The 57671-nt window shown below is 68.8% G+C and carries 39 protein-coding genes (1 of these 39 running past the window's edge); 14 read left to right on the top strand and 25 right to left on the bottom strand.

Features of this window, described 5'->3' with window-relative positions:
- From ACFO6S_RS14685 to ACFO6S_RS14705, 5 genes are all read right to left on the bottom strand, one after another.
- Positions 1 to 4899 (bottom strand): amino acid adenylation domain-containing protein (locus ACFO6S_RS14685; protein WP_378418166.1); only part of this gene is annotated, 4899 nt, incomplete at its 3' end.
- A 108-nt stretch (positions 4900 to 5007) separates the two neighbouring features.
- The gene (locus tag ACFO6S_RS14690) at positions 5008 to 16254 is read right to left on the bottom strand and encodes an amino acid adenylation domain-containing protein (protein ID WP_378418695.1); all 11247 of its coding nucleotides are present in this window, start codon (positions 16252 to 16254) and stop codon (positions 5008 to 5010) included.
- Between the two features lie 812 nt (positions 16255 to 17066).
- A complete protein-coding gene (locus ACFO6S_RS14695; protein WP_378418167.1) occupies positions 17067 to 17819 on the bottom strand; it encodes an SDR family NAD(P)-dependent oxidoreductase in 753 nt (250 codons plus the stop codon).
- On the bottom strand, positions 17816 to 18838 hold the full coding sequence (locus tag ACFO6S_RS14700; RefSeq protein ID WP_378418169.1) for a phosphotransferase family protein: 1023 nt from the start codon (positions 18836 to 18838) through the stop codon (positions 17816 to 17818). Before ACFO6S_RS14700 ends, ACFO6S_RS14695 begins: the two co-directional genes overlap by 4 nt.
- Positions 18835 to 20043: an acyl-CoA dehydrogenase family protein gene (locus ACFO6S_RS14705; protein WP_378418171.1), complete on the bottom strand. Its 1209-nt coding sequence runs from the start codon at positions 20041 to 20043 to the stop codon at positions 18835 to 18837. The genes ACFO6S_RS14700 and ACFO6S_RS14705 overlap by 4 nt, the downstream gene beginning before the upstream one ends.
- A gap of 178 nt (positions 20044 to 20221) precedes the next feature.
- On the opposite strand from ACFO6S_RS14705, the gene ACFO6S_RS14710 reads away from it, so the two are divergent.
- A complete protein-coding gene (locus ACFO6S_RS14710; RefSeq protein ID WP_378418173.1) occupies positions 20222 to 21109 on the top strand; it encodes a TetR-type transcription factor C-terminal domain-containing protein in 888 nt (295 codons plus the stop codon).
- A 108-nt stretch (positions 21110 to 21217) separates the two neighbouring features.
- Positions 21218 to 21505, top strand: a complete 288-nt coding sequence (locus ACFO6S_RS14715) for a hypothetical protein (protein ID WP_378418174.1) — start codon at positions 21218 to 21220, stop codon at positions 21503 to 21505.
- A gap of 67 nt (positions 21506 to 21572) precedes the next feature.
- Here ACFO6S_RS14715 and ACFO6S_RS14720 read toward each other — a convergent pair whose 3' ends face one another.
- The gene (locus tag ACFO6S_RS14720) at positions 21573 to 22487 is read right to left on the bottom strand and encodes an SDR family oxidoreductase (protein ID WP_378418176.1); all 915 of its coding nucleotides are present in this window, start codon (positions 22485 to 22487) and stop codon (positions 21573 to 21575) included.
- Positions 22488 to 22624: 137 nt separating this feature from the next.
- Between ACFO6S_RS14720 and ACFO6S_RS14725 the strand changes: the two genes are divergently transcribed.
- Positions 22625 to 23098, top strand: a complete 474-nt coding sequence (locus tag ACFO6S_RS14725; RefSeq protein ID WP_378418178.1) for a DUF4334 domain-containing protein — start codon at positions 22625 to 22627, stop codon at positions 23096 to 23098.
- Positions 23099 to 23171: 73 nt separating this feature from the next.
- On the opposite strand, the gene ACFO6S_RS14730 is transcribed toward ACFO6S_RS14725, so the two are convergent.
- The gene (locus ACFO6S_RS14730) at positions 23172 to 23537 is read right to left on the bottom strand and encodes a nuclear transport factor 2 family protein (protein ID WP_378418180.1); all 366 of its coding nucleotides are present in this window, start codon (positions 23535 to 23537) and stop codon (positions 23172 to 23174) included.
- A gap of 138 nt (positions 23538 to 23675) precedes the next feature.
- Between ACFO6S_RS14730 and ACFO6S_RS14735 the strand changes: the two genes are divergently transcribed.
- The gene (locus ACFO6S_RS14735; protein ID WP_378418182.1) at positions 23676 to 24455 is read left to right on the top strand and encodes a helix-turn-helix domain-containing protein; all 780 of its coding nucleotides are present in this window, start codon (positions 23676 to 23678) and stop codon (positions 24453 to 24455) included.
- Between the two features lie 104 nt (positions 24456 to 24559).
- Positions 24560 to 26020, top strand: coding sequence for an MFS transporter (locus tag ACFO6S_RS14740; protein ID WP_465269194.1), 1461 nt, complete (start codon positions 24560 to 24562; stop codon positions 26018 to 26020).
- A 30-nt stretch (positions 26021 to 26050) separates the two neighbouring features.
- Here ACFO6S_RS14740 and ACFO6S_RS14745 read toward each other — a convergent pair whose 3' ends face one another.
- Complete coding sequence (locus ACFO6S_RS14745; RefSeq protein ID WP_378418184.1) at positions 26051 to 26800, bottom strand: enoyl-CoA hydratase-related protein; 750 nt, start codon at positions 26798 to 26800, stop codon at positions 26051 to 26053.
- Positions 26801 to 26834: 34 nt separating this feature from the next.
- Complete coding sequence (locus ACFO6S_RS14750) at positions 26835 to 27731, bottom strand: LysR family transcriptional regulator (RefSeq protein WP_378418186.1); 897 nt, start codon at positions 27729 to 27731, stop codon at positions 26835 to 26837.
- A 95-nt stretch (positions 27732 to 27826) separates the two neighbouring features.
- On the opposite strand from ACFO6S_RS14750, the gene mmsB reads away from it, so the two are divergent.
- The 3 genes from mmsB to ACFO6S_RS14765 are packed head-to-tail and all read left to right on the top strand — an operon-like array spanning position 27827 to position 31690.
- Complete coding sequence (gene mmsB, locus ACFO6S_RS14755; protein ID WP_378418187.1) at positions 27827 to 28789, top strand: 3-hydroxyisobutyrate dehydrogenase; 963 nt, start codon at positions 27827 to 27829, stop codon at positions 28787 to 28789.
- Entirely contained in the window at positions 28786 to 30165 is a 1380-nt protein-coding gene (locus tag ACFO6S_RS14760; protein WP_378418189.1) for an MFS transporter, read from the top strand. The genes mmsB and ACFO6S_RS14760 overlap by 4 nt, the downstream gene beginning before the upstream one ends.
- A 49-nt stretch (positions 30166 to 30214) precedes the next feature.
- Positions 30215 to 31690: a CoA-acylating methylmalonate-semialdehyde dehydrogenase gene (locus tag ACFO6S_RS14765; protein ID WP_378418191.1), complete on the top strand. Its 1476-nt coding sequence runs from the start codon at positions 30215 to 30217 to the stop codon at positions 31688 to 31690.
- A 76-nt stretch (positions 31691 to 31766) separates the two neighbouring features.
- Here the strand turns inward: ACFO6S_RS14765 and ACFO6S_RS14770 are convergent, their stop codons facing one another.
- Both ACFO6S_RS14770 and ACFO6S_RS14775 read right to left on the bottom strand, forming a co-directional pair.
- Positions 31767 to 32180, bottom strand: a complete 414-nt coding sequence (locus ACFO6S_RS14770) for a hypothetical protein (protein ID WP_378418193.1) — start codon at positions 32178 to 32180, stop codon at positions 31767 to 31769.
- 115 nt (positions 32181 to 32295) lie between these two features.
- The gene (locus tag ACFO6S_RS14775) at positions 32296 to 32748 is read right to left on the bottom strand and encodes a MarR family winged helix-turn-helix transcriptional regulator (RefSeq protein ID WP_378418195.1); all 453 of its coding nucleotides are present in this window, start codon (positions 32746 to 32748) and stop codon (positions 32296 to 32298) included.
- A gap of 263 nt (positions 32749 to 33011) precedes the next feature.
- On the opposite strand from ACFO6S_RS14775, the gene ACFO6S_RS14780 reads away from it, so the two are divergent.
- A complete protein-coding gene (locus tag ACFO6S_RS14780; protein ID WP_378418197.1) occupies positions 33012 to 34367 on the top strand; it encodes an MFS transporter in 1356 nt (451 codons plus the stop codon).
- A 38-nt stretch (positions 34368 to 34405) separates the two neighbouring features.
- On the opposite strand, the gene ACFO6S_RS14785 is transcribed toward ACFO6S_RS14780, so the two are convergent.
- The 10 genes from ACFO6S_RS14785 to ACFO6S_RS14830 all read right to left on the bottom strand — a co-directional run bounded on the left by ACFO6S_RS14785 (position 34406) and on the right by ACFO6S_RS14830 (position 48331).
- Complete coding sequence (locus tag ACFO6S_RS14785) at positions 34406 to 35161, bottom strand: FadR/GntR family transcriptional regulator (protein WP_378418198.1); 756 nt, start codon at positions 35159 to 35161, stop codon at positions 34406 to 34408.
- 85 nt (positions 35162 to 35246) lie between these two features.
- Positions 35247 to 35987 (bottom strand): ABC transporter ATP-binding protein, encoded by a 741-nt coding sequence (locus ACFO6S_RS14790; RefSeq protein WP_378418200.1) that lies wholly within the window; start codon positions 35985 to 35987, stop codon positions 35247 to 35249.
- Positions 35984 to 38713 (bottom strand): ABC transporter permease subunit, encoded by a 2730-nt coding sequence (locus ACFO6S_RS14795; protein WP_378418202.1) that lies wholly within the window; start codon positions 38711 to 38713, stop codon positions 35984 to 35986. Before ACFO6S_RS14795 ends, ACFO6S_RS14790 begins: the two co-directional genes overlap by 4 nt.
- Positions 38714 to 38741: 28 nt before the next feature.
- Entirely contained in the window at positions 38742 to 39977 is a 1236-nt protein-coding gene (locus ACFO6S_RS14800) for an ABC transporter substrate-binding protein (protein ID WP_378418204.1), read from the bottom strand.
- Between the two features lie 210 nt (positions 39978 to 40187).
- Positions 40188 to 42197, bottom strand: coding sequence for an acetoacetate--CoA ligase (locus ACFO6S_RS14805; protein WP_378418206.1), 2010 nt, complete (start codon positions 42195 to 42197; stop codon positions 40188 to 40190).
- A gap of 22 nt (positions 42198 to 42219) precedes the next feature.
- Positions 42220 to 43038, bottom strand: coding sequence for an HpcH/HpaI aldolase/citrate lyase family protein (locus ACFO6S_RS14810; protein WP_378418207.1), 819 nt, complete (start codon positions 43036 to 43038; stop codon positions 42220 to 42222).
- A complete protein-coding gene (locus tag ACFO6S_RS14815) occupies positions 43035 to 43562 on the bottom strand; it encodes a MaoC family dehydratase (RefSeq protein WP_378418699.1) in 528 nt (175 codons plus the stop codon). The genes ACFO6S_RS14810 and ACFO6S_RS14815 overlap by 4 nt, the downstream gene beginning before the upstream one ends.
- 26 nt (positions 43563 to 43588) lie before the next feature.
- Complete coding sequence (locus ACFO6S_RS14820) at positions 43589 to 44752, bottom strand: acyl-CoA dehydrogenase family protein (protein WP_378418209.1); 1164 nt, start codon at positions 44750 to 44752, stop codon at positions 43589 to 43591.
- Positions 44749 to 46764 (bottom strand): ATP-binding protein, encoded by a 2016-nt coding sequence (locus ACFO6S_RS14825; protein ID WP_378418211.1) that lies wholly within the window; start codon positions 46762 to 46764, stop codon positions 44749 to 44751. Before ACFO6S_RS14825 ends, ACFO6S_RS14820 begins: the two co-directional genes overlap by 4 nt.
- Before the next feature lie 19 nt (positions 46765 to 46783).
- Positions 46784 to 48331 carry a carboxyl transferase domain-containing protein gene (locus ACFO6S_RS14830; RefSeq protein ID WP_378418213.1) on the bottom strand — a complete coding sequence of 516 codons (1548 nt, stop codon included), beginning with the start codon at positions 48329 to 48331 and terminating at the stop codon, positions 46784 to 46786.
- Between the two features lie 113 nt (positions 48332 to 48444).
- Here ACFO6S_RS14830 and ACFO6S_RS14835 point away from each other — a divergent pair, with 113 nt between their 5' ends.
- The 4 genes from ACFO6S_RS14835 (at position 48445) to ACFO6S_RS14850 (ending at position 51484) form a co-directional block, all read left to right on the top strand.
- A complete protein-coding gene (locus tag ACFO6S_RS14835) occupies positions 48445 to 49059 on the top strand; it encodes an SACE_7040 family transcriptional regulator (protein ID WP_378418215.1) in 615 nt (204 codons plus the stop codon).
- Between the two features lie 126 nt (positions 49060 to 49185).
- Positions 49186 to 49332 (top strand): hypothetical protein, encoded by a 147-nt coding sequence (locus ACFO6S_RS14840; RefSeq protein WP_378418217.1) that lies wholly within the window; start codon positions 49186 to 49188, stop codon positions 49330 to 49332.
- A 136-nt stretch (positions 49333 to 49468) separates the two neighbouring features.
- The gene (locus tag ACFO6S_RS14845; RefSeq protein ID WP_378418219.1) at positions 49469 to 50914 is read left to right on the top strand and encodes an HNH endonuclease signature motif containing protein; all 1446 of its coding nucleotides are present in this window, start codon (positions 49469 to 49471) and stop codon (positions 50912 to 50914) included.
- Between the two features lie 240 nt (positions 50915 to 51154).
- Positions 51155 to 51484, top strand: coding sequence for a YnfA family protein (locus tag ACFO6S_RS14850; RefSeq protein WP_378418221.1), 330 nt, complete (start codon positions 51155 to 51157; stop codon positions 51482 to 51484).
- A gap of 65 nt (positions 51485 to 51549) precedes the next feature.
- On the opposite strand, the gene ACFO6S_RS14855 is transcribed toward ACFO6S_RS14850, so the two are convergent.
- The 3 genes from ACFO6S_RS14855 to ACFO6S_RS14865 all read right to left on the bottom strand — a co-directional run bounded on the left by ACFO6S_RS14855 (position 51550) and on the right by ACFO6S_RS14865 (position 54523).
- On the bottom strand, positions 51550 to 52194 hold the full coding sequence (locus ACFO6S_RS14855) for a YoaK family protein (protein WP_378418223.1): 645 nt from the start codon (positions 52192 to 52194) through the stop codon (positions 51550 to 51552).
- 13 nt (positions 52195 to 52207) lie between these two features.
- Positions 52208 to 53845: an AMP-binding protein gene (locus ACFO6S_RS14860; protein WP_378418225.1), complete on the bottom strand. Its 1638-nt coding sequence runs from the start codon at positions 53843 to 53845 to the stop codon at positions 52208 to 52210.
- A 186-nt stretch (positions 53846 to 54031) separates the two neighbouring features.
- Positions 54032 to 54523 (bottom strand): hypothetical protein, encoded by a 492-nt coding sequence (locus ACFO6S_RS14865; RefSeq protein ID WP_378418227.1) that lies wholly within the window; start codon positions 54521 to 54523, stop codon positions 54032 to 54034.
- 784 nt (positions 54524 to 55307) lie between these two features.
- On the opposite strand from ACFO6S_RS14865, the gene ACFO6S_RS14870 reads away from it, so the two are divergent.
- The gene (locus tag ACFO6S_RS14870) at positions 55308 to 56957 is read left to right on the top strand and encodes an MFS transporter (protein ID WP_378418229.1); all 1650 of its coding nucleotides are present in this window, start codon (positions 55308 to 55310) and stop codon (positions 56955 to 56957) included.
- An 18-nt stretch (positions 56958 to 56975) separates the two neighbouring features.
- Here the strand turns inward: ACFO6S_RS14870 and ACFO6S_RS14875 are convergent, their stop codons facing one another.
- Positions 56976 to 57671 carry the 3' portion of an alpha/beta fold hydrolase gene (locus tag ACFO6S_RS14875; RefSeq protein ID WP_378418231.1) on the bottom strand. It continues 162 nt past the right edge of the window, so 696 of the gene's 858 nt are visible here — the last part of the coding sequence; its start codon lies beyond the right edge, outside the window — the gene reads right to left on this strand; its stop codon occupies positions 56976 to 56978.

The raw sequence follows: 57671 nt of genomic DNA on the forward strand, positions 1-57671 counted from the left end.
GTCCGCGTCAACCGACGCGTCCGCCGCCGGAACCACATAGGCAACCAGGTGATCGCCGGTCGCCGTTGGCACCACCAGGACCGCTGCCTGCAGCACCGACTCGTGCGCCAGCACTGCGGTCTCGATCTCGCCGAGCTCGATCCGCTGACCCCGGAACTTCACCTGGAAGTCGGTGCGCCCGATGTAGCTCAGCTCACCTGCCGCATCCCACGTCACCAGGTCGCCGGTGCGGTACATGCGGTGACCGTCGACGGCGAACGGGTTGGCCACGAATCGATCCGACGTCAGATCGACCCGGCCGAAGTATCCGCGGGCGAGCTGATCGCCGGCCAGGTACAACTCGCCGGGGACCCCCACCGGAACCGGATGCAAGCGCGAATCCAGCACGAACATCTGCGAATTCCACTGGGGGCGGCCGATCGAGACCGCCGCGGCATCGCCGTCGCCGGTGACCTCCCGGTAGGTGATCGACACCGCGGCCTCGGTCGGCCCGTACAGGTTGTGCACCCGCGCCGCACTGACACCGGCGAAGGCCCGCACCGTCTCGGGGGGCAGGGCCTCACCGATCACGAACACATCCCGCAGCGACACCAACTCGGCGGCAGGCACCGCCGCAGCGAACACCGTCAGCATCGACGGGACGAAGTCCGTCACCGTCACCCCGTGCTCGGCGATCTTCTCCGCCACGTATCCGGGATCGCGGTGCCCGTCCGGCGTCGCGACGACCAACTGCGCACCGACGCGCAGCGGCATGAACCAACCCCACAGCGACACGTCGAACGTCGTCGCCGTCTTCTGCAGGTACACATCCGAGGAATCCAGCAGGTACTCGCCCTGCATCCACTCCATCTGGTTGACGATCGCGCCGTGGCTGACCGCAACGCCCTTCGGCTTGCCCGTCGACCCCGACGTGAAGATCACGTAGGCGGGATGCTCCGGGCGCAGCATCGCCACCCGGTCCGCGCCCGTGATCGGGGCATCCGAGTAGGCCGCGAGATCGATGGTGTCGATGCGCAGGACAGACCTGTCCCCAGGAACTTCGAAGTCGTCTCGCGCGGTGGTCAGTACGCAGACCGGTGCCGCGGTGTCGAGGATGTGCCCGATCCGCTCCGCCGGATGATCCGGGTCGACGGGCACGTACGCGCCGCCCGCCTCGAGCACCGCGTAGATTCCCACCACCAGGTCGAGTGAACGCCGAACGGCCAAGGCCACCAACGACTCCGGTCCGACACCGACACCGATCAGATGCCGGGCCAGGCGGTTCACCCGAGATGCGAACTCCCCGTAGGTCAGCGACTGGCCCTCGTAGACGACCGCGGTCGCATTCGGGGTGGCGACGACCTGGCGACCGAACCCGTCGAGCAGCAACTGCCCCGCAGGCAGCGGGTGCGCGGTCTCGTTCCACGAGGTCAGCATCAGCTCGCGCTCACCGCCGTCGACCAAGTCGATGTCACCGACAACCATCTCGGCATCGGCGACCACCGCGGACAGCACGGCCTCGAACCGGCGGCCGAATGCGGCCACCGTCGCCTCGTCGAACAGGTCCGTGGCGTAGGTGATCTGCACCGTCATCGCCGGTGCGCCGGACTCGGCGACCGAGTCGAGCATGGTGAGCTGGAGGTCGAACTTCGCGATACCGGGGTCGAAGTCGAGCGCCGCGAGCGTCAGGTCCGGGAGCTCGACGGCGGCCTGCTCGAGGTTCTGGAAGAACAGCGCAACCTGGAACAGCGGGTGCCGCGCCTGCGAGCGCGCGGGGTTGAGTACCTCGACGAGCCGCTCGAAGGGCACGTCCGCGTGCGCGAAGGCACCGAGGTCGTTCGTGCGGACCCGAGCCAGCAGGCCCGCGAACGACTCGGCCTCGTCGACCTCCGTGCGCAGCACCAGGGTGTTGACGAACATGCCGACCAACTCGTCCAGGGCGGCGTCGCCACGACCGGCGATCGGTGCACCGATGGCAATGTCGGTGGTCCCGGACAGCCGCGCCAACAGCACGGCGAGGGCGGCATGCACCACCATGAACGGCGTGGCTCCGAGATCCCTTGCAAGCCCGTCGATTCCCGCCACCAGTTCGGGCGTCAGCGGGAATCCGTAGTTGACGCCTCGGTTCGACGCCACCGCCGGCCTCGGGCGATCCGCGGGCAGGTCGAGCTGCGTGGGCAGTCCGTCCAGGGCGTCGGTCCAGTACGCGAGTTGCCGTGCAATGGTCGACGCGGCGTCATCCTCGGAGCCGAGCGCGGCGCGCTGCCAGAGCGCGAAGTCGGCGTACTGCACAGGAAGCGGCGTCCAGATGGGCTGCTGCCCGGCCGCACGAGCCGCGTATGCGGTGACCACATCACGCACCAGTGGTGCGAGCGAGAAGCCGTCGGCCGCGATGTGGTGCACCACGAGCACCAGCACGTACTCGGCGTCGGAGACCCGCAACAGCCGGGCCCGCAGCGGGACCTCGGTGGTGACGTCGAAGCCGGTGCTCGCGAACGCCTGAACCTCGGCCAGCAGGTCCGCCTCGGTCACCGACACCGGTGTCGGGTTCAGCGTCGCCTGGTCGACCGGCAGGATCACCTGGGTGCCGGCGCCCTCGTACTCCGGGTACACCGTCCGCAGCACCTCGTGCCGTACGACCACGTCGGCCAACGCCGCGGCGAGGTGCGCCGCGTCGACCACACCGCTGAGCCGGACCGCCAGCGGGATGTTGTTGACGGCGCTGGCGCTGTCGAACCGGCTCAGGAACCACATCCGGGACTGCGCCAGCGACAACGGGATCCGGTCGGGGCGCGGGCCGGCAACCAGGCTCGGCAGGGCAACGCCGTCGCCACCGACCGCGTTGTCGATGACGACGGCGAGTTCCGCCACGGTGGGTGCGTCGAAGAACTCGCGCACATCGATGCGGACGCCGAACTCGGCGTTGACCCGCGCGATCGCCCGGGTCGCGATCAGCGAGTTGCCGCCGAGTTCGAAGAAGTCGTCGTCCGCGCCGATCCGCTCGAGGCCGAGGAGTGCCGCGAAGATGCCCGCGAGCGACCCCTCGGTGGGAGTGCTGGGCGCCCGGTACTCACGAGCCAACGACGAGAAGTCCGGTGCCGGCAGGGCCTTGCGGTCGAGCTTGCCGCTGGCGTTCAGCGGGAACTGCTCCACGACCACGAACAGCGACGGCACCATGTAGTCCGGGAGTTGATGCTTGAGGTCCGCCCGCAGTTCGCGGTGGTCCGGCGCCATGCCCGCCGTCGCCACAAGGTAGGCGACGAGGTGGTCGCCGACTGCGGGATCGTTGTGCACGACCACGACGGCCTGGGCCACCTCTTCGCGACCGAGCAACGCGGACTCGATCTCTCCGAGCTCGATACGTAGACCCCGCAGCTTGACCTGGAAGTCGATTCGCCCCAGGTAGTCGAGGGAACCCGAATCCTCGGGGCGCCACCGCACCAGGTCACCGGTCCGGTACATCCGGTCGCCGGGCTCGCCGTACGGGTTCGCGACGAACCGATCCGCGGTCAGCTCAGGCCGCGCGACATAGCCGCGAGCGAGCTGCACGCCGGCCAGATACAGCTCGCCGGGTACCCCGACCGGCACCGGACGCAGCCCGTCGTCGAGGACCAGCAGTTCGGTCTCGGCTACCGCGGAGCCAATCGGGATCGATGCGCCGTCCCGCTCGCTGGTCTGGTGGTAGGTGACGTCGACGGCTGCCTCGGTGGGGCCGTAGAGGTTGTGCAGCCCCGCCGAACTGATCGCGCGGAAACGCGAGGCGGCCTCGGCAGGCAACGCTTCGCCGGAGGCGAACACCAGGCGCAGCGAGGTCACGTCCGCCGCGCTCGGCTCCGAGATGAACACCGAGAGCATCGACGGCACGAAGTGCGCGACGGTGACGCCGCGATCGATCATGGTTCGGGCCAGGTAGGCCGGGTCTCGGTGCCCGTCGTGGGTGGCGATGACCAGCTTCGCACCCATCAGCAGCGGCCAGAACAGCTCCCACAAGGACACGTCGAACGTGTACGGCGTCTTCTGCAGGATGACGTCGTCCGGGGTGAAGCGGTATTCGGTCTGACGCCACAGCAGGTTGCTGACGATGGCGCTGTGCGGGACCGCCACGCCCTTCGGCCGACCGGTGGACCCGGAGGTGAAGATGACATAGGCGACGTGGTCGGCGGACAGCGACGCCGACCGGTCGGCGTCGCTGACCGGTGCTGAGGAATAGCCGGAGACGTCGAGCGTGTCGATCTCGAAGACGGTCACGCCTGCGGGCATCGTCACCGCATCGCGCGCGGTGGTGACCACGGCGGCGGGCTGCGCCACGTCCAGGACGTAGGCGATGCGGTCGGCCGGATGATCCGGATCGAGCGGGACGTAGGCGCCGCCGGCCTTGACGATGGCGTACATGCCGATCAGCAGGTCCAGGGAACGGCGAATCGAGAGCCCCACCATCGACTCCGGGCCGACGCCCGCCTCGATCAGCTTGCGAGCGAGCGCGTTGGCTCGGGCATCGAACTCCGCATAGGTGAGCTCGACCCCCTCGAATTCGAGTGCGACCGAATCCGGGGTGCGCACCACCTGCTCGTCGAAGAGCGCAGGCAGTGTGCGCGGTGGCATAGCCGCCGCCCCGACGCCGCCCGCGGCGGCAACGTCGGCCAGCAGGGCCGCCACTACGGTGCCGAGCCCGTCGTCGGCAGCCGCGTCGAGGCCGGGCAGCAGCGTCGAGAGCACCACCGGGATCAGCGCGTCGGCACCGAGTGCGCCGCCCATCGCGGCATCGAGCGCCACGAGCTCGGCGTGCAATACCTGGTAAGTGATGGCAGAATCCCGGTACCGGATGGCGGTTCGACCCGAATCCGTGTTCGCGATGTCAGCGATCAGTCGCGGCAAATCCTCGACAACAAGCCCGCGATCCTGCGAATCCACACCCGACATCTAGCTGTTCCCTCCACTGCACCACGATGCTCGGCCATCACGGACCGAAACACGCACACAAAAGCCTCGGGATGCCACAAGGCTGGCATCCTCGAGTGAACTATATGTTCACTCGAGGATGCATGACTGCGCTTTTTCAACAATGGATCGCGACTCGGCGACCAGGGAATCCATCGCCTTCGCATGCCCCTCAGGCCCCAGTGCCGGGAGAATTCCGGGGAGAAGCCCGGACAGCGAGACAGTCACCAACGCCTCGGGCTTGAGCGCCGCTCCCATCGACTTCGACACCGTCGCCAGCTTGGTGCCCAACTGCCCGTAGGTGACCTCACGACCGTCGTGGGTGAGCGCCACGGCGTCCGGCGCGACCGCCGCTGCCGCCGCCACCAACTCGGGCAGGTCCTTGACCGTCAGGGCCGGCTTGCGCGCGAAACGTGACCGCTCCTGGTCGGTGAGGATGTCGATACTGCGCAGCACCACCGACGGGTCGGCGGCCACCGCCTCGAGGATCCGGGCGAGCCGGCCAGCGAACAGCGCAATGGTCTCCGGCAGGAACAGGTCCGTCGCGTAGGTGAACTGCATCGGGATTCCGACGAGCCGACCGAGGTCGTCAAAGGTCTCCTGTCCGGTCAGCTGCAGGTCGAACTTCGCCTGCTCGAACCCGCTGTCGATCGCCGAGACCTCCAACCCCGGCAACTGCAACGACCGGGTGGTCATGTTCTGGAACGCGAACATCACCTGGAACAGCGGCGGGTAGGCGGTCGAACGCTCCCGGCCGACCACGTCCACCAGCCGCTCGAACGGCACGTCCGCGTGGTCGAAGGCAGCGAGATCCTTCCGCCGGGCCTGCACCAGCAGTTCGCTGAACGTCATTCCCGAGCCGACCTCGGTGCGCAGGACCACGGTGTTGACGAACATGCCGATCAGATCGTCGAGGACCCGTTCGCCGCGGCCCGCGACCGGCGTTCCGATGGCGATGTCGGTCGACCCACTCATCTTGGCCAGGAGCACCGCAAACGCGCTGTGCACGACCATGAACACCGTGGAGTTGTGCTCGCGAGCGATCGCGGACAGCCGTCCCGCCAACTCCGCGCCGATCGTGAACTCGAACGACCCTCCCCGCATCGTCTGACGAGCCGGTCGCGGGTGGTCGGTCGGCAGTTCGAGCTGCTCGGGCACGCCGACAAGTTCATTCGACCAGTAGTCGATCTGCCGCGAGACCAGGGAGTCCGGGGCCTCTTCGCTGCCGAGCACCTCACGCTGCCACAGGCTGTAGTCCACGTACTGGACCGCCAGCGGCGCCCATCCGGGCTCACGCCCCTCGACCCTCGACGAGTACGCCATCATGACGTCCCGGGTCAGGGGGCCCATCGAGAATCCGTCCGCGCTGATGTGATGCACCGTCACCGCGAGCACGTACTCGGTCGGGCTCAGCTCGAACAGGCTGGCCCGGACCGGCACCTGCGTGGTCACGTCGAATCCGGCCGAGACCAACTCCACCAGCCTGTCGGGCAGGGTCTGCTCGGTGACCTGGACGGGGGCCAGCGGCAGCGACACCACGTCGACCGGCAACACGACCTGGACCGGGCCGTCCGTACCGTCGGGGTAGACGGTCCGCAGCACCTCGTGCCGCTTCATCACATCCCGCACGGCCGACTCCAACGCCGGCGCGTCCAGCAACCCCGACAGGCGGATCGCCACCGGAATGTTGTACGCGGCCGAGTCCGGCATCATCCGGTTGACCACCCACATCCGCTGCTGCGCGAGCGAGAGCGGGATCTCGTCGGGACGCTCCATCACCGTCAGCGCCCGCCGGCCACCCACGCCCGCGACCTCGGCAACCCGTGCGGCGAGCGCGCCGACCGTCGAGGCCTCGAACAGCCATGCCACCGGCACCCTCGTATCGAACGCCTCCCCCAGCCGCGCCGCGACCTGCGTCGCCACCAGCGAGTTGCCACCGAGCGCGAAGAAGTCGTCGTCCAGGCCGACGAGGTCCACCGCGAGCAGCTCGGTAAAGACATCCGCGACCACCCGCTCTGCCGTGGTCACCGGGGCCCGGAACTCCACCAACGCGAATTCCGGGGCAGGCAGCGCAGCCCGGTCCAGCTTGCCGTTGACGGTCAGGGGCAGGGCGTCGAGGAACACGAACGCCGCGGGCACCATGTAGGTGGGCAGGCCTGATTGTGCGTGTGCCTCGAGCCTCGCGGCGTCGACCGTCGCACCCGCGGCGGGCACCACGTAGGCAACCAACTGGTCGGTGCCCTGTGCATCCGCTCGGGCGGTGACCACCACCGCGCCCACCGCCTCGTCGCGGGCCAGGACCGCCTCGATCTCGCCGAGTTCAATCCGGAATCCGCGCACCTTGACCTGGAAATCACTGCGCTCGAGGTACTCGAGGTCGCCGCCGGACCGCCAGCTCACCAGGTCGCCGGTGCGGTACATGCGCTCGCCGGGCAGACCGAACGGATTCGCGACGAAGCGGTCGGCGGTCAGGTCCGCGCGGCCGTGGTAGCCGCGAGCCAACTGGACCCCGGCGAGATAGAGCTCACCGGGCACCCCTGCGGGCACCGGGTTCAGGCGCCGGTCCAACACGTAGAGCAGGGTGTTCCACTCGCCCCTGCCGATCGGCACCGAAGCCCGGTCGTCCCCGGTGACCCGGTGCGCGGTCACCGAGACCGCGGCCTCCGTCGGGCCGTACAGATTGACCAGTTCAGCGGAATTCGCCGCCAGGAACGACTGCGCGGTCGCCGCAGGCAGCGCCTCGCCAATCGCGAGGACCCGGCGCAGGTCACCGGAGATCTCGGTGCCGGCCGCCACGGTGGAGAGCATGGTCAGCATCGACGGCACGGCGTGCAAGGTCGTCACCCGCTGCTCGCGCAGCAGCGCCAACAGGTAGTCGGGGTCCTGCTGGCCGCCGGGCCTGGCAATCACCAGGCGTCCACCGGTCACCAGCGCCGCCCAGAACTCCCACACCGACAGGTCGAACGTCGCCGCGGTCTTCAGCAGCGCCGAGTCCGTTGCATCCAGGCAGAACTCGAACCGCATCCACGCCAACTGGTTCACGATCGCCTGGTGACTGACGGTCACGCCCTTGGGCCTGCCGGTGGATCCGGAGGTGAAGATGACGTATGCCGGGTGCTGCGGCAGCAGCGGTGCGATCCGCTCCGAGCTACGCACCGGCGCATCGGAGAAGCCCGCCAGGTCGAGTGCGTCGACGTGCAGGACCGTGACGCCGTCGACGGTGAATCCGTCTCGCTCGGTGCTGAGCACGCACGACGGTGCAGCGGTGTCGAGGATGTGCGCGATCCGCTCCGCCGGATGGTCCGGGTCCACCGGAACATAGGCGCCACCGGCCTTGACCACCGCGTACATCCCGACGACGAGCTCGATCGAACGACGCATCGCGAGAACCACCAACGACTCCGGCCCCACGCCCTGGGCAATCAGCCGGCGCGCGAGCCTGTTCACCCGCGCATCGAACTCGCCGTAGCTGAGTTCGAGGCCCTCGAACCACAGTGCGGGCGCATCGGGGGCGAGCGCGACCTGCCGGTCGAACAGGTCCGCGAGGGACACGTCTTCGACCGGCTCGGCGGTGCTGTTCCAGCCGCCCAGGATGGTGATCAGCTCGGCATCTCCGAGCAGGTCGAGGTCCCCGACCGGAGCCGACGGGTCGGCGACCACGGCGTCGATCAACCGGACGAAGCGCTCGGCGAACCCGGTGACCGTCGACTCGTCGAACAGGTCGGCGGCGTAGCTGAACGTCGCATCGATACCCGCCGGCGCACCGTCCTCGTCGTACCGGTCGATGAGGACGAGCTGCAGGTCGAACTGCGCGGTCTCGATATCGGGGTCCAGCGCGGTGACCGTCAGGCCCGGCAGCTCGAGGCTGGCCTGTGCGTAGTTCTGGAACGAGAACCCGACCTGGAAGAGCGGATGCCGAGCGGTGGAACGGGCCGGATTGAGCACCTCAACGAGTCGCTCGAACGGCACGTCCGCATGCGCGAACGCCTGCAGATCTGCCTCTCGGACTGCGGCCACCATGTCGGCGAATCCCGCTCCTGCGTCCACCTGGGTGCGGAAGACCAGGGTGTTGACGAACATCCCGACCAGGTCGTCGAGTTCGGCCTCACCACGACCGGCGATCGGTGTGCCCACCGCGATGTCTGCGGTGCCGGACAGCCTGGCCAGCAATACCGCGAACGCAGAGTGTGCGGCCATGAACAGCGTCGAGCCCTGGGTGCGCGCCAGGTCGCTGAGCCCGCGGTGCGCGCGCGCGTCGACCTCGAACGCAACTCGCCCTCCCCGGAAGGACTGGACTGGCGGCCGCGGCCGGTCCGTCGGCAGGCTCAGCTGGTCCGGCAACTCGGCCAAGGCGTCACGCCAGTAGCTGATCTGCTGCGCGGCAACCGAATTCTCGTCGTCATCGCGGCCAAGGATCTGACGCTGCCAGAGCGCATAGTCGGCATACTGCACGGGCAGCGGCGCCCAACCCGGTTCCGCACCGTCGATTCGGGCGGAATACGCAGTCATCAGGTCGCGCACGAGCGGCCTCATCGAGGAGCCGTCCGCAGAGATGTGGTGCACCACCGAGGCGAGCACGTACTCGGTGTCCTCAGGTCGTTCCGCAGGCTCCACTTCGAACAACCGGATCCGCACCGGCACCTCTGCCGTGACGTCGAACTGGGTGGACATCAGCTCCGCCAGCCGACCCGGTAGCTGGTCAGCCGCCACCCGATCGGGCATCAGGTCCGGGATCGACTGTGCAGCAGGGATGATCACCTGAATCGGCCCGCTCGCGGTCTCGGGGTACCGGGTGCGAAGTGACTCATGACGGGTGAACACGTCGCCGAGCGCGACCTGCAGCGCGGCGACGTCGAGACGCCCGGACAGCCGAATCGCCATCGGAATGTTGTACGCAGCCGAGGCCCCGTCGAAGCGGTTCAGGAACCACATCCGCTGCTGGGCCAGGGACAGCGGCAACTGCCCGGGTCGGTCCTGAGCCACAAGCTGGGCCCTACCGCCCTCCCCCCGATGCGGATCGAGGTTCGCGGCCAGCGCCTCCACCGTTGATGCCTCGAACAGGGCCCGCACCGGTACCTTCGAATCGAGAGCGGCTCCGATCCGGGCCACCACCTGCGTGGCGAGCAGCGAGTTGCCACCGAGACCGAAGAAGTCGTCATCGAGACCAACCCGCTCGGCACCGAGCACCGCCGCGAACACTCCCGCCACGATCTCCTCGACCGGGTTGGACGGCGCACGGAATGCAGTCGTCTCGAACACCGGCGCCGGCAACGACTTCCGGTCCAACTTCCCGTTCGACGTCAACGGAATCTCATCGAGCACCACGAATGCGGACGGCACCATGTACTCCGGCAGCAGAGCCGACACACCGCCCCGCACCGAAGGCACATCCAGCGCCTCTGTCGAAGCCACCACGTAGGCAACCAGACGCACATCGCCGGGAGTGTCCTCGCGGACCACGACCGCCACCTGACCCACCCGCTCCTGCGCGAGCACGGCTGCCTCGATCTCACCGAGCTCGATCCGGAAGCCACGCACCTTTACCTGGTCGTCGGCGCGGCCGAGGTACTCGAGATCACCATCGCCACCCCAACGCGCCAGGTCACCCGACCGGTACAGCAACGAACCGTCGTCGCCGAACGGGTTGGCCACGAACCGCGACCCGGTGAGCGCGGGCTGACCGAGATAGCCACGCGCCAACTGCACACCGGCGACATACATCTCACCGGGCACACCCACCGGCACCGGACGCAACCGCGAATCCAGGACATACACCTGCAGGCCGGCAACAGCCTGCCCGACCAGGCTCGCCGACGCGGTCGCCGCCGTCGGCTCGTCGATCCCCCGGTACGAGACATGCACCGTGGTCTCGGTGATGCCGTACATGTTCACCAACCGCGGACCGGCCGAGCCGCTCATCCCGTCGCCGCGACGGGCAAACCAGTCCGTCAACCGGCGCAACTCCAGCGCCTCACCACCGAAGATCACGTACCGCAGGGCAAGATCACGACCGGACGGCTCCGCCACCCGGTCGGCCTCCGCCAACTGGTAGAACGCCGACGGCGTCTGGTTGAGCACCGTCACCCGTTCCCGCGCCAGCAACTCCAGGAACTGCTCCGGCGAGCGCGAGGTGAAGTAGTCGACCACCACCAGGGTCCCGCCGTAGAGCAACGGCCCCCACAACTCCCACACCGAGAAATCGAACGCATACGAGTGGAACATCGTCCAGACATCCGACTCGTCGAACCCGTAGACCGACTCCGTGTTTCGCATCAACCGACCGACATTGAGGTGCGGCACCACCACACCCTTGGGGCGACCGGTCGACCCCGACGTGTAGATCACGTAGGCGACGTTGGCCGGGGTCAGCGGCGCGACACGGTCCGCATCGGTAACCGAATCGGCCGACAACGCCGACAGGTCGACACGATCCAACTCCAGCACCGGCAACCCGTCCGGCCGCACCAGTTCCACATCCGAGCCAGTGAGCAGGCAGACCGGATGCGCGTCGGTCAGCATGTAGGCAATGCGGTCCGCAGGATAGTTCGGGTCCACCGGCAGGTACCCACCACCGGCCTTCACCACCGCCAGCAACGCCACCACCAGATCGAGCGACCGTGGCAACGCCACCGCAACCAACGACTCCGGACCGACTCCCACCGAGATGAGCTGACGCGCCAGCCGGTTCGCCCGCTCGTCCAACGCGCGGTAGGACAGCCCATCATCCAAGTACCGCAACGCAATACGATCCGGGAACTGCCGCGCAGCAACATCGAACAAATCCACCAACGTGGCATCGGAACCGGCATCGACCCCCGACGAATTCCACTGCGAGAGAACCAGTTCCCGTTCAGCAGCCGCGAGCAGGTCAATATCACCAACCACCACTGCCGGATCCGCCACCACCGCAGAGAGCACCCGCAGGAAACGCTCCCCGAACGAATCAATCGTCGACCGGTCGAACAGATCGGTGGCATAGGTGAACTCCGCGGCCATCCCCGACGGTCGTCCATGCTCGTCGACGGACTCCGAGAGCGTCAACTGCAGGTCGAACTTGGACACGTCGACCTGGACCTCGCCCGCCGAGACCGACAGCCCGGGGAGTTCGAGGGTGGTCTCGCCCATGTTCTCGAAAGACAGCACCACCTGGAACAGCGGATGGCGGGCCGTCGAGCGGGCCGGGTTGAGTACCTGGACGAGCCGCTCGAACGGCACGTCGGCATGCGAGAAGGCGGACAGGTCGGCGTCGCGGACGCGGGCCAGCAGGTCGGTGAACGACACGTTCGGGTCCACCTCGGTCCGCAGGACCAAGGTGTTGACGAACATCCCGATCACGTCGTCGAGGGCCTGCTCGCCGCGACCTGCCACCGGCGTGCCGACCGCGATGTCGGTGGTGCCGCTCAGGCGAGAGAGCAGCACACTCAGCGCCGCGTGCACCACCATGAACGGCGTGACTCCCTGCGCTCGGGCGAGGGTTGTCAGCGACCTGACGATGCCCTCCTCGATCGTGAAGCCCACCCGCCCGCCGTGGAAGGACTGCACGGCGGGCCGGATACGATCCGACGGCAGGTCGAGCTGGTCCGGAATCCCGGCCAACGCCCCACGCCAGTACTCGATCTGCTTGGCGGACAGCGAATCTGAATCCTTCTCGTCACCGAGGACCTCACGCTGCCAGACGCTGTAGTCCGCGTACTGCACCCGCAACGGTGCCCAACCGGGCGCCACACCCTCGGCCCGGGCGGTGTAGGCCGTCATCACGTCGCGGGCGAGGACCGCCCACGACATGCCGTCCGCGGCGATGTGGTGGACCACCAGCGCCACTACGAGTTCGTCTGCCCCGACCGCGAACAGGCGCACCCGGAAGGGGATTTCCTCGGCCACGTCGAATCCGCCGGACGCGAATTCCATGAGCTCGGTCGTCAGTTCCGCCTCGGTCACGACCTGCAGGGCCACGTCGAGATCCACCTCGGCGACGGGCAGGATCACCTGGTGTACGCCGTCCGCAGACTCGGGGAACACCGTGCGCAGCGACTCGTGTCGGCCGAGCACGTCGAACAACGCCGCCCGCAGCGCCGGAATGTCGGTGCGGCCGGCGAGGCGTACCACCAGCGGAAGGTTGTAGGTTGCCGCCGCGGTGTCGTACTGGTTCAGGAACCACATCCGAGACTGCGCCAACGACAACGGCACCCGCTCCGGACGCACACCCGCAACCAACGCCAACCGACCACCCGCACCCACCTGCGACTCCACCCGAGCCGCCAACGCCTCCACCGTCGACACCTCGAACAACACCCGCACCGGCACCTGCGCATCCAACGCCGCACCGATCCGAGCCACCACCTGCATCGCAATCAACGAGTTGCCACCCAACTCGAAGAAATCATCATCCAGACCGACAGCCTCGACCCCGAGCACCTCAGCGAAGACAGCCGCAACGACCTCCTCAACCGGAGTCGACGGCGCACGGAACACCCTCACCTCGAACACCGGCTCCGGCAACAACTTCCGATCCAACTTGCCACTCGTGTTGAGCGGGAACGCCTCCAACACCATCACCGTCGACGGCACCATGTACCCGGGCAACGACTCCGCCACCCGCTCACGCAGCACACTCGACGTCAACGACGCACCCGAGTCGAGCACCACATACCCGACCAACTGATCACCGGACGACACGGTCGAACGCAGCACCACAACAGCCTGCGACACCCCACCGACCCGCTCGAGGGCCGACTCGATCTCCCCCAACTCGATCCGCTGACCACGCAACTTCACCTGGAAATCGGTACGCCCCAGGTACTCCATCTGCCCATCCACCCGCCAACGGGCAAGATCACCCGTGCGGTACATGACCGAACCCGCATCCCCGAACGGATTCGGAACGAACCGCTCCGCCGTCCGATCCGGATGACCGTGATACCCCCGCGACACCTGCCGGCCCGCGAGATACACCTCACCAGCAACCCCCGGCAGAACCGGACGCAACCGCGAATCAAGCACGTACGCCTGGGTGTTCCACACCGGCCGACCGATCGGCATCGAATCCGCCTCGGCTCCATCGCACCAGTAGTGGACAGACGTCAGCGTGGTCTCCGCCGGGCCGTACGCATTGTTGACACCCACCGCCGACGCCCGCATCACCCGCGTCGCCAACTCCGGACTGAGAGCCTCACCGGCCAACTGAAGTGCACGCACCGACGACGGCAACGCCAACGCCGGATCCGACGCCAACGCCGCCAGCATCGACGGCACGAAACCCAACACGGTCGCGCCCCACTCACGAGACATCGACACCAGGTACTCCGGATCACGATGCCCGTCCGGACGAGCAATGACCAGGTGCGCACCCGCAATGAAGGGCACGAACAACTCCCACACCGACGGATCGAACACGATCGGCGTCTTCTGCAACACCACATCCGACGACGTCACCGCGTACTCACCGATGAACCAGCACAACTGGTTCACGATCGCCTCGTGCGTGACCGCCACACCCTTCGGCACACCCGTCGACCCCGACGTGAAGATGACATAGGCAGGGTTGCCCGACCGCAACGGGTGGATCCGCTCGGAATCCGAGACCGGACCATCATCGAGACCGGAGACCTCGACACGATCGACCTCGACCACCACGACACCCGCAGGCACCCCGACACCATCACGAACCGTCGTCAGGACACACACCGGCTCGGCGATCTCGAGCACCGCCGCCAACCGCTCCACCGGCTGATCCGGATCGAACGGCACATACGCACCGCCCGCCTTCATCACCGCATAAATACCAACGAGCATCTCCACCGAACGCCGAGCCGCAACCACGACCCGCTCCTCCGGACCGACACCGAGCCCGATCAGATGCCGCGCAAGCCGGTTCACCCGTGAATCGAACTCGGCAAACGTCAGCGTCTCACCCTCGAACGTCACCGCAGACGAACCCGCATGCGCACCCGCAGCCCCGTCGACCAGATCGACCAGCGTCCCGGCCGGCACCTCCACCGCGGTTGAATTCCACCGATCCAACATCACATCGAGCTCTGCTTCGGTGGCTACGTTGAGCGCCCAGATCGGCGTCTGTGCATCAACGCTCACAAACCGCGAGAAGAAATCGACGAAACGCGAATGATGCTGATGTGCTTCGTCATCGGTGTAGAGCTGAGGATTGGTCTCGAAGTCGACATGGGTACGGGTTCCACCCACGCTCTGATAGAAGTTGACACCCAGGTCCTCGATCGTGCCGGTCGAGAGGATGTTGAACTCACCCACCATCGAACCGAGTGAAACCTCGCGGTGAAAGAGCATGATGTTCACCAGCGGCCCGAGCAGGTTGCGCTCGACGGTGCCAGCTGCCGTGCTCCGGTACATGTCCTCGTACCGGTACCGCTGACGCCGCAGGGCTCCGGAGACGGCCACCTGAACCTGCTTGAGCAGCTCCGCGACGGTCGTCTCCACGCCGACACGCAGTCGCAGCGGCACCACGTTCGACATCATGCCGCCCGACCTGCGTGCCGCGGCAGTCGTGCGCGCGGTGACGGGCAGCGTCAGGATCACGTCCTCTTTGCCGGAAACCTGTGCCAGGTAGCTGGCGAACGCCGCGATCAGCATCCCGGCCGGCGACGAATCCTGGTCTCGAACCGCCGACTCGAGCCGCGCCACGACGTCGTCGGACAGGGCCGCACTGGTGATCCCGTTGACCGCAGACGGTGCCGCGGTGCGACCACTGAGACTGGTGCCCTCCTCGACGCCCGCGATCCGCTCGGCCCAGTACTCACCGTCGGCGGTGAATCGCGGGCTCTCCCGGTAGCTGGCCTCCGACTCGTACAGTTCCCGGAGATCAACCGCCTTGAGCGGAGCCGGTTCGCGACCCTCGACCGTCGCGGAGTAGAGCTCGGCCACCCGCGTCGTGAAGTTCATCGCCCCGAATCCGTCGAGGATGATGTGGTGGCAGCGGGTGTACCAGAAGTACCGATTGTCCTCGACCCGCAGAGCCGCCGAGACGATCAGTCGATCCGCGAGGAGGTCGAGGGGTGCGCTGCAGTCAGCGCGCATCCACTCGTGGGCCGCGGCCACAGGATCGCTCTCGCCCCGGAAGTCCCGGCTGACCATGGCGTCGTCGATGGTGAGGTCGACGACCTGGCAGGGCTGACCGTCACGTTCGAGAATGCGCAGGAACCCGGATCCGAACTCGGCCGAGGCGGCAAGGCTGGCGCGGTCGAGAACGCCGAAGTCGAGATCGCCCCGCAGGTCGACGTACTGGGCGATGTTGATCGGCACCTCGGGGTCGAGATGCTGGGCGTACCACATTCCCAGTTGCGCAGGCGAGAGGGGAAATACCTCCATCGCGTCAACCTCGGTGGCGTGATCGATGCCGTCGATTCCGTCGAACGCGGTCGGCTTCAACTGGTTCCCCTTATTTTCTGGAACAAACACAATTCGTCCCGGCAGAGACCCGGCCGCAATGGCCGGACGCAAACCGAACAGGACGGATTGCGCCAGGCATGACATGCCGAGGGCAGATTTTGGTGAGAATAGATCCTCGCCTCGCGACGAGGTGCGCGCCCAGACGCGCGCAACCTACCGGTCGGTCAGCGGCACTTCACGCACCTATACGGCCCCGACTCCGCCATGCCCGCTTCCGGAATCGTCTAACCCTACCGTGACCAACACGACATCCCCCCGTGTTTGACACGAACCGATCCATTGTGTACTCACAGGTCGCCCTCCGCAGAAAATCCCGCCGCCGACTCGGCGGCAACCCGATCGCGACGAGGCAGGACGCCATCGACCGCAGGTGGCAACTTACCGCGTTAGCCGGGCCTTTCGCGGCAGATTGCACGTATCTCGGTCGAGCGTCCAGGAGCGCGGCCCGCGAGCGCGTGGCAGCCGGCCTGCCAACGCCGACGGGCACCGAGCAAGCCACTGTTCATGCAGGTCGGAGGGCCACTCCTACGTTTTCGACGTAGCGTTTCCGACAGATGGGGGGCGTAACAATCCAATTGTGGTCGGGTCACAGAACTGGACCTTGCCTCAGCACCTTGCTGAGTGCCGGGGGTTAGCCGACCGCAGTTCGACCGGCCCGATCGACGGTCACTACGCCGATGCCCTGGCACCGGACACAAACGCGCGGACGGACGGTGGCACGGGCAGCACACTCAGGCCCGCAGCCCGTCGGTCCCGGCCCGGGTCATCACGATGTTCGGGACCACGGCCCGGCTCGACAGGCGCAGCAGACCCTCGGCGACCTCCACTACGTCGTTGACCTCGAGCATCTGCTCCGCCGGAATCCGGTCGTGGATCCACGCACTCATGTCCGTGTCGACGTACGCCGGCGCGATCGTGGTGGCGCTGACACCGTTGCCCGATTCCTCCGCATTCAACGCCTGAACCAGCGAGATCAGCGCGGCCTTGGTCGCGCCGTAGACCGCCAGGCCGTGCTCGGCATGGACACCGGTGACAGACGCCAGCGCAATCACCTTGGCACCGCGGCCGGGATCTGCGGCAGCACCGGCCCGGAGCAGCGGCAGGCACCGCTGCAGCAACAGGAACGGTGCACGCAGGTTGACCTCGAGGGTCTTGTCGAATCGCCGCATCGGATAGTCGGCGACAGTCCCCGCGGAACCGACGCCAGCGTTGAGGATCAGCGCCTTCATCGGACCGAGCCGGTCCGAATGGATCTCGGCGATGCGGCGAACCGTGTCCTCGTCGGCCATGTCGCCTGCGGTCGCGATCACCTGTGGCGCACCCGCGGCCCGGAGTTCGACCGCGACCGCGTCTAGCCGGTCGGCGTCCCGGGCGGTGACGGTCAACGAATATCCGAGCCCGGCCAGCCTGGTCGCGATGCCCAGCCCGATGCCGCGTGAGGCACCGGTCACCAGCGCCGTGCGGGTTTCCGAGGTTCCGGTCATGCGGAGACTCCATTCAGTGCGCGCAGTCCAGCTGCGATGAACTCGGGCGTTGCGTCGGCGGCCCGCTCGGCGCCGCTACCCGAGCTGGCCCCCTGCAGCGCGCGGTGCGTGATGCCCTCGCCGACGACGCCCAGCTTGAAGTTCGCCAGCGCGAGGTAGAAGTTCCAGTCGCCCAGGTCACGGCCCGACGCGGTGGCGTAGGCCTGAGCGAGTTCGTCTGCCGACGGCAGCCGGTCGCTGGTCCACGCCGCCCGGGTGCCGAGAACCAGGTCGAAAGCGGGATTCCGGTAGACGCACATCAACGCGACATCGGTCAGCGGATCCCCGAGAGTGGAGAGCTCCCAGTCGACCACGGCCCGGACGACTGTGGGATCGATCGCATCGAGGATGATGTTGTCGATCCGGTAGTCGCCGTGCACGATCGAGGCCGCCGAATGCCGCGGGATCGACTCGGCGAGCCGGGTCGACAGCACCGCGACGTCGGGCAGCTCCCGGGTCTTGACCCGCTCCCACTGGTTGGCCCACAGTGCCACCTGGCGGCCGAGGAAACCCTCGGGCCTGCCGAACTCGCCGAGCCCGGCCGCCCGGTAGTCCACCTCGTGCAGGTTCGCCAGCACCCGGACCAGTTCGTCCGCAGTCGCGGTGACCTGCTCGTCGGTCAGCGCGCGGAGGTCGTCGAAATCCCTGACGACCCGGCCGGCCACGAACTCGACGACCGTCATCGGTGCGCCCAGCGCGGTCCCGTCCGCGTCGAGGGCCACCGTCCGCGCCACCGGGATCCCGGTGCCCTGCAGTGCATTGGTCACCGCGAACTCGCGTGCCATGTCGTGCGCGGACGGCGTCAGCCCGCTGACCGGGGGGCGGCGGACCACCCAGTTCGACTGGTCGTCACAGGCCTTGTACGTGAGGTTCGAGCGTCCGCCGCTGATCAACTCCACCCGGAGCTCACCGCGAACCGCGACGCCCTGAGCCTCCAGGTACCGCCGCAGCGCGGCGGCGTCCATGCCCGGCAGCGTCATCGGGCGTCCGCCTGTGCCCGCTTGGCCGCACCGACGACGCGCTTGGCGATCGCCCAGCGATGCACCTCGGAGGGGCCGTCGTAGACCCGGAACGGGCGCACCTCACGAGAGAGCCGGGCAAGCGGCAGGTCGCCGGAAACGCCCATCCCACCGCACATCTGAATGCTCCGGTCCACGATCCGGAACACCGCCTCGGCGGCGTAGGTCTTGGCGATGGCAGTGGAGTTCGACGCACTCTCACCCCGGTCGAGTTCCCAGCACGCACGCACCAACAGGGCGCGGGTGGCGGCGATGTCGATCTCGTTGTCCGCGACCATCTTCTGGACCATGCCGAGGTCTCCGAGCTTGGAGCCGAAGCCCTCCCGCCGCGCCACCTGCGCCACCGCGACGTCGTGGCCGCGGCGAGCGGCGCCCAGCCAGCGCATCACGTGCGTCATCCGCGCCGGCCCGAGCCGCACCTGGGCGTACTCGAAGCCGCGGTCCGCCTCGCCGAGCACGGCACTGTCCGGAACCAGCAGGTCCTCGAAGAACACCTCGCAGTGCCCGCCGATCATCGCCCGGTCCAGGGTGTCGATGTGCCTGCCGACCCGCAGACCCGGCGCGTCGGCAGGCACCAGGAACATGGTGGCCCCGCCGCGATCGCCGGGTTCGCCTGCGGTGCGGGCCATGACGATGAAGAACCCGGCGCCGTCCGCGCCGGTGATGAACCACTTGTGGCCGTTGATCCGCCAACCGCCGGCGGCGCGCACGGCCCGGGTGGTCAGGGCCGACGGGTCGGAGCCGGCTCCGGGCGCGGGCTCGGTCATCGCGAACGCGGACCGCACCGCACCGGTGGCCAGCGGCGCCAGGAACTGCTGGCGCTGTTCCGGGTTCGCGATGTGCGCGAGCATGTGGAGATTGCCCTCGTCCGGCGCCGCGATGTTCAGCGCCGTCGGACCGAACAGTGAGTACCCGGCCTCCTCGAACACCGGGGCCCGGTCGGACATGTTCAGTCCGTGGCCGCCGAACTCGACGGGGGCGTGCGGGGCGAACACTCCGGCGACCTTCGCCTCGTCCTGCATCCGGATCCGGAGTTCGTCGCCGCCTGCCGCAGTGATGTCGCCGCCGTACTCGTCCTCGATCGGCAGCACCACGTCGCGGGTGAACTCCCGGGTCCGCTTGATCAGGTCCGCGATCTCGCCGGAATACGCCAAGTCGACAGCCACGTTCTCTCCCTACGCCGGAAATCCCGAACGATCGTTCCACTTCTATGTCTTCTCGACCACATTCCCATCCGAGATCGGCACTGTCAACACGTAATTTCTCATCCAATGCACAACAGCGGCCGCAGCAAAGTGTTCAGGATTCCTGATACATTGCAAATCTGAACGGCGAGGAGGGCACATGTCAGGACGACCACCACTACCCGAGGCCATCCGGGCGGCCCGCACCGAGCGGGGGCTCTCCCTGCGCGAGCTGGCGTCCAGGATCGCGGTCAGCCCCGCCACGCTCAGCGCCATCGAGAACGGCCGGACCGGGGTGTCCGTCGACCGGCTGGTGGAACTGGCCGGCGCCCTGGAGGTATCGACCGAACTGCTGCTGGGCTGCGCAGCGTCGACCGAACGCCCCGCCGGCCCCGCCCGCCGAGTGCGCGTATCCCGGACCACACCCCCAGGAGCGCCAACGACAAATGCACACTCGGCGGCCGCCTGGCGCGAGTTTCCGGCACTCGAGCTCGACCCGGTGCTGGCCGCCGCGATCGAGGCCTTCGTCGAGACCGGCTACCACGGCGCCACCATGCGCGGTCTGGCCGCGCGGGCCGGGGTGAGCGCGCCCGGCGTCTACCATCACTACCGCGACAAACAGGAACTTCTCGTCCGCGCACTCGACGTGACGATGGACGAGATCCACTGGCGGGTGCGCGCGGCGCTGAGCGATGGCGACACCACCGCCGCCCGGGTGGGCCTCGCGGTGGAGGCGCTCGCGCTCTACCACACCCACCGACGCGAGCTGGCCTTCATCGGGGCCAGCGAGATGCGCAGCCTGGAGCCACCGGACCGGGACCGGATCCGGGCCTCCAGGAACGCGGTCCAGCACCTCCTCGACGCCGAGATCGGGGCGGGGGTGGCTGCGGGCGACTTCACCACCGCCCACCCGCGCGACGCCGGAAAGGCCATCGTGACGATGTGCACCTCGCTGCCTCAGTGGTTCCGGATCGGTGGCCCGTCCACGCCCGAACAGATCGCCGTCGAGTACGCCGAGTTCGCGCTCACCCTGCTCGGGAGGCGCTGACAAGAGGGTGCGAACCCCACCCCTTGGGTGCCTGTCCGGCCGTGCCCGTGTCGCCCATATTTGTTGTAGTCCACCTGGGCAGACACCCCACCACCGAAGGGCCACACCATGATCTCTCGAACCGCCAAGACGCTCGCCGCCTCTGTCCTCGTCGCCGCCGGACTGATCGGCGCTCAGGCCGCCGTCGCGAATGCGGCCGTCCGCACGAACCCCGACGGCACCACGACCACCGTGTGTGTCTACGACGGCAAGGACTACAGCGTCGGTTCCAAGGTCTACCACCCGGACGGCACCTACCAGCTGTGCCGGTCCGACGGCACCTGGCTGCGAACCACCCCGCCCGTCAAGGACCACGGGATCGACCGCGTCCCGGCCCCGGCACGTTCGCTCGGGTAACCCCCGACGACCGGAGCGGCCCACCACAGTGCTGTGGTGGGCCGCTCCGGTTGTGTCGGGTCGAGGCTCAGAGACCCACGCGCGAGTTCGCGTGGCGCGGGTTGCCCGCCATGTCGGAATTCGGCCGGGCCTCCGCGACCAGCGCCGGGATCACCTCGCCGAGCTCGGCCGGATCCCAGCGGGCGTCCTTGGACACCCCGGGTCCGGCCACCCACGTCTCGGCCACGCTGATCGTGCCGCCGTGGACATTGAAGATCCGGCCGGTGATGCCGTCCGCCTCCGGGGACCCGAGCCAGACCACGGTCGGCGAGATGTTCTCGGGCGCGGCGGCGTCGAACCCGGTGCGCTGCTTCTCCGCCTCCGCCGCCGCGACGAAGGCGTCGAGGCCTGCCGTCATCTGGGTCAGCGCCGTCGGCGCGATGGCGTTGACGGTGACGCCGAGCCGGGCGAGTTCGTCGGCGAGGATGACGGTGAAGGCCGCGATGCCTGCCTTCGCCGCACCGTAGTTGGCCTGCCCCAGGTTCCCGTACAGGCCCGACGGCGACGAGGTGTTGATGATCCGTGGATGCGCGACGGGGGTGCCCGCCTTGTGCTGCGCCCGCCAGTACGACGCCGCATGCTGCGACGGGGCGAAGGTGCCGCGCAGGTGCACCCGCATCACGTCGTCCCACTGATCGACGGTCATGTTGACGAACATCTTGTCGCGCAGGATGCCGGCGTTGTTCACCAGGACGTGAACGGTGCCGAAGGTGTCGATCGCGGCCTGGATGAGGCGGCCGGCGCCCTCGAAGTCGGAGATGTCGTCGTTGTTCGCCACCGCCTCGCCGCCCATCGCCCTGATCTCCTCGACGACCGCCTCGGCCGGACCGAGATCGTTGACCACGACCTTGGCTCCCTGCCTGGCGAATTCGAGCGCGTGCTCGCGACCGATTCCCCCGGCTGCCCCCGTCACCACGACGACGCGTCCCTCGTTGATTCCCATTCGTGTCTCTCCTTCTACGGTCCCGATCAGTGCAGGAGCTGGCTGCGCCCCGGCGACACACGCGTCCACGCGTTCGGCCTCCTCGGCAGGCTAACCAGATCACACTGAACTCACCCCCGCACCGAAAGGAGCCCTCGATGGACATCGACGAGGCCCGCGCCAGATTTCAGGAGCTCCGAGCGCAGCCGGCCGGGGTCTCCCCCACCGGCCTCGACGCCGTGTGGGCCGCCCTGGACGTAGTCGCCGCGGCCGACATCCTCGGTTCCTGGAAGGGCTCCGTGTTCGAGACCGGCCATCAACTCTGCACGGCCCTGCCCGCCAGCCGATGGCACGGCAAGACCTTCCACTCGGTCCTCGACGCCAAACCGCTGATGTGCCGGGACGAGGAGGGCAACCTCTACTCCAACGTCAAGCTCGGCAAGGGCGAGGCCAGCCTGTGGAACATCGAGTTCCGCGGTGAGGTGACCGCGACCATGGTCTACGACGGCAAGCCGATCTTCGACCACTTCAAGCGGGTCGACGAGAACACCCTGATGGGGATCATGAACGGCAGGCCCGAGGTGGTGCTCGACAACGGCGAGCACTGCTACTTCCTGCTCGAAAGAGACTGAGCGGCATCCGTATCCCCCGCGCCGCGGCACGCCCGCGATCGGGGGGCGGGCAGGTGCGCCCGCCCCCGTCCGCTCAGGCCGCAGGCACCTTGTCCAGAAAGCCGAGGACCAACGCCAGTCGGCCGCTGCCCTCGAGTTCGGCGACGTCGAATCCGTCGATCAGCGAGTCCTCGCCCGGAATGCCCAGTCGCCAGCCGAATCGCGCCTGCTCGTGGTGCGCGTCGACCGGGCCTGCCAGGGCAAACCGCAGGCCCGGGAATTGTTGCTGCACCGCACCGACCATCGAGTCGATCTGATCGTGTCCCACCGCGACGCCGAGCGGGTCCACGTACCTGGACTCGGCGGCGAAGACCTGCTCGACCCGGTTGCGCCGGGCGACGGGATCCGTTTCGTTCCACATGTCGATGTACGCGGTGGCCAGTTCGGTGAAGTCGCTCATGATGATTCCTTCCGAGGATTGGTCCGGCGGCGTTTGGGTTCGCTCGCCGGCTGCCTCCACTCTGCGGCGCCCGGCGACGCCAGTCGATTACCTCGGAGGTAATCGCAGGACGACACGGACCTCGCTAGGTTGAGATGTGTGACAGACACGGAAACCTCGCGACCTGTCGGCTCGATACTCCGGGACTGGCGGGAACGGCGCAGGCTCACTCAGCTGGTCCTCTCGTCACAGGCCGGTGTGTCCGCGCGTCATCTCAGCTTCATCGAGACCGGCCGGGCGCGACCGACCAGCGCGATGATCATTCGACTGTCCGAATGCCTGGAAGTACCGCTGCGCCAGCGCAACACGATGCTCCTGGCCGGCGGCCACGCACCTGCCTACCCACAGAACCGGCTACCCGACGCGCCGATGTCGGCCGTCAACGACGCGATCAACCGGATTCTCGACGCACACACCCCGTACCCGGCAGTGGTCGTCGACCGTCATTGGGAGCTGGTCGCGGGCAACCCTGCGGTCGACGTGCTGACAGCCGGCTCGGCACCGCATCTGCTCGAGCCACCGGTCAACGTGCTGCGGCTCAGCCTGCACCCGGACGGCATGGCACCCCGGATCGCAAATCTCGGGCAGTGGCGCGGGCACCTGCTGGCGCGACTGCAGCGGGAGGCCGACGTCACCGCCGACCCGGACCTGGCACAGCTCCTCGACGAGCTGCGCGGCTACCCGGGAGGGGAGGAGGCGGACGCGACCGACACTGCGGCGCTGCTGGTTCCGCTGCGGATCCGGACCGACGCCGCCGAACTGTCGATGTTCAGCACGACCACCGTCTTCGGCACACCGCGCGACGTCACCCTCGCCGAGATTGCGATCGAATCGTTCTACCCGTCCGACTCCGCGACCGCGGAGTTCTTCCGCCGCTAGTCGTCACGACGTCGCGGACGGGCAACGTCACCACAAGAATGTGTATCGTACACATCCTTGCGTTCATCGAACTTGCCTTCGTAACACCAGAAAAGAGTTCCGTAGTGCCCAGTTCCGCACCCAGCGTCACGGAAACCTCCCGCTCGCCGCGAATGATCCTGGCAGTCCTCGCGTTCAGCGGCATCGTTGTCTCGTTGATGCAGACCCTCGTGGTCCCCTTGATCCACGCCCTGCCCGCGCTGCTGGACACCGACACTGCGACCGCGTCCTGGGTGATCACCTCGACGCTGCTCGCGGCCGCCGCCGTCACACCGGTCGCGGGACGCCTCGGGGACATGTTCAGCAAGCGCCGGATGATCCTGATCAGCATGGCGTTCCTCGTCGCAGGCTCGGTGATGTGCGCGCTGAGCGACTCGGTCACCGCCGTGATCGTCGGCCGCGCACTGCAGGGCGCGGCCACCGGCGCGATCCCACTCGGCATCTCGATCCTGCGCGACGAACTGCCGCGTGAGAAGGTCGGCGGTGCGATCTCGGTGATGAGCTCGACGATGGGCGTCGGCGGCGCCGTCGGCATGCCGCTCGCCGCCTTCACCGCGCAGAACTACAACTGGCACATGCTGTTCTGGGCATGCGCCGTTCTCGGCACGCTGGTCGCGGCCGCAGTCGCGATCGCGGTCCCCGAGTCGTCGGTCCGCAACCCCGGACGTTTCGACTACCTCGGCGCCATCGGCCTGACCGTCGGCCTGGTCTCGCTGCTGCTCCCGATCACCAAGGGCGCGGACTGGGGCTGGACCAGCCTTCCGACTCTCGGGTTGCTCGGCCTGTCGGTCGTCGTCTTCGCGGCCTGGGTCGTGACGGAGCTGCGCACCGCGGATCCGCTCGTCGACCTCCGGGTGTCGGCGTCGCGGCCGGTGCTGCTCACCAACGCCGCTTCGATCCTGACCGGATTCGCCATGTACGCGACCTCCTTGACGGTTCCGCAGCTGCTGCAGTTGCCGCCGGAGACGGGATACGGGCTCGGTCAGTCGATGGTGATGGCGGGCCTGTGCATGGCCCCCGGAGGCATCGTGATGATGCTGCTGTCCCCCGTCTCGGCGCACCTGACCAACAGGTACGGTCCGCGCACCACCCTGATGGCAGGCACCGTGGTGATCGCCTCGGGCTACCTGGTCGGTGCCGGACTGATGAACACAATGTGGCAGATCACCCTCGTCGCGACGATCATCGGCGCCGGCATCGGAGTCTCCTACGCGGCCATGCCCGCACTGATCATGGGCGCGGTGCCGCCGAAGGAGACAGCCGCAGCGAACGGACTCAACTCGCTGATGCGGATGATCGGAACCTCGTTCGCGAGCGCCGTCATGACCCTCGTACTGGCAGGGATGACGATGCCGCTGGGTCCCACCGAGGTGCCCACGCACAAGGCCTTCGTCGTGACGTTCCTGATCGGTGCCGGCGCCGCGCTGTGCGCCCTGCTGGTGGCCGCGTTCATCCCGCCACGCGTCCGACCGGACGCCGCGGCCACCCCCGTCCCGGCGGCCGCGGAACCCGCGCCCGCGCACTGACCGGACGGGGCCGGCGACCGTCGCGTCGGGCTACCGCCCGGTCCAGTTCGGCGAACGCCGCTCGAAGAAGGCATCGACCCCCTCGCGCATGTCCGCCGACGCGGTCACCACCGACTTGGCCCGCTCGGTCACCTCCCACCCGGTGACGTCGGAGTCGGCAGTGAGCGCGTCGACGGCCCGCAGGCTCTCGCGGACCGAGACCGGCGACGACAGACAGATCCGCTCGGCCATCCGCAGCGCCGCGTCGAGCGCCGAGCCAGGCTCGGTGACCTCGTTGACCACCCCGAGCCCGTACGCCCGGTCGGCGGTGAGGGTGTTGCCGGTGATCAGCAGTTCCCGTGCCACGTTGACGGGAAGTGCCCGTGGCGCGCGGAAGAGCGCTCCGGACGTCGCGACCAGGCCCCGCAGTGACTCCGGCAGTCCGAACACCGCGTCCCGAGCGGCGACGACGAGGTCGCAGGACAGCGCGATCTCGAAGCCGCCGCCGAGCGCCTGCCCCTCCACCGCCGCGATCAGCGGAGTGCTGCGTTCGCGCCGGATGATCCCGTACTCGCCGCCGCGTGGGGTGAGCGGTCCGGAGCCCTCCTTGATGTCGGTGCCCGCGCAGAACACGGTCGGTGTCCCCGTCAGGACGCCGACCCAGAGGTCGGGGTCGTCGTCGAGGCGGTTGAGCGCGGTGTCGACGCCCGCGGCCATTGCCTCGTTGATGGCGTTGCGCTTGTCCGGGCGTTCCAGATGTATCACGAGCACCCGCCCGCGAACCTCCTGCCGTACCTGCATCTGATTCCTTTCCGTCGTCACCGCTGGTCCGTAATCACCACTGGGGCACCAGTTCCGCCTGACGCTCCGCGACCATCTCCCGGATTGCCTGCATGACGGTCGCCGCCGCGGGCCGGCGCAGTCGTCGCGGCCCCAGGCACGCGGTGAACTCCAGGTTGATGGCCACATCCGACGCCAGTACCCGGCGCAGCGTGGGCTCTCGCTCCGCGACGAACGCCGGCAGCAGCCCGATCCCGGCGCCCGACAACGTCGCCACCGTCTGCACCTGCACGTTGGTCGATCCGAAGCTCACCTGGTGACGCCCGGTCAGCCGGGTCAGCACGTCGAGGTCCTCCACCCGCAGCAGGCCCTCGATGTAGTAGACCAGCGAATGCCCGGCCAGCTCCTCCAGCGTCTGTGGCCGGCCGCGCTCGGACAGGTAGTCGTCCGAGGCGTAGAGCCCCAGCCGGTAGTCCGTGAGCTTCTCGGCACCCGGACGCCCGACCACCGGCTCACCGACCCCGATCTCGATGTCGGCGCCGATACCGTAGGCACCCAGCCGGGTCTGGGTGACGATCTCCACCAGCAGGTCGGGGTTGATCCTGTGCAGTTCTGCCATGAGTGGCGCCACGAACAGGGCACCGAAGGCATCGGTGGTCGAGATCCGCACCAGCCCGGACAACTCCCGCTCGCGTGGCGTGGTGCTGGCCAGGTCGCGCACCTCGGTCAGGGCCGACTCGATCTGCTCGCACGACTCGAGCAGGCTGTGGCCGAGGTCGGTCAGCGTGCAACCTGCGACGCCGCGGACCAGTAGTGGCGCCCGTAACTCGGCCTCCAGCACCGACATCCGTCGGGACACGGTCGCATGGTTGAGACCGAGGGCCGACGCGGCACCGACGAGCGACCCACAGCGGGCGATCTCCAACAGCACCACCAGGTCGTCGGCGCGCATCGGTCTCTCCTCACCGGCCCCACCTGCTGTGCAGTTCTGCACAGCACGTGTACCAAAGAGGGCCTTTCCTGAAGATGTAACCTAGCTCACTCTTCTTGGCAGCAGCCGTGACGGTCACCCCGCACGGCACTCGACAGAAGGGCACCAGCGTGAAGATCTGTTGGATCGGTCTCGGCAACATGGGCTTGCCGATGGCCGCACACCTGCACACCGCAGGACACGACGTGGTCGGCGTCGACCTCTCCGCCGACGCCCGCGATGCGGCAGGCGCCGCGGGCGTTCGTACCGCGGACGCCGCAGTGACGGCTGCCGCGGGCGCCGACGCGGTCGTCACCATGTTGCCCAAGGGCGCGCACGTACGGACCGCTCTCCTCGAGTCCGGCGCCCTGGACGCGGCCGGCGACAACGCCCTGGTGCTGGACTGCTCGACGATCAGCTGCGCCGAGGCCCGCGAGATCGGCGCGGCCGTCGCCGCCACCGGTCGACGCTTCCTGGACGCACCGGTCTCCGGCGGCACCGCAGGCGCCCAGAACGCGACCCTCACCTTCATGGTCGGCGGCGCGACCGCGGACCTCGGCGCCGCCCGCCCGCTGCTCGAGGCGATGGGCACCCGCATCTTCCACGCCGGCGAAACAGGAGCAGGTCAGAGCGCCAAGATGGTGAACAACATGATGCTCGCGATGAACATGCAGAGCACCTGTGAGGCCGCGGTGCTGGCCGAGCGTCTGGGCATCACGCCGCAGACGGTCATCGACATCGCCGGGGTGTCCACGGGCGACAGTTGGGCCCTGCGCAACTACTACCCGGTCGCCGGGCCGGTCACCTCCGCCCCCTCGAACCGCGACTTCACCGGCGGGTTCTCCGTCGCACTGATGCGCAAGGACCTGGGCCTCGCCCTGGATGCGGCGGCCGTGCACGGCGTCGACACCGCCGCCACCGCCGAGGTGGCGCGTCGCCTCGAGAATCTCATCGCCGACGGCCGCGGGTCGCTCGACTTCTCGTCGCTGATCCACCTGGTCGACGGCACCGCGGCTGCCGCGATCGGCGGCACCCGATGACCGCCCAGCTGAGCGCGCCTGCCGATCCGGCCCCGGCTGAGACCACGACCGGGACGCCGCGCGGATTCCACCGGATCGTGGCCGCGTCCATGGCAGGCACCGTCGCCGAGTGGTACGAATTCTTCCTCTACGGCATGGCTGCGGCGCTGGTCTTCGGTCACGTCTTCTTCAAGGCCACCGGCAACCCGCTCGACGGCGTCATCGCGGCGTTGCTGACCTACGCCATCGGTTTCATCGCCCGCCCCATCGGCGGCATCATCTTCGGTCACTACGGCGACAAATTCGGCCGCAAGAAGCTCCTGCAGATCTCGTTGCTGATGATCGGCGCCTCGACGTTCCTGATCGGCGCGATCCCGAGTTTCGACCAGATCGGGTACCTGGCCCCGGTGATCCTGGTGATCCTGCGCTTCGCCCAGGGCATCGCCATCGGCGGCGAGTGGGGCGGCGCCGTGCTGCTGGTCGCCGAGCAGAGCCCGGCGAACCGTCGCGGCTTCTGGTCCAGCTTCCCGCAGGCGGGCGCGCCGCTCGGCAACGTCGTCGCGACCCTCGTACTGCTGTTCCTGTCGTTCGTGATGCCCGAGGACGACTTCCTGTCCTGGGGTTGGCGGCTGGCGTTCTTCTTCTCGGCGTTCATCGTGCTGATCGGCTGGTTCATCCGCACGAAGGTCGAGGACTCGCAGATCTTCCAGGAGTCCACCCTGGAGCAACCACAGGCCGAGAACACGTGGAAGGCGGTCCAACGCGTCTTCCGGGCCCGGCCTCGTGAGGTCCTGACGGCGATGGGCGCCCGGGTGATCGAGAACATCCTCTACTACATGGTGGTCACGTTCTCGCTGACGTACCTGAGCGTGCAGCTGAAGGTGGACACCTCCACGATCCTCACCCTGATGCTGATCTCGCACATCGTCCACGCCGGCATGATCCTGTTCTTCGGCTGGATGTCGGACAAGGTGGGCCGCCGCCCGGTCTACCTGGTCGGTGCGGTCCTCGCCTCCCTCTACTGCTTCGTCGCGTTCCCCTTGATGGACACGAGGTCCGACGCACTCATCCTGTGCGCCATCACGATCGGCCTGGTCATCCACGCGATCATGTACGCCCCGCAGCCCGCGATGATGGCCGAGATGTTCCCGACCCACATGCGCTACATCGGCGTCTCGATGGGCGCACAGGTCACCGCGATCTTCGCCGGCTCGCTCGCTCCCGTCATCGCCACCCTGCTGCTGCGGACCTACGGGAGCTGGGTCCCGATCGCCATCTACGTCGGTGTGGCGGGCCTGATCTCGATCGTCGCGGTGCTGTTCATGCGAGAGACCAAGGGCTCCTCGCTGGCCACGCTGGACGTCGAACACCGCGAGCGCTTCGGCACCACCCTCTGACACTCCCTTCCACTTCTCGAATTCATTGGACCCGAAAGGTATTTCAGTCATGCGCACCATCCCCCACTGGATCAACGGCGCCCCGGTCACGGGCAGCGACCTCATCGACGTGACCAACCCGGCGACAGATCAGCCGATCGCCACCGTGCCGATGGCCGACACCGCCACCGTGTCGGCGGCGATCGACGCTGCCTCCGGCGCATTCGAGGACTGGTCGCAGACCACCCTCTCCCGGCGCGCCCAGGTGCTGTTCCGATTCCGGGACCTGCTGGTGGAGAACCGGTCCGAGCTGGCCGCCCTCATCACCCAGGAGCACGGAAAGACACTCGACGACGCGGCGGGCGAGATCTCCCGGGCCGCGGACTCGGTGGAGTTGGCCTGTGGCGGACCGGCACTCGTGCGCGGCGGGACATCGCTGCAGACCGGGCCCGACATCGACACCAAGTCGGTGCTGCACCCACTCGGGGTCTGCGTCGGCATCACCCCGTTCAACTTCCCCGCGATGATGGGCATGATGATGGTCTCGGTCGCCCTGGCCTCGGGGAACACCTTCATCTGGAAGCCGAGCGAGCAGGACCCGGGCGTCTGCATCCGGATCGCCGAGTTGTTCAAGGAGGCCGGCCTGCCCGACGGCGTACTCAACGTGGTGCACGGTCGCCAGGACACCGTCGAGCGCCTCATCGACGACCCGCGGACCGAGGCCGTCGCGTTCGTCGGCTCGAGCCAGGTCGCGCAGATCGTCTACTCCCGCGCCGCGGCGGCGGGCAAGCGGGTACAGGCCTTCGGCGGCGCCAAGAACCACATGATCGTGATGCCCGACGCGGACCTCGACGTGGTCGCCGACCAGCTGACGTCCGCCTGCTTCGGGGCCGCGGGCCAGCGCTGCATGGCGATCTCGGTCGCGGTGGTGGTCGGCGAGAGCGCCGAGCCTCTGCTGGCGAAGCTGGCGACACGGGCGGAGGAGGTCCGGCTCGGCCCCGGCAACGGCGACGGCACCGAGGTCGGACCGGTGATCAACCGGCAGTCCCAGGAACGCATCCAGGCCGCGGTCAAGGAGGCGATCGCCGGTGGTGCCCGCGCCGTGGTGGACCGCAGCGCCGAGATGGTGCCCGGCTTCGAGAGCGGCTACTTCGTCGGCCCGACCGTGCTCACCGACGTCGAGGTGTCCTCCGCTGCCTACCAGGAGGAGCTCTTCGGCCCCATCCTGGTGGTGCTGCGCGTCGACTCCCTGAGCGACGGGCTCGAGCTGATCCGCAGCCACCGATACGGCAACGGCGCATCGATCTTCACCCGGGACGGCGCCGCCGCCAACGAGTTCGAGCGCCGCGCCTCGGCCGGCATGATCGGAGTCAACGTGGCCATCCCGGTCCCGGTCGCCGCGTACGCGGTGCAGGGCTGGAAGGACTCCGCATACGGCGACACCGGCCTGAACAATGCGTCGTGGAGCTTCTACACCCGCCCCAAGTACGTCACCTCACGCTGGGACAGCGTGGCCGGCACCGACTTCGGGTTCCGCCCGAACTGACGGATCGCGAATGACGAGACCGGGCCCCACCGAACTTCGGTGGGGCCCGGTCTCGTCCGTGGTTCCGGCGGCAGGCTCAGCCCGCCGCCGGATCGTCGTCCGGGACGGAGTCCGGCATACCCTCGCCGTAGCGGTCGAGGATGTCTGCGACCGGCCGGCCCCACCGCTCGTGCGCCGACTGCCGCGTCATCCCCGCGGCCCGGCCGATGGTGGCCCAGGTGACGCCGAAGCGCCGCAGGCTCATCACCGTCTCCACCGCGTCGACGCCGGCGGTCAGCTGGATCCGGAAGCACGCGAGCTGCCAGGCCACCTGACGACGCGCAGGCAGGTCGGTGCCCTCCTCGGCGGTCCACGCCTCGGTTCCCGGCAGTGGACCGGTACCCACCAGCAGGTCGGCCTGGCGACCGGCCTCGACCACCCCGGCATCGACCGTGGCGACGGCGGCCGCGGCAACGTCCGCCGTGAGCGCCCTCTCGATCGGGTCGTCCATCGCGCCCACCCTCCACTAGAGAAATGCGTCAGGCACACCCTGACATCTGGATCCGGCCGCGTCAAGAGCTGCCTGACGGATCCGGAAGCTTCGGCCACCCCGCCCCGGAGAGAACTCAGTCCCGAGGCCAGTGCAGCCCCTCGTGCTCCTCGACGGCGACATTGAGTCGACGGAGCAGGGTGACGAGGGTGTCGAGATCCTCACGCGGCCAATCGGAGAGCAACCGCAGCACCCCCTCCGCATTGCTGGTGCGCACCGAGTCGAGCTGGTCGAGCCCGGCACTGGTGGGTCGCAGCAGCCGCGCGAGGCCGCCCTCCGGATCCGGAATCCGCTCGGCCAACCCCTGCTTGATCAGCGCGGCGGACTGCCTGTTGACCGTCGAGACGTCCAGGCCGAAGGAGTCGGCGAGGTCGCCGAGAGTCATCGGCCCGCCGAGCTCGAGGCGCCAGAGCAGCAGGTAGGCCGAACGCTCCAGCGGGCGGGTCGCGGTCCGGCGGCCCGCCAGCGTCGTGTGCCGGCTCAGGAGCGTGAACTCCTGCTCGAGTCGGTATCCCACCGATTCCGTCACCGCGCTCCTTCAGCTCGATCCAACGTCGACTTCCGCCCCGGGCAAGTTCCCACTCGGGCAAATCGTACACAGAATATGCATTCTACACATTATGTGTACGATGCATATTCACGGCCGGATTCGGCCGGACATCACGGCGCTCGACATCTTCATTGAGCTCGACGATTCCCTTGTTTGCATGCCTTTTCAGAAGAGAGATTGCGTTGACCCAGGTCACCACTACACCCAATACCGAGCCGCACCGGCTCGCTCCACCGCGGGCGATGCTGCCCACCCTCGCCCTGACCGGCATCGTCGTCTCGCTGATGCAGACGCTGGTCGTGCCGCTGCTCCGCGAACTCCCCGCCCTGCTGCACACGTCGGCCTCGACCGCGTCCTGGGTGGTCACCGCGACCCTGCTGGCGGCGGCGGTCGCGACACCGATGGCCGGTCGGCTCGGCGACATGTACGGCAAGCGCCGGATGATCCTGGTCAGCCTGGCCTTCCTGGTGGTCGGCTCCGTGGTGTGTGCGCTGACCAGCGAGCCCACCCTGATGATCCTCGGCCGGGCGCTGCAGGGCGCGGCGACCGGCGCCATCCCGCTCGGCATCAGCATCCTGCGTGACGAGCTGCCGCCGGCAAAGGTTCCGGGCGCCATTGCGGTGATGAGTTCGACGATGGGCGTCGGCGGCGCCATCGGGCTGCCGCTGGCCGCGCTGACCGCGCAGAACCTGGACTGGCACTGGCTGTTCTGGGCGGCGGCAACCCTCGGCACTGCCGCCATCGTGGCAATCGCCCGGGTGGTGCCGGAATCCCCCGTCCGCACGCCGGGCCGGTTCGACATGGTCGGCGCGCTCGGACTGGCGGCCGGGTTGGTCGCGCTGCTGTTGGCGATCACCCAGGGCCACGGATGGGGGTGGACCTCCCCCGCAACCCTCGGCCTGCTCGTGGGCGGCGTGGTGATCCTGCTGGCCTGGGGTGCATTCGAGCTGCGCACCGCCGAGCCGCTGGTGGACCTGCGGGTGACCGGGTCCCGCCCGGTGCTGCTCACCAACCTGGCGTCCGTGCTGACCGGGTTCGCCATGTACGCGACGGCGCTGACGGTGCCGCAGCTGCTGATGTCGCCCACCTGGACCGGCTACGGCATCGGTCAGTCGATGGTGGTCGCGGGGCTGTCCATGGCACCGGGTGGCATCGTGATGATGCTGCTCTCCCCCGTCTCGGCGTGGATCACCGGACGCTTCGGTGGGCGCGTCACCCTGATCACCGGCACCACCGTCATCGCGATCGGGTACCTGACCGGGGCGCTGCTGATGGGCTCGGTCTGGCAGATCGTCCTGGCAGCGACCATCATCGGCGCAGGCACCGGCATCGCCTACGCGGCCATGCCCGCACTGATCATGGGCTCGGTACCGATCTCCGAGACCGGCGCCGCCAACGGCCTGAACGCGCTGATGCGCACCGTCGGTACCTCCACCTCGGCCGCGGTGATGACGGTGGTCCTGACCTCCATGACGTTCACCGTGCACGGCACCGTCGTCCCGACCCGGACGGCATTCGTCACCACGTTCCTGATCGGCGCGGGCGCCGCGGTGGCCGCGCTGGTGTTGGCGGCATTCATCCCCCGCCGGACCGAGTAGCCGCTACCCGCGGCGGCGGCGCGCCCGGTCGGGTGCGGTCAGGACAGCACCTCGACGAGGGTGGTCGCCGAGTCACCGATCATGTACTTCTCGATCGCGTCGAGGTGCTTGCGCCAGAACTCCTGCGCCGCGGTCGCGTCGCCGTCACGCATCAGCACGAGCAGCTTGAGGTAGGCCCGGTGCGCGGCGCGCGCGGCGGGCCGCTCGCTGCTGCCCCCGTGCGCGGCGATGAACAGCGCGTTGTGTGCGTCGATGATGTGCACGAGCATGCCGGCGAGCACGGCCAGGGTCTGGTTGCCGGCCAGGTCGATCAGCGCCTGGTGGACGTCGACGTCGTGCCGGGCAAACGCCTTCGGATCGTCGACCAGGTCCTCGCCGGCCGCCAGCAGTTCGGCGAAGGTGTCCAGCTCGTTGCCCTGGTTCGTCGTCGCCAGCATGCCCACCGCCGTCACCTCGAGCGAGGCCCGGGCCCGGTAGACGTCCACCAGCGGCGTGCCCTGGTACTGCAGCAGCAAACCCGTGTACCGGGCGGCGCTGGAGGCGTCGGGTGCGAGCACCCGGGCACCGCCGTGCGCGCCGCGCAGGACGGTGATGATCGCCTCCGACTCGAGGATCCGGAACGCCTCGCGCAGGGTCGGCCGGGACACCCCGAACTGCTCCATCAGGATCGCCTCGGTGGGCAGCGGGTCGCCCACCTCGAGCTCACCGGTGATGATTCGGCGACGCAGGCTCGCGGCGACGAGCTCACCCGCCTTCGGCACCCGAACGACAGATGACTTCACTCCCGCGACCACGGACGCCCCTTCGCTTCACTCGGCTCGACGTGCCTGACCTGGACCGACGATCGACCAACGGTACAAGAGCGCGGCGGCCGGTGGGCTATCCGGCCTCGTCCGCGTCGCTGACCGGCGCCAGGTACGCCCGCTGCACGGCATCGAGGTCGGCACCGATCTCGGCCGCGGTGCCCTCCATCATCACCTGGCCGCGGCGCATCACGTACACCCGGTCCGCCACCTCGAGGACCTGCCGGACATGTTGCTCGACAAGCAGAACGCCCAGGTTCTGACGGTCGGCGGCCTCGCGCACCACCGCGAGGAGCCGCTCGACGATCTGCGGCGCCAGGCCGAGCGAGAGCTCGTCGGCCAGCAACAGCCGCGGGTTCCGGCACAGCGCCCGGGCCAGTGTCAGCATCTGCTGTTCGCCACCGGAGAGCAGGCCGGCCGGCCGCTTCAGGAGAGCTCGGAGCTCCGGGAAGATCTCACAGGCCGCATCGGCGGAGACCCCCGCGAGGCGAAGGTTCTCGGCCGAGGTCAGGCCCATGATCACCGACCGTTCCTCGGTCACGTAGCTCAGGCCGCGGCGTGCCAGCGCCGACAGCGAGGAACGCTTCGCGGAGCCGAGCACCGAGACCTCGCCCGAGATCGGGGCCAGCTCGCCGGACACGGTGAGCATGGTGGTGGACTTGCCTGCGCCGTTGGCCCCGATCAGTGCCACCACTTCCCCCGGCCGCACCGTGATGTCGAGGTCCCGGCAGACCACGGCCCCCGCGTACCCCGCGTGCAGACCACGACACTCCAAGACGAAGTCCGACGCGACCTTCTTCTCGCTGGTGATGGTCATCGCACGGCCTCCTTCGTCTCGGTCTCGGCGCCCAGTTCGGCACCCAGGTAGGCGTCGCGGACCGCCGGGCTGGCGGCGATCTCCGCCGGCGTGCCGGACGCAAGCACCCGGCCGGCCGCGAGCACCACGATGTGGTCGCAGGTGGACATCACCAGGCCCATGTCGTGTTCGATCAGGAGCACACCGGCCCCGCGTTGCACGGCCAGGTGCCGGATCGCGACCGCGAGTTCTCGGCTCTCGGCGTCGTCCAGTCCGGCGGCCGGCTCGTCGAGCAGGATGACGGACGGAGCGGAGGCGACGGCGCGCGCGATGCCCACCAGCCGACGCCGGCCGTACGAGAGCTCGCTCGGCAGCGCGTCCAGGTCGTTCTCGAGCTCGAAGTCCCGCACCACCGTCGAGGCGCTCGCCGAGAGCGGGTGGCGGCTCGGGCGGACCAGGTCGGTGAGCCACGTGTGCCAGGTCGACTCGTCCGCACCGGCGTGGATGTTCTCGCCGACCGTCACGTCCTCGAACAGTTCGAGCGACTGGAAGGATCGGCGCAGACCGCCGTTGGACCGCCGCGCGGTGGACCAGCCGGTGATGTCCTGGTCTCCCAGCGTGAGCTTTCCGGCTGCCGGGCTGACGAATCCGGTGATGGCGTCGATGACGGTCGTCTTGCCGGCGCCGTTGGGCCCGATCAGGCCCACCACCTGCCCGGGCTCGATGTCGAGGTCGACGCCGTCGACGGCGGTCACACCACCGAACCGGACCGTCAGGCCGCGCACCGTCAGGGGCGTCGGGGTGACCGACCCGGTGGGCGACTCGTCGGACAGCTCGTGTCCGCGGTGCTTCTTGCGCCCCAGTACCGCGGCCAGTGCGGGGTTGCTCCGCACCCCGCGGGAGATCATGTCGGCGATGCCGTTCTGGTTGGTGAGCAGGGTGACGATGAGGATGACGCCGCCGAGCAGCGCGGCGATGGCCAAGCCGGACAGCAGCCGGCTGAAGAGGGCGCCTGGGGCCATCAGTGAGCCGATGAGTCCGCCCGTGACGAATCCGAGGCCGCCGGTCACCGCCTGGACGACGGCGTTGATGGACGCGAACACGTTGAACTCGAGGTAGGTGACGGCGGTGTTGCGCAGGCCCAGGAGAATACCGGCCACCGCGGCCAGTCCGGACGCGAGCGCGAAGGCGTAGATCTTGACCCCGAACACGCTGATGCCGAGGGAAGCAGCGGCCCGCTCGTTGGTGCGCACGGCAATGAGCCGTCGACCGGTGCGCGAGCGCCGCAGGTTCGCGACGATCAGGCCGCAGACGACCAGCGCGACCAGGCACACCGTCGCCCACCGTTCGGGATGGACGCTCGGCGTCACGTCGATTCCGAGCAGGCTCAGCTTGTGGATCTTCACCGAGCCCTCGAGCTTGTCGCCGGTGAAGGTCGGGTTGTTGAACACCATCTCCTGAATGGTGAATCCGAGTCCGAGGGTGACCACGGCCAGGTTCACGCCACGCGTGCGCAACGCCGGGAGGGCGAAGACCACGCCGATCGCGATCACCGCGAGGACGCTCACCGTCGCCGCGGGCACCAGCGACCAACCGGCCTCGCCGACGAGCCGCGCGGCGAACAGTGCGCCCAGGCCGCCGACGGTGTACTGGGCGAGCGAAAGCTGGCCGGCATAACCCGTCAGGACCACGATCGAGAGCAGGAACACCGCCGCGGCCAGGGTCAGGGTCAGGGACCGCAGCCAGTCCCCGCCGCTGAGGATGATGCCCACGGCCACCAGGATCGCGAGGACGACGAGCGGCCAACGGATCTCGCCGGAGCCGAGCTTGGGCAGCCGCTCGGAGACGTGACTGCGCAACGGCAGCCCCTTCCCCCGCACGACCAGCACCACCAGGATCACCAGGAACGGCACCGCCCGGTTGACGCCCGTGAGGGTGTCCATCCCGAGCGCGTCCCGAAGGTCGTCCTGGTACAGCACGACCAGGCTCTCACCGACGCCGAGCAGCAGGCCGCCGAGCAGGGTGAGCGGGAAGGACTTGAACCCGCCGAGCAGCGCGGCGGCGAGCGCCGAGACCGTCACGATCACCACGAAGGCCGATGGCGAGAGCCCGGTCAGGGGCGCCACCAGGATGCCGGCGGCACCGGCGAGGGCGCCGCCGACGGTCCAGGTCAGCGTGGCCAGACGCTGCGGGGACCATCCGAGCGCGGCGGCGGCCCGCTCGTTCTCGGCGGACGCGGTGATGGCCAGGCCCACCCTGGTGAACCTGGTCCACGCCCAGAGCGCCGCCGTCGACGCGATCGCAATTCCCAGCAGGATCATCCGATCCTGCTGCACCACAATCTCACCCCAGTGGTAGGCCTCGTCGGGAAGGAAGGTCTTCACCCGGATGGACGTGCTGCCGTAGTACTGCTGCACGCCGGCCTGCAGAATCACCATCAGGCCGAGGGTCGCGGCCAGCCGGACGATCGGTGCGGCATTGGTCAGCCACCGCAACACCAGCAGCTGAAATGCCAGTCCGATCAGTCCGGCCACCACGACCGCCACCAGGAAGGCCGGCAGCAACCCCCAGTCGTGGTCCCGCCGAAGTGTTTCCAGACATATGTATGCGCCCACCATGGCGATCGCGCCCTGCGCGAAGTTCACCACCCCGGATCCGCGGTAGACCAGCACGATCCCCTGTGCCAGGAGAGCGTAGGCAGAGCCCGCTCCCAGGCCGAGGATCGCAAACTGCAAGAACTCAGTCATTCGTCAATCTCCACAGTGGGCGCAGGGGTTAGGAGGTGGGGCCGCGCAGGTCGTACTGCGTCGGGTCGGTGACCAGCACGTCACCGTCGAACGTCATCTTGTACATCATCGAGTTCGAGACCCGCTGGAAGATCCCGAAGGGCTCGACCGCACCCGGCGTCCAGGCCGGGATCAGTCCGGCCATGTCGAGCTTCTCGGCGTTCTCGAATCCGGCCCAGACCGACTTCGCGTCGATCGTCGGGAGGCCCTTGGCGACCTCGCCGAACGCGCGGACCGACAACCACGGGTTCACCGCGTCGCCGGTGAGGTTCTCCTGCTTGAGCTCGTCCTTGCCGGACTTGTCCATGTCCGCCAGGAAGTCCTTGAGGCCCGGGAAGTCGTCGGTGCTCGACGAGGGCGCGGGGGTCGGGCTGGTGTACGTCGAGGAGGTGGCGAAGGTGCCGAGATCCTGCAGGTCGGCCTGGGTGAAGCCCGCCGTCCCCAGCGCGAAGGTCAGCTTCGACTGCAGCTGCTCGAATGCCTGCGCGATCGGGTTGGCGTCGGATGCGCCGAGCGCCATGATCACGCCCTGCGCGTCGTTGCGCTCGGCCGCGGCGATGAACTGGGTGTAGTCGGTCGCACCCGCGCCCACCGCGACGTCGTTGACGATCTCGGCGCCCTTGGCCTTGACCGCCGGCGTCAGCAGGCCGACCAGCTGGGCGGTGACCGGGAGGTCGGGACGCATCAGGGAAAGCTTGGTCTTGCCCTGCGCCACCAGGATGTCGATCATTCCGTACAGGTTGAGCAGGGACCCGGAGAACGGGGTGTAGACGTTCGTGGCGGTGAAGTCCGCCATGTTCACCGGGTTCAACCCGATCCGGGCGATGCCGGCGTCGAACAGCAACTTCGACGACGCCTCGGCCGAGGCAGGCGTGAAGTCCGCGAGGGTCGCGACGGCACCGTCGGAGATCATCTTGTTCACGCAGTCGACCTCGGTGTTGGGATCACCCTTGGAGTCGCACTGCAGCAGTTCGAGCGGCCGACCGTTCACTCCGCCTCGCTCGTTGAACGCCTTGACCGACGCGACCGTGCTCTCGGCGTAGGTGACCGAGCCGAGGCCCGGTGCCTCGATGGGCACGATCTGACCGACCTTGATCGGGTCGCCGGTGGCGGCGTTGGCGCCGTCTGCGGCGGCGTCCGAACCGCTGTCGCTGCTACAACCCGCGGCGATCAGGCTGACGGTCGCGAGTGCGGCGATCGCGGGAGCGATTCTCTTCAGATTCACGGCGCATCCTTTGCATGTAGGCGGCTTCATCTTCATCCCGGACGTCATGCACAGAACCGGACCGTTGAGCTGCGACTACGCGCCTGCCCCCCGGTCTCGGACCCACCCTGTCGCCCGACGTGGCAGAAGCGTATTGGAATGCCGCGCAAATTGTGGCCGACTTCACAAAGGTTGCATTACATAGTGCGACGCAATATCCGAATTGCCTGGTCAGAGCCGCTGAGTCAGGTACCAGTCGATGAGTTCCGGCGCGTCGATCGCCGTTCGGTCGAGGATCCGGCTGGCATCGGCGCCCTGGAAGATGCGCTTGATGGGCACCTCGAGCTTCTTGCCGGTCCGGGTGTGCGGAATGCCCGGCGCCTCGGTGATCTGGTCCGGCACGTGCCGCGGCGACGCCTGTTCCCTGATCGCCGACCTGATCCGCTCACGCAGCGCGTCGTCGAGCGCGGCGCCGTCGGCCAGCACCACGAACAGCGGCATCCAGTAACCGCCGTCGGGCTGCTCGGCACCGATCACCAACGCCTCGACGATCTCCGGCAACGCCTCGACGGCCTGGTAGATGTCGGCGCTGCCCATCCGGATCCCGTTCCGGTTGAGGGTCGAGTCCGAACGGCCATGCACGATGACACTGTCCCGTTCGGTGATCGTGATCCAGTCCCCGTGCCGCCACACCCCCGGATAGGTGTCGAAGTACGCGTCGCGGTACCGGGCCCCGTCGGCGTCGTTCCAGAACCGCACCGGCATCGACGGCATCGGCCTGGTGACCACCAGCTCACCGACCTGCCCGCGGACCGGGTTGCCGTCCTCGTCGAAGGCCTCGAGCGCCACCCCCAGGTAGCGAGCAGACAACTCACCTGGCCACACCGGGACCGTCGGCACCCCGCCGACGAACGCGGAGACCACGTCGGTGCCGCCGCTGATCGAGAAGACCGGCACCGCGGTCCCGACGTTCTCCGCGAGCCACAGCGACGACGCTGCCGGCAGCGTCGACCCGGTGATGCCCACCGCCCGCAGCGCGCCCAGGTCGTGGTCGAGGCGCGGGACCAGCCCGGCCTTCGCGACCGCCAGCACGTAGCCGGGGCTGGTGCCGAGCAACGTGGCGTGGTGGCGGGCGGCGAAGGCGAAGAGGGAATCGGTCGCCGGGTAGGACGGGCTGCCGTCGTAGCAGACCACGGTGGCGCCGACCAGCAGTGCGGCCACCTGGAAGTTCCACATCATCCAGCTCGGGCTGGTGTACCAGAACACCGTGTCACCGGGGCCGACGTCGTTCTGCAGCGCGATCGACTTGAGGTGTTCGAGGACCACCCCGCCGTGCCCGTGCACGATGCCCTTCGGCAGTCCCGTCGTGCCGCTGGAGAAGACGACCCACAGCGGATGGTCGAAGTCGACGGCCACCGGCTCGAGCGGAGCGTCGCCCGCGGTGGCGTCCGCCCAGGACATCACGGCGCCCGACGCCGCGGGACCGGCGGCCGCGCCGAACCGGGACAGCTGCACCGTCAGGTTCAGGCTCGGCAGTCCCTCGCGCAACTGCTGCACGGCCTCGCCGCGGTGGTGCTCCTTGCCGGCGAAGCGGTACCCGTCGGCGGTGATCAGCACGGTCGGCGCCAGCTGTCCGAGCCGGTCCAGTGCCGCCGGGCCCGAGTAGTCCTGACCGCACGCCGACCACACCGCACCGAGGCTGGCGGTCGCGAGGAACGCGATCACCGCCTCGGGCACGTTCGGCAGGTACCCGACGACCCGGTCACCCACGCCGACACCGTGCCCGCGCAGCGTCGCCGCCAACGCCCCGACCTGCCGCCGCAGCTCGGCCCAGGACACCTCCACCTCGGCACCGCGATCCGCACCCGAGCCCGAGCCCGAGCCCGAGCCCACAGCCTCGCCCGAGTAGACGAGCGCGGGCCGGTCCGCCCGCTCGTGACGCAACACCTGGTCGACATAGTTGAGCGTGACCCCGGGAAACCAGACCGCGCCGGGCATTCGCTCCTCGGCCAGCACCTCACCGACCGGCGTCCGGGACTGCATGTCGAAGTAGTCCCAGACGCCGCGCCAGAAGCCGTCGAGGTCGTCGACCGACCACTGCCACAGCGCCCGGTAGTCGGGCAGCGCCACCGCATGCCGGCACTCCACCCAGCGCGCGAAGTCGGTGATTCTCGCGCGATCGATGTCCGCTGCCGTCGGCACCCACTGCGGTGCCGGAGATCCGGGGTCCCTCACGTGCATCCCACTTCCACCTCGACGAGCTCTAGCTACCGGTCCTGCGCACGATCCGTTCGGCGTGCCGCAGCAGCGGCGCGTCGACCATCCGCCCCTCGAAGGCGAACACCCCGCGCTGGTGCTCCCGGCCTGCCGCCGCCAGCACCCGCCTCGCCCAGTCGATCTCGTCGTCCGTCGGCGCGTACGCCTCGCGGATCACCTCGACCTGCCGCGGGTGGATCGCCACCTTGGCGTCGAAGCCGACCGCGACCGCATCCTGGGTCTCCGTTCGCAGACCGCCGAGGTTCTCGAGGTCCAGGTACACCGAGTCCAGCGCGAACCGCCCGTGCGCCTTCGCCGCCAACAACACTGCCGAACGCACGTGCCGGGCCACGTCCCGGTAGCCCCCGTCGGGCCATCGACTCGAGTTGCCGCCGAGCGCGGCGACCAGGTCCTCGGCACCCCACATCACGCCGATCGCATTGGCGACCTGGGCCGCCTCCGCGACGACCAGCGCGCCGAGCGGCGACTCCACGAGCAGCACCACCTGACGCGGGGCGAGCGAGCGGACCTGTTCGGCGGACTCGCACTTGGGCAGCATCACCCGTGGGTACCTGGTCTGCGAGAGCGCCGCCAGGTCCAGCGCCTGGTCCGGCGTGCCTGCCGCGTTGACCCGGACCACGGTGCGCGCGGGATCGAGCGGATTCTCGATCAGCGCCCGCCGGGCGGCGACCTTGTCCTCGGGCCCGACGCCGTCCTCGAGGTCGAGGATCACCACGTCGGCCGCGGCCGCGGCCTTCGCGTACCGCTCCGGCCGGTCGGCCGGGCAGAACAGCCATGCCGAGCCGGGCGGGTTCCACTCGGTCACGACGCCACCGCCGCGTCCCCGGGCGGCCTCCTGCGCACCATGGTCTTGCGGACCGCGGTTGCGACGATGTCACCGTGCTGATTGCGCGCGGTGTGGGCAAGGGTGACGATGCCCTCCCCCGGCCGACTCCTCGACTCACGTTTGTCCACGATCACCGTCTCCGCGTACATGGTGTCGCCGTGAAAAAGCGGTGTGGGGAAGGCGATCTCGGAGAAGCCGAGGTTCCCGACGATGGTGCCCTGGGTCAGCTGCGCGACCGATAGCCCGACCAGGGTGGAGAGGGTGAACATCGAGTTCACCAGCCGCTGGTTGAACGGCGGCAGTGCGTCGCTGAACGCGGCGTCGAGGTGCAGCGCCTGGGTGTTCATGGTCAGGGTGGTGAACAGGACGTTGTCGGCCTCGGTGACGGTGCGGCCGGGCCGGTGCTCGTAGACGACGCCGGTCTCGAACTCCTCGAACCAGAGTCCACGCTGGACAACCCTTCGTGCGGCGGGCTCCTCCGTCGCTTCGCTCGCCCCGGTCACATCCCCCGTCGCTCCGCTTGCCCCGGTCACAGTCCCGCCTCTCTTGCGATCAGCATCAACTGCACCTCGGTGGTGCCCTCGCCGACCTCGAGGATCTTGCTGTCCCGGTAGTGCCGGGCCACCGGGTACTCGTTCATGAAACCGTAGCCGCCGAAGATCTGGGTCGCATCGCGAGCGTTGTCCATCGCCGCCTCGCTGGCGACGAGCTTGGCGATGGAGGCCTGCTTCTTGAACGGCCTGCCCGCCAACATCAGTGCGGCGGCGTCGTAGTAGGCGGTGCGTGCCACGTGGGCGCGCACCTCCATCCTGGCGATCTTGAAGGCAATGGCCTGGTTGGCACCGATCGGCCCGCCGAACGCGTGACGCTCCTTCGCGTACTTCACCGACTCGTCGACGCAGCCCTGCGCCGCACCGACGCTCAGTGCAGCGATGGCGATCCGGCCCTCGTCGAGGATCCGCAGGAAGTTCGCGTAGCCGCGGCCGCGCTGGCCGAGCAGGTTCTCCCGCGGCACCCGGACGTCCTGGAAGGTCAGCGGATGGGTGTCGGAGGCGTGCCAGCCGACCTTGTCGTACGCGGGCTCGGCGGTGAAGCCGGGCGTCGAGGTCGGCACCAGGATCGTCGAGATCTCCTTCTGACCGTTCTCGCGCATGCCGGTCACCGCGGTGACGGTCACCAACCGGGTGATGTCGGTTCCGGAGTTGGTGATGAACTGCTTGTTGCCGTTGACGACCCAGTCCTCGCCGTCCTCCCTGGCGGTGGTCCTGGTGCCGCCGGCATCGCTGCCGGCGCCGGGCTCGGTGAGCCCGAACGCCGCCAGGGCCCGGCCGCTGGTGAGCTGCGGCAGCCACTCCTGCTTCTGGGCGTCGTTGCCGAACCGGTACACCGGCATCGCACCGAGCGAGACACCGGCCTCGAGGGTGATCGCGACCGACTGGTCCACCTTTCCGAGTTCCTCGAGCACCAGGCAGAGGGCGAAGTAGTCACCGCCCTGGCCGCCGAACTCCTCGGGAAAGGGCAGGCCGAACAGCCCGAGATCGGCCATGCCCGCGACCACCTCGTAGGGGAACGTGCGGTTGGCGTCGTGCTCGGCGGCGACGGGCGCGACGACCGCCTGCGCGAAGTCCCGGGCGGTCGTCGCCAGCTGCCGGTACTCGTCGGGAAGTTGTCCGCTGGAGAGGTAGTCGGTCATGACACGGCGCCTTTCAGGTCGGTGTCGTTCGGGTCGTCGGGGGTGACGCGGGCCAACAACTGGTCGACCTTGACCTGCTCGCCCGCCGCCACCATCAGTTCGACGGTGCCGTCGACGGGCGAGCGCAGCGCGTGCTCCATCTTCATCGCCTCGACCACCACCAGGATGTCTCCCGCGGCCACGGCCGTGCCGGACTCGGGGCCGACCGCGATGACAGATCCGGGCATGGGACTGGTGATCTCGGCCTCGCCGGCGTGCACGTCTCCGGTGCGCACGCTGACCTCCACCGCCTGCCGGAGCACCGTGGTACCGCGCGGCCCGGCCAGCCAGATGTGGCCGTCGTGCTCGGCGACGCGGTAGGTCGTCCGCAGGCCGTCGAGCACGAGCGAGAGCAGCTGCCCGTCGAGTGTCGCGGTGAGGCTGCGGCTTTCGCCGTCCTCGAGTGACACCGTCGCGGCACCGGGGTGTCCGGTGATCCGGACGTGATTGGCGCGGGCCGGGCCGACCAGTCGGATGCTGGTGGGCACCGACTCCCCGGCCCGCCAGCCGGTGGGCAGCGACCAGGGGTCGGCGAGCTCGGCCCGAGCGGGCCAGCCGCCGAGCCATCGGTAGGTGCCGGCGGCGATGAACTCCTCGTCCGACGCCTGGGCCGCGACGAAGTCCTCGACCCGACGGTCGAGCAGGCCGGTGTCGAGTCGTCCGGCAACCACGTCGAGGTCGGCCAACAGGAACCGGAGGAACTCGATGTTGGTCACCACACCGAGCACCGCCGTCTCCCCCAGCGCCCGGTCGAGCCCTCGCAGGGCTGCGGACCGGTCCGCGCCGTGCACGATCACCTTGGCCAGCATCGGGTCGTAGTCGCTGCCGACCTCGGTGCCCGCCCGCAGACCGGAGTCGACGCGTACACCCGGCCCGGTCGGCTCGACCACGTCGACGACAAGCCCGCCGGTGGGCAGGAATCCACGCGAGGGATCCTCCGCGTACACCCGGGCCTCGATGGCGTGCCCGGTCATGGTCACGTCGCCCTGCCCGAAGCCGAGCCTCTCGCCCGCGGCCACCCGGACCTGCCACTCGACCAGGTCCAGGCCGGTCACCATCTCGGTGACCGGGTGCTCGACCTGGAGCCGGGTGTTCATCTCCATGAAGAAGAACTCGTCGGGACTGTCCGCGGAGACGATGAACTCGACGGTGCCAGCGCCGGTGTAGTCCACGCTGCGCGCGGTGTTGCAGGCGGCCTCGCCGATCCGCGCCCGCGTCGCCTCGTCGAGCAGGGGCGAGGGGGCCTCCTCGATCACCTTCTGGTGCCGGCGTTGCAGGCTGCACTCACGCTCGCCGAGATGAACCACGTTGCCGTGCGTGTCCGCGATGACCTGGACCTCGATGTGCCTGGGCCGCAGCACGAACCGCTCCAGGAAGAGGGTGTCGTCACCGAATGCGGAGGCGGCCTCGCGGCGGGCACTGGCGAGCGCCTCGGCGAGGGCGCCCGACTCGGTGACCAATCGCATGCCCTTGCCGCCACCGCCCGCCGAGGGCTTGACCAGCACCGGGTAGCCGATGTCGTCGGCGGCCGCGATCAGGTCCGCGTCGGTCAGCCCGGGCCTGGCGATGCCGGGGACCACCGGGACGTCGAACGCCGCCACCGCGTTCTTCGCGGTGATCTTGTCGCCCATCACCTCGATGGCGCGTGCCGACGGTCCGAGGAACGCGATCCCGGCCGCCTCCAGTGCGGCCGCGAAAACCGGGTTCTCCGAGAGGAACCCGTATCCCGGATGCACGGCCTGGGCACCGGTGCGCACCGCGGCGGCGATGACCTTGTCGATGTCGAGGTAGCTCTCCCGCGCGGCCGCGGGACCGAGCAGAACCGCGGTGTCCGCCTCCCGGACGTGACGCGCACCGGCGTCGGCCTCGCTGTAGACGGCCACCGACCGGATGCCCATCTCCCGCAGCGTGCGGATGACGCGCACCGCGATCTCGCCGCGGTTGGCCACCAGGACGGTGTGAAACTCAGCCATGTCGCTCACCTCCTGCTCGTCACATTCGAAAGATGCCGTAGGAGACCGGCTCGAGCGGCGCCTGCGCGCACACCGAAAGAGCCAGCCCGAGAACAGTTCTGGTGTCGAGCGGGTCGATGACCCCGTCGTCCCACAGTCGCGCGGTCGAGTAGTAGGGATTTCCCTGCGCCTCGTACTGCGCACGGAGCGCGTCGGGGTCCTGGCCGGAGCCGACCGAACCGAGCACCGAGGCGGCCTGCTCGCCGCCCATCACCGAGATCCGCGCGTTGGGCCACATCCAGAGGAACCGTGGCGAGTACGCGCGTCCACACATCGAGTAGTTGCCGGCGCCGTAGGACCCGCCGATCACCACGGTGAGCTTGGGAACCCGGGCGCACGCGACCGCGGTGACCATCTTCGCGCCGTGCTTGGCAATGCCGCCGGCCTCGTAGTCCCGGCCGACCATGAACCCGGCGATGTTCTGCAGGAACAGCAGCGGAATGCTGCGCTTGTCGCACAGCTCGATGAAGTGCGCCCCCTTCATCGCGGACTCGGCGAACAGGACGCCGTTGTTGGCGACGATGCCCACCGGATGACCGTGGATGTGCGCGAAGCCGGTGACCAGGGTTTTGCCATACTCGGCCTTGAACTCATGGAAGCCGGAACTGCCGTCAGCGCCGCCGTCGACGATCCTGGCGATCACCTCGCGCACGTCGTACGGGGTGCGCGGGTCCGTGGGCACCACGTCGTAGAGCTCGGCCTGGGCGGCGGCGGGTTCGACCACCGGGATCACGTCCCAGGGCCGGTCGGTGCGCGGACCGAGGGTGGCAACGATCCGGCGGACGATGCGCAACGCGTCCTGGTCGTCGTCCGCCAGGTGGTCGGTGACGCCGGAAACCTTGGAGTGCAGGTCGCCGCCGCCGAGCTCCTCCGCGGTGACGATCTCACCGGTCGCCGCCTTCACCAACGGCGGGCCGCCGAGAAAGATGGTGCCCTGGTTGCGCACGATCACGGCCTCGTCGCTCATTGCGGGGACGTAGGCGCCGCCGGCGGTGCACGAGCCCATCACCGCGGCGATCTGGGCGATTCCCTTGGCACTGAGATTCGCCTGGTTGTAGAAGATGCGCCCGAAGTGCTCGCGGTCCGGGAACACCTCGTCCTGCCGGGGCAGGAAGGCACCGCCCGAGTCCACCAAGTAGATGCAGGGCAGGTTGTTCTGCAGCGCGATCTCCTGCGCCCGCAGGTGCTTCTTGACCGTCATCGGGTAGTAGGTCCCGCCCTTGACGGTGGCGTCGTTGGCGACGATGACGCACTCGCGGCCCGACACTCGGCCAATTCCGGTGATGATGCCTGCGCCCGGCGACTGGTCGTCGTACATACCGTTCGCGGCCAGCGGCGAGAACTCCAAGAAGGCACTGCCCGGGTCCAGCAGGGTGTTCACTCGCTCGCGCGGGAGCAGCTTGCCGCGGTCGAGGTGCCGCTGTCGGGACGACTCGCTGCCCCCGAGCGCGGCGACGCCGAGTCGCGTCCGTAGCTCGGCAACCAGCCGCCGATGCTCGGCCCTGTTCCGATCACCGTCGACCGTCATGCCGCCGCCCATCCGAGATTCGGTTAAGACTGAATAACTCAATTTAAGATAACTATGATTAACCGAACTGTCCAGACCTCGGACGAAATCGATCGCCAGAAGGGGGCTCGCTGATGACACCGAACCCGACCCGACCGACGGGCGACGCACCCACCCGACGAGCCCTGCTCAAGGCGGACCGCAGGGCCCAACTGCTCCGCGCCGCGGCGCGCCTGATCGCGGAGCGCGGATTCGCCGGCGTCCGCCTCGAAGACCTCGGCGCCGCCGTCGGCATCAGCGGCCCTGCCGTGTACCGGCACTTCCCCAACAAGGAGGCGCTGCTGGTGGAGCTACTGGTCGACGTCAGTCGGCGCCTGTTCGAGGGCGGCACCGAGGTCGCGTCGGCCGCCGCCGATCCGAAGGAGGCCCTCGCCGACCTGGTGGAGTTCCACCTCGACTTCGCGCTCGACGAACCCGACCTGATCCGCGTGCAGGACCGTGACCTCGCGTCCCTGCCCGACGACGCGCGGCATCAGGTGCGCCAGTTCCAGCGACGCTACGTCGAGACGTGGGTCCAGGTGCTCCGCGAAGTCGACCGCAACCTGGACGAGGCGGACGCCCGGATCAAGGCGCACGCCGCCTTCGGCCTGATCAACTCCACCCCGCACAGCGTCAACCCGTCGGCCCCCGCCCGCACTCGCTCGGTCCTGCGCCGAATGACGGCGGCGGCACTGGCGCCGGGGGTCTAGGACGCCGCTCCGCGGTGACAGAAATGGACACACGCCACGCCACCCGTCGCCGCGGCCTGCGCAGCGGGACTGGTCCGACCGCTCGCCGCGTCGATGGGCGTGCGGCACAAGGTCTGTCGTGCGCGGATGGTCGCGACCGATGTCGAGTGGTTTGCGGGCGCCGGTGCGCTCGTTCAGGGCCCGATGCAACAGCTGCTGCTAGCAATGGCGGGTCGGCCGGCCGACCTGACCCAGCTGGACGGGGCGGGCGTCGCGGCGCTACCCACGCCGTGACCGCAGATTGCGGTCGGCCGATGGCGCCTGTACGCGCTGCGGCCCACGAAGGGGACAAAAGTGCGCACAGGAATCAGACCTTTCACCTGGCGAAACATCATTGATATCGAATGCATGTGCGAGTACCGTATGGTGTATGGAACTCGACACCATGCTCACCGACCCCGCCCGGGTCGAGGCATGGCGACTCGACGAAACCGAGCTCGCGAGCACCGTCCCGGAACTGTCATCGAAGATCCTCGAGTTGGAGGCCCTACGGGTCCGACTGGTCCACGAGGCCGACCAACGCTGCGTCCCCAACCACCTCGGTGCCGCTGACACCACCTCCTGGCTCGCCGACGCCACCCACATGACCGCAGGCCACGCCGGCAAGATCGTCCGACTCGGCCGCGAACTCCCCCTGCACCCGCGGATGGCCGCCGCGTTGGACGCCGGACGGATCGAACTCGGGCACGTCCAGGTGATCGTCGACTTCCTCGCCCGACTCGAACGACTCACCGTCGGTCAGCCTGGCCCGCCGGCGGAAACGGACTGGGACCACCCCGAACCCGAAACCGGGCGACCCGACGACTGCCAGGCCTACCTCCTCATCGCCGCCCAACTCGAGAACGCCACCGTCCTCCGCAGACGAGCCCGCGCCCTGGAACTGCTGCTGCAGCTCGACGGGACCGTGCCACCGGACGGAGAGAACCCCGAACTCAACGAGTTCCACGCCTCCGCCACCCTGGGCGGGCGGGTGCACGTGAAGGGATCCTTCGACGCCGAGGTCGGCGAAGCCCTCAACACCGCGCTGTCCGGCCTGTCCAAGCCGCACCCGAGCACCGACGACGACGGAAACCCCATCCGCGACCCCCGTTCCGCCGCGAAACGCCGCGCGGACGCGTTGGAGCAGATCATCCGCGGCCACCTCGACAACGCCCGAGGGCCGGTCGAGGGCGGTGAACGGCCGCACGTCACCGTCACCATCGACCTCGACGCCCTCAAGGAAGCCGTCGCCAAGACCGCGAAGGCGCCCGCGACCGGGGCCTGGACCAAGAACGGCTGGGACTACCACTCCGACAACGCAACCGGACCCGTCGGCGCAACCAGATCCACACCCGGCGACAACTGCTCAGACGTCCGGCCGCCCCGCCGGTACCGCAGAGTCCGGCACGCCAGCATGCCCTGGGCCGGACCCGTCTCCGCCGCCATCGCGGCACGCCTGTCCTGCGACGCGAAAGTCACCGCGGTCTTCGTCGACAAGGAAGGCAACCCCCTTGACGTCGGCCGCAGCACCCGCTTCGTCACACCAAGCCTGCGCAAGGCACTCGTCGCCCGAGACTGCGGGTGCGCATTCCCCGGCTGCGGACGCCCCGCCGCATGGACCGACGCGCACCATATTCGGCACTGGATCGACGGCGGCCCGACCGCACTGGCCAACCTCGTGCTGCTCTGCAAGAAGCACCACACCATGATTCACAAGAACCACTGGGCCGTGAAGATCGAATCGGACGGATTCCCGTGGTTCACACCCCCGGCCTGGGTGGACCCGGCGCGAAGACCACGGCCGGCCCACAACCGGCGCGAGATCCACGGAGCCTGACCAGGCGAAGGCCTGAATGCCCATCCACAACCGGACCGGTTGCGGCCGAGATGTATTCGGCCGCAACCGCTCCGCGCCGCGCTGAGCGGGAGCCCGTATGGCAAGCGAGTACCACGGGCGGGAACGGAAACGGAGATCCGCACCAACCACGGTTCGCAGGGCGTCCACGGCGAACCCCTCCTCACCCCCAGTCCCGCCACCTGCCGCTAGGGTCCAGACCATGCCCGAAAGCCTCCGCCGATGACCGTCGCGAAGTCCATCGCTCTGTTCGCCCTCGCCGCGGTCCTCGAGATCGGTGGTGCCTGGCTGATCTGGCAGGGCGTGCGTGAACACCGCGGCTGGCTCTGGGTCGGGCTCGGCGTGATCGGCCTCGGCGCCTACGGCTTCGTAGCAACGATGCAGCCGGACGCCAACTTCGGGCGGATCCTGGCCGCGTACGGCGGGGTGTTCGTCGCCGGATCCCTGATCTGGGGCATGGCGATGGATGGGTTCCGCCCGGACCGGTGGGACGTCACGGGCGCGCTGCTCTGCCTGGTCGGCGTTGCGGTGATCATGTACGCGCCCCGCTGACCCGACCTGACCTGACCCGCACCCAAGCCAACACGCCGCACCACGCACCACGCACCACGCGGAATTCAGACAGCCCAGCGCGCCCGCGACATCCCGATCGCCAGGAGGGCCGACACCGCGACCGCGAGCCACATCCCGTTCAGCCCGATCCACCGGTGCACCGCGGCACCGACGACCACCCCGGCGACCAACCCCAGCCAGAGCACAGCGAAGCGCACCCAGGCCCACTTCGGTCCCCCTGCCAGCGCACCCGCGAGCTGCTGACCGAGCTTGACCAGCGTTCCGGTCATGTAGGTCAGGCTGATCGACGCCTGGTCACCTCGCTCGAACACCGTGTTCTCCGCCCCCATCGCCAGCGCCATCGACGCGATCACCACCTGGCTGGGAGCCACGTCGTGACCGACGGCAGCCACCATCAGCAGCAGTGTCATCAACAACAGCACAGCGGTCGCACGCCGCGGTCCCGCCCGGCGCCCAAGCAGCGAACCGGCCACCACGCCCAGCACGAACAGGCCAATCAGCGCCGCGCCCACCAGGGCCGAATGCCAAACGCCGTCGACGGCCGCCACCGCGGCGCGGGTCGAGTTCCCGCTCATGAACGAGACGAAGTACCCGCCGAGAGTGATGTAGCCCATCGCGTCGACGAAGCCGGCGAGCGCGGCGAGGAGCACCGCCGTCGCGGCGGTTGTCCGTCCGAGGCTCGTGATCACCCGGGGCCTCCCGCTATCGGTGACCGATCAGTTCGACCGACTTCTCCCGCATCTCGATCTTGCGGACCTTCCCGGTCACCGTCATCGGGAACTCGTCGACGACATGGACGTAGCGCGGAATCTTGTAGCGCGCCAACTTGCCGTCACAGAACGCCCGCACCCCGTCGGCGTCCAGCGGCACCGCACCCTCGCGCATCCGGATCCACACCATCAACTCCTCGCCGTACTTCGCGTCGGGCACGCCGATCACCTGGGCGTCGAGGACGTCGGGGTGGGTGTAGAGGAACTCCTCGATCTCGCGTGGATAGACGTTCTCCCCGCCCCGGATCACCATGTCCTTGATCCGCCCGGTGATCGCGACGTAGCCCTCGGAATCCATCACCCCGATGTCGCCGGTGTGCATCCACCCGGCGGCGTCGATCGCCTCCGCAGTCTTCTCCGGGTTCTCCCAGTAGCCCAGCATCACCGAGTAGCCGCGGGTGCACAGCTCGCCGGCCTCCCCGCGCGGGACCGTCAGACCGGTCGCGGGATCGACGACCTTCACCTCGAGGTGCGGTCCGACCCGCCCGACCGTGGACACCCGCTGGTCGACGGTGTCGTCGGAACGGGTCTGTAGCGAGACCGGGGACGTCTCGGTCATGCCGTAGCAGATCGACACCTCGGACATCCCCATCCGCTCGATGACCTGCTTCATCACCTCCACCGGGCAGGGCGAGCCGGCCATGATGCCGGTCCGCAGGCTCGACAGGTCGTAGACCTCGAAGCCGGGCTCGGCGAGTTCGGCGATGAACATCGTCGGCACGCCGTAGAGAGCGGTGCACCGCTCCGCCTGCACCGCCTCCAGGGTGGCCTTCGGGTCGAACGCCGGTCCCGGAATCACCATGGCCGCACCGTGACTGGTGCACGCGAGGTTGCCCATCACCATTCCGAAGCAGTGGTAGAACGGCACCGGGATGCAGACCCTGTCGGCCTCGGTGTAGTGGCACAGCTCGCCCACGAAGTAGCCGTTGTTGAGAATGTTGCGGTGGCTCAACGTGGCACCTTTCGGGAAACCCGTTGTGCCAGAGGTGTACTGGATGTTGATGGGATCGTCCGGCGAGAGCGCGGCCTGGGCCGCGGCCAGCACGGACGGGTCGGCCGCCTGCGCGGCCAGACCGTCCGCGACGAGCCCACGCCAGTCATTGCTGCCAATCAGGACCACCGACTGCAAGCCGGGGCACTGCGGCCGGACCGTCTCGATCATCGCCGCGTAGTCGGAGGCCTTGAAGCTCGTCGCGGCGACCAGCAGCCGGATTCCCGCCTGCTCGAGCACATACTGCAACTCGTGCGAGCGGTAGGCGGGGTTGATGTTGACCAGGATCGCGCCGATCTTCGCCGTCGCGTACTGGATCAGAGCCCACTCCGGACAGTTCGGCGCCCAGATCCCGACCCGGTCGCCCTTCCCCACTCCGCGCTGCAGCAGTCCTGCCGCCAGCGCGTTCACCTCGGCGGCGAACTCGGCGTAGGTCCAACGGGTTCCGCTCGCACAGTCCACGAGGGCCTCGCGATCGGGGAACATCGAGACCGTCCGGTCGAAATTGTCGCCGATGGTCTCACTCAGCGCGGGTCCGTCCCACGCTCCCGAGTCGTAGCTGGGCAACTCCCCTGTCATTCGATCCCCTCCGATGCGCGCGCCTACGGACGGGCAGCGGCAGGCCGCCCGACCTAGAACCTACCCGCACGGACGTGACCCACGACACAGTCCGCGGGCGGGGCGCCGACACGTATTCGCCACTCCCCGCGCCGCGAACCGGACCGGAGCGCCGCACCCAGGGCTGGTGCGGCGGTCGCGCCCGACTCAGCGCCCGGCTGCCCCGAGGATCTCCTGTCGCAGCTCCGCCCACACCGATGCATACGCGTCGGCGTCCGCACGGGCGGTCGCCAGCAGTTCCTGGTACCGCGCCAGTCGAGGCACGTACGCGGAGACGTCGTCGAAGACGTCCTCCGCTCGCCGGTCCAGGTCGGCGAGCGTGGCCGCATCGCCGCCGAAGTCCGCGAACTCCGCGTCCAGCGGCTCGAATCGCTCGACCACCTCGGCGAAGAGGAACTCGTCGATCGACACCCGCTCGGCGTCGAGCTGATCGGTGAGCTCGGCGAGTCCGGCATCGGTCAGCGCGACGCCGTCACCGGTCTCGCTCGCCCGTCCCGCGGCGACGAGCGCCTCGAGAGCTGCCACCGCCGAGCCCTCGCCGACCCCAAGCTGCTCGGCCAGCACCGGCGCCGTCACGGCACCCTTGAGCCGGACTGTCTGCAACAGGGCGAGCTCGTCGACGTTGCCTGCGAAGGCCATTGCGCATCTCCTTTGTGCCCGGGACGGGCAATCGGTGCTTGCCCCCGGTTTCCGGGGGCGAGGTCCATCATTCCTACCGGCCATCCGAGGGTCACCCGCACCCGGGCGTATCGAGGACGTCCTCGGCCACCCACACGACCACGACGTGGCCCGGCGACGAGGGCGACGGCCAGGGCCGGGTCACGCCGACGGGATCGTTCACAGCGGCCAGAACCGGCGCCTTCGTGACCGCGACCTGCGTCGACGGCCGTCCGAGTCGGTCGGGCCGCCCACTCCGACAGCTGCCGAGTTCAGGTCGGCACCGTCGTGTTCGTCCGGTGAACGCGTCCGGACGCGTGCGATACTCCTCGGGTGTCCTGGACGCACGGCGTCGCCTGGATTTCCGGCGACGCGAACCTTGCGGACGACCCGTTCGACGGCTTCCGAGTCTCGGTGAACGGGTCGCGGACCCCCGGCGCCCACGCAGCGCGATTCGCGCATCCAGTTGACAGTCGAGGTCGACACCCGGGCAGTCACCGAGCGCCCTGCCCGATGCCGTTCGGCGCCCCGCGTCTCGTCACCCCGCGGTTCGGCGGCCGGCACGGCGTCTTCGACATCCGCAAAACCCGACTCGTGTTCGAGCAGCCGACGGCGCCGCCCGAGGACCGGTCGGCGCGCGCCGTCGTGAGTCCTAGGTCCCGACCGGATCGTCCCGCCGCGACCGCCACTGCGGCGGTCGCGGCGCTTGTCGGGCATCGCAGCATCTAGAGGGCGCTCCACCGGAACCGACGCAGAGAGGGACACCATGAGTGACAACGTGTCGGTGGCGAGGAGAAGCGCGGGTTCCGGCCAGGTGCTGTTGGTGCTGGCCGCCGGTCAGTTCCTGATGACTCTCGACAGCTCGGTGATGAACGTGTCCATGGCCACCGTCGCCGCGGACGTGGGCACCACCATCACCGGCATCCAGACCGCGATCACGTTGTACACGCTGGTGATGGCCACCCTGATGATCACCGGCGGCAAGGTGGGCGCCATCCTGGGCCGCCGTCGCGCCTTCGGACTAGGCCTGGTCATCTACGCCGCCGGCTCCCTGACCACCGCGCTCGCGCCCAATCTCACGGTGCTGCTGATCGGCTGGTCCCTGCTCGAGGGGATCGGGGCGGCGCTGATCATGCCGGCGATCGTGTCGCTGGTCGCCGCGAACTTTCCGCCCGAGCGGCGAACCGCTGCCTACGGACTGGTGGCCGCGGCCGGCGCGATGGCGGTGGCCGTCGGCCCGCTCCTCGGCGGTGCGGTGACCACGTTTGCGTCCTGGCGGTACGTGTTCGCCGGCGAGGTCGTGATCGTGGTGATCATCCTGATGGTGCTGCGCAAGTTGCAGGACGTTCCGCCGGCAGGCGTCCGGCTCGACCTGGTGGGATCGGGTCTGTCGGTGCTCGGACTGGGCGCGCTGGTCTACGGGGTGCTGCGCTCGAGTGAATGGGGATGGGTGCTCCCCAAGCCGGGCGGGCCACAGCTGGCGGGACTCTCGCCCACCCTCTGGCTGTTGCTGACCGGACTCGGCGTGATGTACGGATTCCTGCGCTGGGAAACGCATCTGGCTCGCACCGACCGCCAACCGCTGCTCGACCCCGCACTGCTCCGCAACCGGCAGCTCTCCGGCGGTCTCTCGATGTTCTTCGCGCAGTTCCTCATTCAGGCCGGTGTGTTCTTCGCGGTCCCGCTCTTCCTGTCGGTGGTCCTCGAACTCAGCGCCCTCGAAACCGGCGTGCGGATCCTGCCGCTGTCGTTCGCCCTGGTGCTGGCCGCCGCAGGCATCCCCAAGCTCCGGCCGAACGCGAATCCGCGACGGGTGGTCCGGATCGGCCTCGGGTCGATGATCGTCGGGATCCTGATCCTGGTCGCCGGCATGGATCCGGGTAGTGACGCCGCGGTCGTCATGGTCCCGATGCTGTTCATGGGTCTCGGGCTCGGCGCGCTCTCCTCGCAGCTCGGCGCGATCACCGTCTCAGCCGTGCCGGACTCGCAGAGCGCCGAGGTGGGCGGTCTCCAGAACACCGCCACCAACCTCGGTGCCTCACTGGGCACGGCGCTGATCGGATCGGTACTGATCGCCACCCTGACCACGTCGGCCATCGGCGGCATCGAGAACAACCCGGCCGTGCCGGTCTCGGTGCAGCAGCAGGCGTCCACCGAACTGGCCGACGGGGTGCCGTTCCTGTCGACCACCCAGTTGCAGGACGCCCTGGGGGCCGCCGGCGTCACCGGTGCCACCGCCGACGCCATCGTCGACGTCAACTCGGACGCACGACTCGACGCCCTCCGGGTGGCACTCGCGCTGACCGCCCTGCTCGCGGTCGCGGCACTGTTCGCCACCGGACGCCTGCCCGCCAGGGCGGTCGGCGCGCCTGGGCGAGAGGATGATTCGCCGACCGACGACAGCGCCTCCGGCTGAGTCCGCGACCCCGCTCGGCTACCCGAGCGTGTCGAGGAAGCCGCCAACCTCCTGCACGAAGATCGCGTTGTCGTCCCCGGCGACCATGTGCCCGGCGGCCGAGACGTTGACGGCCTGCGCGTGCGGGATCAGCCCGAGCAGCTCCTCGACGCCGTCCGCGCCGACGATGTCCGACCGGCCGCCGTGCACCAGCAGGGTGGGCACGGCGATGTCCCGCGCGGCAGTCGCCATCCGAGAGTGGTTGTCGACCGGGTCGACGCTGCCGGACCGCGGGCTGGTGAAGGCGGGATCCCAGTGCCAGTACAGCCGGCCGTTCCGCTCGCGGAGGTTGCGCCGCAGCCCCTCGATGTTCTTCGGCCGGGTCCGGTGCGGCTGGTACGCCGTGACCGCGTCCGCCACCTCGTCGAGGCTGGCGAAGCCGTCCGGGTTCCCCTTCATGAACTCACCGATCCGCCGCACCCCCTCGGGCTCCACCTTCGGGGTGATGTCGACCAGGACCAGCGCGCGGACCGTCCCCGGGTTCTCCCCCTCCGCGATCAGACCGGTCATCCCGCCGAGCGACGCGCCGAAGACCACCGGCGCCTGGTTCAGCTGGCCGATCACGGTGTGCAGGTCCGTCACCAGCTCGGAGAGCCGGTAGTCGCCGTCGGCCGACCAGTCGCTGTCGCCGTGACCGCGGGCGTCGAGGGTGTAGACGGTCCAGCCCTCCGCGGA

The sequence above is a fragment of the Rhodococcus kronopolitis genome, assembly GCF_042654025.1.
In the GTDB taxonomy this organism is placed as follows: domain Bacteria; phylum Actinomycetota; class Actinomycetes; order Mycobacteriales; family Mycobacteriaceae; genus Rhodococcus_G; species Rhodococcus_G kronopolitis.

What these genes read in the sequence shown, in the direction of transcription:
- ACFO6S_RS14825 (WP_378418211.1), bottom strand. Translation starts at nt 46,764, where the DNA reads ATGGCTGAGTTTCACACCGTCCTGGTGGCCAACCGCGGCGAGATCGCG.
- ACFO6S_RS14820 (WP_378418209.1), bottom strand. Translation starts at nt 44,752, where the DNA reads ATGACCGACTACCTCTCCAGCGGACAACTTCCCGACGAGTACCGGCAG.
- ACFO6S_RS14730 (WP_378418180.1), bottom strand. Translation starts at nt 23,537, where the DNA reads ATGAGCGACTTCACCGAACTGGCCACCGCGTACATCGACATGTGGAAC.
- ACFO6S_RS14760 (WP_378418189.1), top strand. Translation starts at nt 28,786, where the DNA reads ATGACCGCCCAGCTGAGCGCGCCTGCCGATCCGGCCCCGGCTGAGACC.
- ACFO6S_RS14770 (WP_378418193.1), bottom strand. Translation starts at nt 32,180, where the DNA reads ATGGACGACCCGATCGAGAGGGCGCTCACGGCGGACGTTGCCGCGGCC.
- ACFO6S_RS14750 (WP_378418186.1), bottom strand. Translation starts at nt 27,731, where the DNA reads ATGCGCGCCGACGACCTGGTGGTGCTGTTGGAGATCGCCCGCTGTGGG.
- ACFO6S_RS14700 (WP_378418169.1), bottom strand. Translation starts at nt 18,838, where the DNA reads ATGACGCTGCCGGGCATGGACGCCGCCGCGCTGCGGCGGTACCTGGAG.
- ACFO6S_RS14860 (WP_378418225.1), bottom strand. Translation starts at nt 53,845, where the DNA reads ATGACAGGGGAGTTGCCCAGCTACGACTCGGGAGCGTGGGACGGACCC.
- ACFO6S_RS14790 (WP_378418200.1), bottom strand. Translation starts at nt 35,987, where the DNA reads ATGACCATCACCAGCGAGAAGAAGGTCGCGTCGGACTTCGTCTTGGAG.
- ACFO6S_RS14870 (WP_378418229.1), top strand. Translation starts at nt 55,308, where the DNA reads ATGAGTGACAACGTGTCGGTGGCGAGGAGAAGCGCGGGTTCCGGCCAG.
- ACFO6S_RS14720 (WP_378418176.1), bottom strand. Translation starts at nt 22,487, where the DNA reads ATGGGAATCAACGAGGGACGCGTCGTCGTGGTGACGGGGGCAGCCGGG.
- ACFO6S_RS14835 (WP_378418215.1), top strand. Translation starts at nt 48,445, where the DNA reads ATGACACCGAACCCGACCCGACCGACGGGCGACGCACCCACCCGACGA.
- ACFO6S_RS14840 (WP_378418217.1), top strand. Translation starts at nt 49,186, where the DNA reads ATGGTCGCGACCGATGTCGAGTGGTTTGCGGGCGCCGGTGCGCTCGTT.
- ACFO6S_RS14830 (WP_378418213.1), bottom strand. Translation starts at nt 48,331, where the DNA reads ATGACGGTCGACGGTGATCGGAACAGGGCCGAGCATCGGCGGCTGGTT.
- ACFO6S_RS14765 (WP_378418191.1), top strand. Translation starts at nt 30,215, where the DNA reads ATGCGCACCATCCCCCACTGGATCAACGGCGCCCCGGTCACGGGCAGC.
- ACFO6S_RS14780 (WP_378418197.1), top strand. Translation starts at nt 33,012, where the DNA reads ATGCTGCCCACCCTCGCCCTGACCGGCATCGTCGTCTCGCTGATGCAG.
- ACFO6S_RS14690 (WP_378418695.1), bottom strand. Translation starts at nt 16,254, where the DNA reads ATGGAGGTATTTCCCCTCTCGCCTGCGCAACTGGGAATGTGGTACGCC.
- ACFO6S_RS14695 (WP_378418167.1), bottom strand. Translation starts at nt 17,819, where the DNA reads ATGACCGGAACCTCGGAAACCCGCACGGCGCTGGTGACCGGTGCCTCA.
- ACFO6S_RS14725 (WP_378418178.1), top strand. Translation starts at nt 22,625, where the DNA reads ATGGACATCGACGAGGCCCGCGCCAGATTTCAGGAGCTCCGAGCGCAG.
- ACFO6S_RS14805 (WP_378418206.1), bottom strand. Translation starts at nt 42,197, where the DNA reads ATGCACGTGAGGGACCCCGGATCTCCGGCACCGCAGTGGGTGCCGACG.
- ACFO6S_RS14865 (WP_378418227.1), bottom strand. Translation starts at nt 54,523, where the DNA reads ATGGCCTTCGCAGGCAACGTCGACGAGCTCGCCCTGTTGCAGACAGTC.
- ACFO6S_RS14710 (WP_378418173.1), top strand. Translation starts at nt 20,222, where the DNA reads ATGTCAGGACGACCACCACTACCCGAGGCCATCCGGGCGGCCCGCACC.
- ACFO6S_RS14795 (WP_378418202.1), bottom strand. Translation starts at nt 38,713, where the DNA reads ATGACTGAGTTCTTGCAGTTTGCGATCCTCGGCCTGGGAGCGGGCTCT.
- ACFO6S_RS14850 (WP_378418221.1), top strand. Translation starts at nt 51,155, where the DNA reads ATGACCGTCGCGAAGTCCATCGCTCTGTTCGCCCTCGCCGCGGTCCTC.
- ACFO6S_RS14845 (WP_378418219.1), top strand. Translation starts at nt 49,469, where the DNA reads ATGGAACTCGACACCATGCTCACCGACCCCGCCCGGGTCGAGGCATGG.
- ACFO6S_RS14745 (WP_378418184.1), bottom strand. Translation starts at nt 26,800, where the DNA reads ATGCAGGTACGGCAGGAGGTTCGCGGGCGGGTGCTCGTGATACATCTG.
- ACFO6S_RS14715 (WP_378418174.1), top strand. Translation starts at nt 21,218, where the DNA reads ATGATCTCTCGAACCGCCAAGACGCTCGCCGCCTCTGTCCTCGTCGCC.